The following is a 57,671-nucleotide window of genomic DNA, read 5'->3' on the forward strand; positions in this document are numbered from 1 at the left end:
CAGCGCCTGGGCAACGATCTCCCCTGTTACAGCAATTTTCACAGGAAGTTCTGTAATTGTTGAGATACCGCAGACTTCACATATACGGGTATCGCGATTTAAATCCCATTCCACGCCAAGAGTCATTTTTAATGTTTCTGCCGCTTTCCGTCCAATACGAATATGGTATTTTTCCAAAATCACATTCATAATAGCTTCATCCATAAGCATTCCCGATTCTGTAGAAAAATGGCTATTTACTACACCATGCCTGGATACAACAGAAATTTTTGTCGATCCGCCGCCAATATCTACAATGAGCACACCTTGCATGCGATCTAATTTTAAACCAAGCCCCATAACTGCTGCAATCGGCTGATCAATAAGTACTGTTTTTCTCGCTCCTACAGCTACAGCCGCTTCAAGAAGAGCCCTGCGCTGTACCTTTGAAATCCCCACCGGCACGCACATCAGTAAACGCGGGTGGAAAAATATACCTTTCAGATAGGACTGGTTAATCAGAGCGTTCATCAGATATGCTGCACTGTTATAATCAATGATTGCGCTGGTTTTAAGCGGGCGTATAAGCTGGAGCCCCTTAGGAAGACGGCCTTCCATTTCTCCCGCGCGAACACCATAAGCGAATATCTTTTTAGTATTTTCATTCTTTGCCACTACAGCAGCTTCAGGAAACACAAGACCTTTATTTTTTACATAAATAACTGCATTGGATGTCCCTAAATCAATACCTATATCTTCCGCGCCAAAAGCACCTACCCAATCAAGCAAAAGGGAACGTTGAAGATATGTATTTTTACTTCTCTCCCGTTTAGTCTTCGGTGACACGGACAATGTCAGCTCCTAACCCCTGTAATTTCTCCACAAGACGATCATAGCCGCGATCGATATGGTGAAGTTCCCCAATCTCGGTCTGCCCATGCGCCGCCAAGCCGGCCAAAGTCAGCGCTGCTCCGGCGCGAAGATCTGTGGCTCTCACAAAAGCCCCCCGCAGAAACGGTACCCCTCTGATGCTGGCCGTACGGCCTTCTACCTGTATGGAAGCCCCCATACGCTGCAATTCACCTACATGCATAAATCTGTTTTCAAAAACAGTTTCCGTCACACGGCTTAAACCATCACCAATGGTCATCAGCGCCATAAATTGCGCCTGCAAATCCGTGGGAAACCCCGGATAAGGCAATGTCTTAATATCAGTGGAACGTATCTTACCATCACTAATGACCCGGACGCTGTCAATATCTTTGACCACTTTTACTCCCGCCTCATTTAACTTCGCAAGCAGTGGTTTTAAATGTTCTGTAAGTACATTGGAAATCAATACATCACCACCGACCATTGCCGCTGCGATCATAAAGGTTCCCGCCTCAATACGGTCAGGAATAACCGTATGGTCTACGCCATACAGCTCTTTCACACCTTCAATGCGGATTACATTCGTACCTGCGCCTTTAATATTTGCACCCATTCCATTAAGAAATGTAACAAGATCAACAATTTCCGGTTCTTCTGCTGCATTTTCAATAATGGTGCGTCCCTTTGCTGTTACGGCTGCCATCAATATATTTTCCGTGGCACCTACACTGGGAAAATCCAGATAAATGGTATTTCCCTTTAATCCGCCGGGTGCCCATCCTTCCACATATCCGTTTCCTACATGAATTTCAGCTCCCATAGCCTCAAAAGCTTTTAAATGCAGGTCAATCGGGCGGCTTCCTATCATACAGCCACCGGGAAGGGCAATCCTCGCATGCCCCATCTTCGCAAGAAGGGGACCCATGACAAGGAAAGACGCCCTCATACGGCTCATCAGTTCATAAGAAGCTTCTGTTTTATTTACTTCAACCGCATCAAATGTAATACGCCCCTCTCCATGAGTTACTTTCACACCCAAAGATTCAAGGACGCTGCAAATCGTGGAAACATCATCCAAATGAGGGGCATCTACAATAGTCGCCGGTGTAACAGGAAGTAATGTCGCCACGATAATAGGCAAAATCGCATTTTTAGCACTGGATACACGCACAGTGCCGCGCAGAGAATGTCCTCCATGAATAATCAATTTTTCCAAAAAAATCACTCCATCATTTATAAAAAGCCATGGTTTACTTCGATTTTATTATTTCGATTTTATTATAAGGTAAAAATCATTCGTATCATAGCAAAATTCAAAAATCTTTTCAAGGAACCTGATAAATCGGCTTTCATCATAAAAGAAAAATAAAGGGCAGCCACCATACCGCCCTTTATCACTCCCTATTCTTCTGTACTTTTATGGTTTTCTGACATCTTTTCTTCCAATTCAGTTGCCGCAATAGCACCCAGTATATCATGCCGTGTAATAATTCCTACAAGCCGGTTGGGCTTTTCGACAACCGGTACTGTTTTCAAATGTTCGTCAATCATAAGGTTCATGATTGTTTCCATATCTGTTTCCGGTGTCACACAGCGAACATCCTTTGTCATCAAATCCGCAGCCTGTGTCGCCAAAAGCTTTCTGAAAGATCTTTCATACCTGCCGAATCCGCAATAATAGATATTTGCACCTAAAATATCCAAATATGCCGGCACCTTAGGTTTCACTTTTTTATAAAGAAGATCACCTTCTGAAACAATTCCCAGCAACTCATTGTCGTCACCAACCACAGGAACAGCACTCACCGGGTGAGTAACAAATAATTTTACCAATTCATGAACAGTTACGTCAGGTGGAATGCTAAACACATACTTGGTCATAAAATCTTTCGCTTTGATTATTTTTTCCCCCATGATTATCCCTCCTGACATAATTTGAATTTGTATAGAAGAAAAACCTTCTTTTTATATCTTAAACAATTTTATCAAACTCCGCAAATAAACTTTAAATTTTTTTACAAATGGTATGGCTCATGATGATTAATTTTTACAGCACGATAAAGCTGTTCAAACAGTATCAATCTCGCCATCTGATGTGTAAAAGTCATCGGCCCCATTGATAACTTAAGATCAGCACGCGCTTGGATATTTTTCCCATTACCATAGGGACCACCAATTATGAAATAAAAATGGCTCGTACCCATGATGGTCTTTTGCGCGATCCATGCGGCCAATTCTTCAGAAGAAACTTTCTTCCCATTCATGTCCAGCAGCACCACACAACCTGAGTCTTGAATTGATCTCAGAAGCTTTTCTCCCTCTTTTTCCAGCACCTTTCCTTTTACAGCCGCAGAAGGATTTTCCGGCATCTTTTCTTCATCACTCTCTAAAACATCCATTTTTGCCACGGGCTTCAGACGTTTAGAGTATTCTTCAATACCCTCCCGCATCCATTTCTCTTTTATCTTTCCAATAGCCCGGATCGAGAATCTCATTACTGATCACTTTCAGATACCGATGACAAAAGAATTTCCGTTGTTTCGCTTCTGCCATTATGTTCATACACCAGGGAAATCCTGTCTCCAGGTCTATGAGCATCAATAATTTCCCTCATTTCTTTTACGGTATTGACCGTTTTGCCATCAATAGATAAAATATAATCCCCTATATGGACATCAGTCAAACTCAGAGGACTGTTCTTCGCCACTTTCATGACAAGAACTCCCGAGTCATGATCCCATTGATATCCATAGCGGGCTGCAATATCCTTATCCGCCGCATAAACTCCCAAATATGCTCTGACCACCTTGCCATTGGCAATAAGCTGTTCAATAATTCCCTTCGCCTGATTAATAGGAATAGAAAACCCCATTCCCTCAATGCCTTCCTTGGATATTTTCGCACTGTTAATTCCTACGACTTTCCCATCTGCCGTCACAAGAGCACCACCGGAATTTCCCGGATTGATGGCCGCATCAGTCTGAATTAATTTAAAACGCTGATCAATATCGTCAAGCGACCTGTTTAATGCACTGATAACACCAACCGTAACTGTCCCTTGAAATTCAAGACCGAGGGGATTCCCTATAGCAATCGCAGTTTCCCCTATCTGAAGTGCGTCAGAATCACCAAGGACCGCCACAGGCAAGCTATCGCTGCTATCAATTTTTACCACCGCCAAATCAGTAGACGCATCGGTTCCCACTACTTTGCCGGGGACAGTCTGTCCATTGGAAAGAGAAACATTAACTTCTTTGCTGCCTGACACGACATGATTATTCGTAACAATATATCCCTTCTTATCAAAAATAACACCGGAACCGACACTCTGCCCCACCGCCACACGGCGGTTAAAAATATCTTTATCATAAACCCGCGTCGTGATCCCAACGACAGCCGGACCAACTTCTTTGACCGCCTGTACAACAGCCGTATTTCTGATTGCCGGCAGCTCCTCCACTTTTTTCTGTTCTGTCTGTGGAAAGGAATAAGAAGATTCCGCTTTGTTTCCCTGCTTGTTTCCCGGAATAATATCACCGAAGAAACATCCCCCTATGAAACTGGTAATCAAAAGAACCACTGCCGCGGCCGCCAGTTTTTTCCGCCCTGAAGAGAACTTATCCGTCTGCAATTCTATATTTTTCCCCTGTTCTTTTAATTGTCTGTCCATTTCTTCTCTGTCCATATTCATGACCTCACAATATTCAAAAAATATTTTACAGTGTTTTTCATTATATCATAAATGGTTTTCCCCGTTCCAAAAGCACAAAAAAGAGAATCCCCCGAAAAGGACTCCCTTTTATCTTATTTTGCAAAATCGATAGCCCGTGTTTCTCGAATAATAACTACCTTCACCTGCCCCGGATACTGCAGCTCCTTCTCAATTTGCTGGGCAATATCATGAGAAAGAATCACAGCCTGGTCTTCATTAACCTTTTCAGGCTTTACAATGACTCTGATTTCACGGCCTGCCTGGATAGCATAACAACTGGATACCCCCGGATATGAACGGGCAATATCTTCCAATTTCGTCAGTCTCTTGATATAATTTTCAAGCGTCTCCCTCCTGGCACCCGGTCTAGCCGCAGAAACAGCATCAGCCGCCGCTACAAGAACCGCCTCTACGCATACGGCTTCCGTGTCGCCATGATGTGATGCAATAGCATTGATGACCTGCATCGGTTCATGGTATTTCTGCGCCAGTTCCACGCCAAGTTCCACATGGGTGCCTTCCTGTTCACGATCTACCGCTTTACCAATATCATGGAGCAAGCCAGCCCGTTTTGCCATATCCGCGTCTGCACCGACTTCCGCCGCAAGAATACCTGCAAAGTAGGAAGTATCGATACAGTGCTGGAGAACATTTTGTCCATAACTCGTTCTATATTTCAAACGCCCCAGTATCTTAATCAGATCAGGATGCATGCCGCTAATTCCACACTGGAGTACCGCTTCTTCACCGGCCTCACGAATCGCTTTATCCACTTCTTTCTTTGTCTTTGCCACAACTTCCTCAATTCTTGCAGGATGGATTCGTCCATCTTTCACAAGACTTTCCAGGGACAATCTGGCAATTTCACGGCGAATCGGATCGAAACAGGACAGAATAACCGCTTCAGGTGTATCATCAATAATCAAATCAACACCGGTCAATGTTTCAATTGCGCGTATATTCCGCCCTTCACGTCCGATAATACGGCCCTTCATTTCTTCATTCGGCAGGGAAACTACCGAAACCGTTGTTTCAGAAACTGTATCAGCAGCGTTTCTTTGAATAGCAGCTGCTATGATTTCACGCGCTTTGTTATCAGAAGTCAGCTTGATTTCTTCTTCTGCCGCCCTGATACGGACCGCCTTTTCATGTGCCAACTCATCATTAACGCGGGCAAGAATCATTTCCTTCGCCTGATCACGGGTAAGATGTGAAATTTCTTCCAGCTTCGTCTGCTGCATAACACATAAATTATCCACTTTTTCTTTCTGTGCCTTCAGCTGGGTTTCCTTCTTTGCCAACACACTTTCCCGCTGTTCCAGATTACTGCTTCTTGCGTCCAAATTACTTTCCTTCTGAACCAGACGCTGCTCATAACGCTGCAATTCATCGCGGCGCCCCTTATGCTCCTGTTCTACCTCTTCACGGAGTTTATGAAGTTCTTCTCTGGTTTGTACAATTGTCTCTTTTTTCAGCGTCTCCGCTTCACGCAAAGCATTTTCTCTTTCTTTTTCCGCCGATGCAACAAGCTGTGCAGCTTTTTCTTCAGCAGAACCGATCCTTGCTTCAGCAATACGTCTGCGGAGTAAGTATCCTATACCAGCACCAATTACAGCTGCAATAATCCCTGCTATGATAACGTACAATAAGATTTCATCTTTCTCCAAGTTTTTCACCTCTTTTCTTTATATATTTTAGTTTCAATTGGAAATAAACACTAAAAAAGTACAATCTTTCGATTGACTAATTCAATTTTAGAATCTTTGCAATTTATTGTCAAGATGGAAAACTCCCAAAAATCCGATAAATACGAATATTCCAAAACTATATTTTCAGTTTATCCTCAATAAATTGCAGACAAGCCGCTTGCTTATACCCAAAATTTCCGCTTTCCCTTTTTCATGAATGGCTCCTGCCTCCACCGGTCATCGACCAGATAAGAAGGGCACCAAAAGCAACCCACGACATAGAATGAGTGAGTATGCCCAAGTCTGTCAGAATATTAATTATCGTAAGCCCTGCCATAAAAAGTATATTAGACCGGAAGTCTGAAAACCGGTCACGCCGAAGTATAAACCAAGAAGCCGCTAAAATCAGCAGGTTCACAGCAATAACCGCTTCGAAATAAAATAAGAGTGGTACCATCTGTAAGATAAAACTTCCTGCAAACATGAGCAGCATAATATAAATCCATGTATAAGTCATTTTACTTCTCCCACATAAACATCGCCCTCCGCCTTCGGTATCCATAAGGGAATATCGGGAAATCGCCAGCGGAATTCGTAAGACGGCGACCAACGGATTCCAAATGCATGCATTGGTACCAATGCTGTACTCACATCGAATTTCTCCAAAAATGCTTTGACTCCCCATTCTCTTGCCACCGCCTGTCGGGCGTCCACCGGGAAAAACACGATATTCATGGATACCCGGGGAATCCGTTCCAATTCTTTAAAATACTCATCGCGTGCTGCCAGATTATCAGAATCTCCTTCCCCGGCCCAGTGCCACCAGTTCAAATCACCTGCGTGGAAAACAGAAGCTTTCGGATGGTTAATTAAAAATGATCCCCCCACATCAGTGGATCCGAACATCTTGATTCGAAAATATTTTGTCACCATAAAATCTCCCACTTCCATGCAGTGGAGCATCTCATGATTTCTAAGCGTCAGTGTGCAGTCACGATGGATGAAATATCCTTCTGCCCGGCTTTCGAACCGATTAATCTCAGGATTAAAGTGATCCGCATGAAAATGACTCACAAAAAAATACAGCGGTTTTGATGAGACCTCACAAAGGTCATCCAACTTTCCTTCAGGATCCATGTAGTAATCAAAAACAAGAATACAGTCTTCCAGCTCACAGATGAACCCGCTATGGTGAAGATAGGTAATTTTAAATGTCCCCAAGACAACCTCCACAAAACAGAACTTATGTTTTCTATCGAAATATTTTTATAACAGTATAGATTTTTACTTGGATGTATAATTTCTTCTGACATCATATAATAAATTATAGCATAAGCTAATCTTGAAAAATAAAAGAAAATAGTGTTCCCGCCTGTATTCTTTACGCATTTTTAAGGCTGGTTCTCTCAGGAAAATTCGTCTTTCTTACCAGGGAAACAAATGCTGTCTTTCTTTCAATGAAACTTTGACATATCCTTATTTTCCTGTAAAATAAAATCTGTCTACCCAGGGGAGAAATGTCACTATGGTCACACATGATATTAAGAACCACAAATTTAAAATCGAATCACTGAAAGGCCTCTCCTGCCTTGAATATGATTTAACAGGTCATATCTTTACTGTACTCCATACCATCGTTCCGGCCGCATTATCCGGAAAGGGTTTAGCCGCCCAGCTCGCCGAAGCCGCCTATAGCTGGGCTGTCAAAAATCGGTATACAGTTCGTTCTGACTGCACTTACATGACCGCTTGGATGAAGCGGCATGAAAGATAAATTCTTTTCGGTTTAAACCGGAAAAACACCTACGGCTCTCTTTCTTATTTTTATGATTAAGGTTTTCTATGTACCCCACTTCGATATTCCAGTCTGCTGAACTAAGCATCGACGATAAAAATAAGCTGAATATGGTCATCAATCATCTCTTATTTTTGATGCGCATAAAATCAGTTTCTCTGTATGAGCACTCTCAGCGTGTCTCCAATTTAGCAGCAGCTACTGCCATTTACATGCGCCTTACCGCCAATGAAATCACGCTTATCCGCAATGCCGGCCTGCTTCATGACATCGGTCTCATCTGTGTACCCAACCATGTGCTGACCAATTACCCCTATGTCTCCAAAAGAGACATCCAGGTCTATAAAAGACATCCTGACTTAGGAGCTAACATACTGGAGTCCTGTCCCGGCATGGAGGATCTCATTCCTCTTATTCGTTTCCACCATGAACGTTGGGATGGCACAGGATATCCGAAACATCTGAAAAAGATCAATATTCCTTTGGGGGCCAGAATTATTGCGCTGGCCTCTTACTATGACGATGTTATTTTTTCTTCGCCCAACTTTAAACATAAAGACCGGCCGGAAGTTTCCCGTGCCATCTTCAGCGGATCCGGAATCCTTTTCGATCCCGATGTAGTTTCCGCATTTTTAAATGTAGTCTTCCATAATCTGAAAATAGGATAATTAAGTTTCATGAAGCATCTTAAAAAAAATCAATATGTACCGGGGCCTTGTATTCCGATTTTACATTTCCACATAAAATCCGCCTGCAGTTTGACATCTATATATCAAGCTGCAGGCGGATTTTTCATTTTATCGTTTTTTGAACCATGGATGGTTTGTACGTTTGAACCGCCACCGCCTTTTACTCCAGGGGCTTACAGGGCGCCATACGACATTTCTATGATGTTCTTTATTCAATCCCGTAATATCAGGTGCTGGTTTAAATCCTTTATTTTTTTGTCTTTTCAGAAGATTTCCCAACAGTTTCCTGAGAAAATTCACTGCCTTCAATAGCCCCTCCCTTTGCATTACGATCTTTTGCCCGAATTTGAGCGGCCCGTTCTTCCGTTTTCGTACGAAAATCATCCACATACCCCAGAATATCGGCTTTGGCACGGTTGGCAGCAGCAAAAACATTTCTTCTGTAATCGTCTGCCCTCGCATTCACCTTCTCTTTCAATTCATTTGCTTTATCCTGCGCAATTTCAGTCTGGGTACGAACTTGTTCCTTCAATTTATCTGCCTGGACTTTTGCTTCCTGCATCTGGATTCTCGCTTGGGCTTTCAGTTTTTCCGATTTCAGTTTGGCCTGTTCAGCCCGAATTTCCGATTGGCGCCTCATTTCTTCTTTTTTCTTCTGCAATTCCTCCATCTGTTCTTTTGCCTGCTCTTTCATCTCAGAAGCTTTTTGCCGTGCCTCTTCCTGAAGTTTTCTTGACTTCACTCTGGCAACAGCACGCAAATTTTTTGCTGTCTTTTCGGCTGTTTCCTTTGCTATTTCTGCTGCGCCAATAGTAGTGTATTTTGCTTTTTCAATCTGTTCATCAGTCATCCCGGCTTTTTTCAAGGCTGTAACAAGCTGTTCACCCAGAAGGTTAAACGTATCTACCAGCTGGTCTGCCAGTTTATCCACAGCTTCATGCGCTTTTTCAGGATATACATCGTCAACTGTCTTTTTAATTTCTTTCGTAAAATCTCTCTTTTCATCGCCAAGGGGAATATCCTTTTCAGGATTTTCTTTAATTTCTCCAACCAGCGTATTACCCTCCGCTCGTCCTTCTTCAAAGACCGCCTTATAGGGTCTCGTATCATCAGGCATTCCGTCTTTAATCCAACGGACGGCCGCTTTTCCCAATCCATAAGTTACGGAAATCCCGATGGGAATCTGGATAAACGGAATCGGTAAAAGTGTAGCAACGGTTGTGCCGACAACGGTTGCCCCTAAAGAACCGATAAAGGAAAGAACCGCTTTCTGCGGAACATCTACTCCATAAACGCTTCCAATTTTAGAAATCATGTATACTTCATTGGCAATAAGAGACACCGTCCCCAAAAGTGGAGCCGCCACGATCACGCCTGCGCGGGCAGCCGCCCAGTGAATCAAACCTTCCGCCTCTTTATCACGATCATCAATAAAGGTAACTTCCACATCAGCTTCCGGTGTTTCAAGGTGAACTTCGGGCACATTCTCCATATCTTCCGCTGTGGCCTCAACAGATTCTTTCACCTCTTGCACAGCCTCCTTCGCAGCACCGACTGCTGTTTTTTTTATTTCTTCCACACTCTTGTCTCCGTTCATCATGCCCTCCTGTCTTTTCGGCTCAGCCGATTACATTTATGCCGCTTACGGCTTAATTATACTAAATCAACATTTCCTTATCTATGACCATTATATCCTTTATCAGAACAAAATCATACTTACCAGTCCGTCAATCCTCCATCGACAGGAATAACCGCACCTGTCATATAAGAAGACTTTTCGGAAATAAGGAAGGCAATCACCTGCCCTATTTCTTCTGCATCGGCAATTCGCATAAGAGGATACCAATTTTTCATTTCATTTATCGAACCGCCGTAAGTTTGAAGCTGCTTTTCCAAAAGAGGCGTCGCCACGTCTCCGGGACAAACCACATTGGCCCGCACGTTATCCACTGCCAATTCAAGCGCCAACGAACGGGTAAAAGCGGTAACCGCCCCTTTCGTCGCGCTGTACAAGCTGCACTGTACATTTCCCTGAATGGCAGCATCGGAAGCCACCGTTACAATGCTCCCTCCATGCATACGTAAGAACGGGACAGCTGCGCGGAGTAATTTTATTGTACCGAAAATGTTTACTTCAAAGAATTTCTGCATTTCTTCGTCTGTTACATTATCCAAAAGACCTTCCGTATAAATACCGGCACAGGACACGACGCCTCTGATTTCTCCAAAGGATGCAGCCTTTTCAATTGCGTTTTTCACTATCCTTGTATTTGTCACATCACAGGGAATAAAGATGCTGCCTTGAGCTTCTTCCTGCGCCCCGCGCCCCTTACTCATGTCTCGACCGAGCAGAATTGTTTTCCACCCTTCTGACGCAAGGATTTTTGCCGTAGCCAATCCGATTCCCGATGTACCGCCGGAAATAATAACTACTTTGTTTTTTTCCATCTTACCACCTTAACAAAGACGATACATAAACAAATTCGATTCCCTGCGCCTGAAGCTGTGGGACAATATCGCGAAATACCGCTGCCGTATGAGGGCGGCAATGCCCAATGATAATATAGCTGCCGCGGGCTTTCGCCCGATTGGCCCCTTCCTGTATCATCGCCCGGATTTCACCTTCATCGGCAGAATTATCCACAAATAAATCATTCCTTGCATAGGGAACGCCATATGAGGCTGCCGCACTGTCAGCCGCAGTCGTGGTATTGGTACGGCTATCAAAAAAGAACAGCCCTCTGTGTGAAAGTTCATTCATTACAACACGCATGACCCTGGCATCAGTGGTGGCTCTTGAGCCTTGATGATTATTGATTCCCACCGCCTGCGGTATTTGTTCAAGCGATTCTTTCAGCATATATCGTATCGCTTCATCACTCATGGATGTTAATATGGTCTTTTCTTCCATGCCCGAACCTGAAACCGGCTCCATGGGCTGATGAAGAATAACAGGCATTCCATAACGGGACCATTCCGCTGCCGCTTCTGATGTGTACATTTTATTCGGCATAACGGCAAGCGTCAAAGGGACTCCAATCTCTTCATATATCCGCTGCGATTCCAAATCAAGTCCTGCATCATCTATAACTACCGCTAAACGGCCGGTCACCGACGAGGAGTTTCCTCCCGCTTTTTTCTCCGCCGGTTCTCTCTGCTTCGCTGCAGATGCCTTTAGTCGCGTATCAGAAGGGTTCTTTTCCTCACGCTTTGTAAGGATGTTATTTCCATCGCCGTTGTTTCCTTTATTTTCCCCGCCTTTAAGTCTATTCATGAACTCTTTGATAATGGACTGTGGCTCTTTCTTCACCTCTTCCACTCTGCCGCCGCTTTTCCCTTTTCCATCTCTTTCAGAAGACTCCTCGCCAAAAAGATGATGGATCGCAGTATTCACCGAAACCATTGTTTCTTTTTCATCAGAAAAAGGATGTGCCACCGTGCAAGATGCCACCGATATGACAACTAAGAAAAACAGTAAAAGTAACAGGGAATGCCCTCTACTCTTCTTTCTTCGGCGGACAACTTTTCGTTTCCCTGTAAAAGATGTTCTTTTCAATGTTCTTTTTCTCTCTGCCATTTTATCTCCATCGTGAATTTATTTCCTTAATTATAATCAAACTATCTCTATTCATAAACCCCTTTCAGGAAAATGATATAATCAATTACAGAAAGGATGTGCTTCTATGAAACTTGTGATTCTTAATAAAATTTCAGAAGAAAAATTGACAGAATTTCGGAATGCCGTTCCCGGATCCGTTATAGAGTCATACCCATCTCCCTGTGACGCACTCTCTCATGTATCGGATGCCGATGCGATCGCCATGTGGGGATTTCAAAATGTGCAGCCTTTTCTGGAAGCATCACCCCATGTTCGCTGGATTCATTCTCTGTCAGATGGTGTAGAACACCTTCTTACAAAAGATATGTTAAAAAGGCCCATTATACTGACAAACTCTCACGGCATCCATGACCACGCTGTTGCCGATCATACATTAGCGCTTCTCTTGAGTCTGGTACGCTGCCTTCCCATCATGATCCGCCAACAAGATCAAAAAATTTGGAAACGGCCGAAAACGGATTCCCTTTACCAAAAGACTGTTGCCATCATTGGTTATGGCAGCATCGGAAAAGCAATCGCCCAACGGATAAAAGGTTTCAACACAAAAATACTTGCTGTAAAAAAACATATATCTGATGACCCTTTCACCGACCAAGTCTACACGGCAGATCAGATAAAAGACGTTCTCCCGAAGGCAGACATCACCATTGCTGCTTTGCCTTCCACCCCCGAAACAAATGAGTTCTTCGGAAAAAAAGAATTTTCTCTGATGAAAAAAACTTCTTTCTTCATCAATATCGCAAGAGCTTCCGTAGTAAATGAAAACGCGCTGGTGGAAGCGCTTTCGGAACATCGTATTGCCGGCGCTGCGCTAGACGTATTTGAAAAAGAACCGCTGCCGGAAAACCATCCTTTCTGGTCCATGGAAAATGTTATCATCAGTCCGCATTCTGCTTCTTTCACGCCGGACTCATGGAACCATGTGCTTGAATTACTGAAAAATAATTTTATCGCTTTCTCTAAAGGCGAAAAACTTACTAATGAAATAAATAAGACGAAAGGCTACTAAACTCTGTACTATAAAAATCCATGCTGTCAATTGCATGGATTTTTATAGTGTTATTTTTATTGTTTATTTCACAGTCAGATAAGATTTCAACGCTTCTGCAAGACGCCTGATGCCTTCGACAGTTTTTTCGTCATCATTGTAAGAGAAATTCAGCCGGAAATAATTCCTTTTGCCGGAGGCAGGGAAGAAACTGTCTCCCGGCACATAAGCTACTTTTCTTTTGATTGCCTCCGCGAAGAGGTCCCGCGCATCACAGCCGTCCGGTAATTCTACCCAAAGGAACAGACCTCCATGGGGATAGGTACACTTTACATCAGCAGGGAAATGTTTTTTTATTGCGTCACACATGACATCACGTCGATGAGCGTATAATCTGCAATTTTCCTCGACATGTCTTTCAAAGTCATAATTCTGCATGTAGAGTGCCACTTCACGCTGTGTAACGGAAGGTGTATGAAGGTCGGTGGATCCTTTAACCAGATCCATTTTAGCAAGGATATCATCATTGCAGACCATCCATGCCAAACGCATTCCCGGTGCCAGCGTTTTTGAAAAAGTACCGGAATACATAACTAAATGCTTTGGATCCATAGAAATTAAAGGCGCAATTTCTTCTCCTTCAAAGCGAAGATCACCATAAGGATTATCTTCAAATACAGGAATCTCATACTTTGTTGCCAATTCCATCAATTTCCGGCGGCGTTCCAATGACCAGCAAATACCCGTAGGATTCTGATAATTGGGAATTACATAAATAAATTTTACTCTTTCCGTCGTTTGGATAAGCTTTTCCAATTCTTCTGGAATCATTCCTTCCCCATCAGTAGGAACTTCCACGAATTTAGGCTGCTCCAATGCAAATGCCCCGATAGCACCAAGATAAGAAGGGCTCTCAATAAGAACAACGTCATCCTTATCAAGGAATACGCGGCCGGTAATATCTAATCCCTGTTGGGATCCTGTAACAATCATGATATTCTTTGCGGAAATTTCCGTCATACCCATGGGAACATACATACGGTTCATGCGGGCGGCAATAGCTTCACGAAGCCCCATAAATCCTAAAGACGGACCATACTGCATAGCACCGGCTCCGTCTTCCTGTCTGACTTTAACTGCCACCTCTTCCAGTTCCTTCAGGGGAAACGTTATAGGTGCAGGAAGCCCGCCCGCAAAAGAAATAATATCCGGCTGGGCTGTCAATGCCAGCAACGGACCAAGGTCCGAGCCTTTCATCTTGCCAAGTACTTCAGAAAAACGAATCGCCATAGTACATCTCTCCTTTACTTCACGCATCATTCATCGAAATGCTTTCCTCATAAAATATCTTCAAACGAAGTTCATGAAAATACATTATGAATACATGTATTGTAAGTCTCTTATATTATAGTGTCAATTCAAATATGCATGAGAACCAAAATAAAAGCATAAGAACACTTGTCCCCATGCTTCCGGCTATACTTCTAAAATCTGTTTGGCTCTCTTTATATCTTCTTCAATCTGCCTGCACAGTGCCTCTATATCAGGAAACTGCTTTTCTTCGCGAATCTTCTCAATCCATTCCAATGCAAAAGGAGCATCATAAATCTTTTCATCAAAGGAGAATATAAATGTTTCTATGGATCTTTCTTTGTTTCCAAAAGTCGGATTGGTTCCCACATTTGTTACAGAAGGATATTGTCTCCCTCTAATAAAAGCCCGTGTCGCATACACACCGTCCCCGGGAACCGCTCTTTCCCTCTCTGGCTTTAAATTTGCCGTAGGAAATCCGAGCACCTCAGTTCCCCGTCGGAATCCATGAATTATATCGCCACAAATACGGTATGGGCGGCCAAGAAAATATCCCGCTTTCTTTACATCCCCCTGCAAGATACACTTCCGGATCCGTGTACTGGAAATCACGCCGCCTTCCGCTTTTTCCAATTTAACAATTTGAATAAATACACCTTTATCGAGAAAATAGGAATTCAGCAGTTCCGCATTCCCTTCAGCATTTTTCCCGAAAGTAAAATTTTCTCCCGTTACGATCCCGCAAAGTGAAGTAATTCTTGAAAGTGATTGTAAAAATCTCCCTGCGCTTTGTCCGAGAAATTCTTCCGTCGGACTGATGACCACAGTTGTCTCAAATCCCATCTGCTTAAACAATTCCTCTTTCTCGCTTTCTGACAGAAGAAGCTGTATAGACGCAGAAGGTAATAATACAGTCAATGGGTGGGGGTAAAAAGTGACAGCCACAGGCATCGCTTTTTTCTCTCTTGCCAACTGCAGACACGCCTGCAATACCGCCTGATGCCCGCGGTGGACACCGTCAAAAAAACCAAAAGCCAGTACTACCGGCCGTTTTTCAGGCAGTTGATCCAATGTTTTAATAATATTCATAGTCTCTCACGAAAATACTTTCTTTGGATGTAATACACCATTTTCTATAAATGCTGTCCCTAAAAACCGTTCTTCTTGAAATACCGCAGTAACTTCCATATCCGGCAAAGCAGTACGCAGCCTTTTCCCCTGAAGAAAATCTTTTGCTGCATCTTCCGAAAGCGATACATTCTCCAGATTGGATAAGAGCAGACTTATATCCGTCATAAGGCAGTCTTTAGGATTTCTTTCTATTTCTTCCAACGTTTTCGCCTGTCCAATAGAAAACACCCCCATTTTCGTCCGAAGAAGAAATGACATGGCAAGAGGCACCCCCATCTTATTTCCTAAATCACGTCCCAGTGCCCTTACATAAGTACCTGCGGAACAGGTCACTGAAAGACGAATGTAAGGCGATTGGATCTCCCGTATCTGTAAATGATATACTTCCACCTTGCGGGAAGGCAATATCACCTGTTTACCATTCCTTGCCAACTGGTACGCCCGTTTTCCATCCACCATTATGGCAGAGTAAGAAGATGGTATTTGCTCTATAATGCCTGTAAATTTCGACGCCACCCTTTCCCATAATGAGATATCAGAGCAGACTTTGCCTGTTTTTATAATCCTTCCTGTCATATCCTCAGTATCCGTCGCCAGCCCCATGACGAATTCCGCTTCATATGTTTTTCTATGTATAGGCGCATATTCAATCAATCGAGCTGAGCGTCCCAGAAATACAGGAAGCACGCCTGCTGCCATAGGATCCAGTGTTCCGCCGTGACCAATCTTTTTCTGTCCATAAATGCGGCGCAGACAAGCAATGACATCAAACGAAGTCATTCCTGCAGGTTTCAATACATTAAGAACACCATCCATCAGAGGTATTTCTCCGCTTTTTCTACGAATACTCTCTCGCAGTCAGAAAGTGTTCCGTTCATCGTACACCCTGATGCTTTCCAATGTCCGCCGCCGCCAAATTCAGCTGCCAGATCTGCCACATTCGCATAATTTAAAGAGCGCAGCGAAACGCGGTATTCGTCCTGCTCTTTATATTTAAAAAGTGCCGCAATCTCCGCACCCTTAATGCAGCGGGGAATAGAGGCGTAATAATCAGAATTTTCTCCATCCAGCGCCATAGCCTCTTTATTCATATAAGCAACAACAATCTTTCCGTCCTTATATGAATGGACGGTATCGGCAACAAGTTTGTAACACTTCATCGCTTCTTCTGTTTTTTCATCAAGTTTATTGGAAATATAGGACGGATCTGCTCCCATTTTTACCAGACGGCTTGCCATAAGGAGCGTATGTTCAGAAGTACAGCTGAATTTGAAAAATCCGCTGTCCGTTCCGATCCCCATATAAAGTGCATTACAGGTATCCCTATCCAGCTTCAAACCCATAGCAAAAAACATTTCCGCAAGCATTTCTGCTGTCGCTGCATACTTGTATTTTAAATATAAATAGTCAGTATACTTTTCATTTGTCTGATGATGGTCAATACATAAACTTGGCACATCGGGAAAATTAAAATCTCCGCCACGGGAAATATTCGCCAGATCCGTAAAAACCATAGCATCATATGTCCCGTCTTCAGGTATTTCCATTAATACCTTTGCTGACGACTTCACAAGAGTAAAAGCCGACGGAACGGGATCAGGCAAAATCATATCCGCAGTTTTCCCCATGGATACAAGAACATTGTAAAGGGCACAAAGCGAACCCACATCATCTCCGTCAGGATGTTCATGTCCTGCCAAAAGGAAATGATCATGCTCATGCAGGAAAGCAACGGCTTCTTCCATTTCTATTTCTTTTGCCTGTCCAATCTTAATTCCCATTGCCATCCTCCTCGTGGATCTTTTTCAGAAGTCCTTCAATATGCATTCCATAATCAAGAGACTTATCTTCTTCAAAAGAAATTTCAGGAGTATAATACACTTTCAGACGGGTTCCCAATTCTTTTCGAATGAAACCTTTTGATTTATTCAAAACCATGAGAGATTCTTTTCTCTCTTCTTCTTGTCCAAAAAGGCTTACATAAACAGTAGCTTCCCGAAGGTCTCCCGTTAGTTTGACTCCCGTCACAGTAACAAAACCGAGCCTTGGATCTTTCAGTTCGCGGAGGAGCATATTCCCTACTTCCTGCTTGATAAACTCCTGCATTTTCCTTACTCTTAATTCCGACATATTTACCTCACATAAGTGAAAAAGAAAGCGGCGCAAGAAATCCACGCCGCTTTTATCTATTTATAATTCAGCAACCTCTTCTTCCAGCCTGAAGGCTTCCAGCTGATCGCCTTCCTTTACATCTCTGTAAGATTCAATGGCAATACCGCACTCAAATCCTTCCGTAACCTCTTTCACGTCATCCTTAAAGCGGCGGAGAGAATTAATCTTCCCTTCATGGACAACAATTCCATCACGGACAATACGAATCATGCTGTTGCTGGTTATCTTTCCATCCTGCACATAACAACCCGCGACAATGACTTTCGGTGTATGGATAACCTGCCGGACTTCCGCATGTCCCAAAAGGATCTCCTTGACTGTCGGAGCAAGCAGCCCTGCCATGGCAGATTTTACATCATCAATTGCATCATAGATAACACGATACAACCTGATATCCACACCGTCTTTTTCTGCCAGCGCCCTCGCATTCGCATCAGGGCGTACGTTGAATCCGATAATTAATGCATTGGAAGCCGATGCCAGCATGACATCAGATTCAGTAATCCCGCCGACTCCGGAGTGGACGACAGCTATCCGGACCTCATCACTCTTAATACCCATGAAAGACTGGACCAACGCTTCCACAGATCCTTGGACATCCGCTTTAACAATGATATCCAGCTGTTTCATTTCGCCTTCTTTAATTTTTTCAAAGATATTATCAAGAGTTACCTTCTGTACACTTCTCTGCTCTTCCTCTTTAGCCCGGGAAGCGTGAAGTTCCGCAATGTTTCTTGCACGGCTTGCATCCATAACATAGAAATGTTCGCCTGCTTCCGGAACGCTGTCCATGCCGAGGATTTCTACAGGAGCGGACGGTTCAGCGCTTTTCATTTTACGTCCGGTCTCATTAGTCATGGCACGTACACGTCCCCAACTTTTGCCTGCTAAAATGCCGTCACCCACATGGAGCGTACCATTTTGTACAAGAACGCTCATGACCGGCCCTCTGTTTTTATCCAATTGGGCTTCAACGACGATACCGTAAGCCTCACGATTCGGATTCGCTTTCAACTCCTGCATTTCAGCTACGAGCAGTATGTTTTCAAGCAATTCATCCAATCCTTCTTTTTTCTTTGCGGAAATAGGAACCATAATGATATCCCCACCCCATTCTTCACAAAGAAGTCCTTCATGGGAAAGCTCTTCCTTAATACGTTCAGGATTTGCGCCGGGTTTATCAATCTTATTAATGGCTACCATAATCGGCACCCCTGCATTCTTCGCATGATGGATTGCTTCCACGGTTTGCGGCATAACGCCGTCGTCAGCCGCTACGATCAGGACAGCGATATCCGTCAGCTGTGCGCCGCGGGAGCGCATTGCTGTAAATGCCTCATGTCCCGGAGTATCAAGAAATGTAATCTTATGATTTTTATAACGGATCTGGTAGGCACCGATACGCTGTGTGATACCGCCGGCTTCATGCATAGCCACATTCGTGGAGCGCAGCGCGTCAAGCAAAGTTGTTTTGCCATGATCAACGTGTCCCATAATAGTAACTACTGCCGGACGCGGTTTTAAAAATCTTTCATCATCTGCTTCCGGTACATATTCGGCCAACTCTGCCGGAGCTTCCGCCTCAATGATCTTTGCGCCGAATTCTTCCGCAATGATTTCTACCGTTTCATGATCCAGATTCTGGTTAATTGTTACCATAACACCAGAAAGCATAAGGTATTTAATAATTTCAGAAACTTCACGCCCTAATTTTTCCGCCAGTTCTTTAACAGTAATGCTTTCCGGCACTTCGATTTCTGTCGGATATACAGTTGCTTTCTTTTCTGCCACGTGTTTTTTCTTTTTGTTCTGGTTCAAAGACCGCGCCATAAGGGAGCCGCTTTCTTTTTCTCTTCTGCTCCTTTCATAGTCCTTCTTTGTTTTCTTCTTATCAGGACGATCCCGTCTTGCCTGTGGAATCAACGGCTGTTCATCCAGACCGCCTGCCGGTTTAACAGCAGCCCCACTTCTGCGATCTCCCACGGGGCGTCTAGCTCCTACAGGCCGCCGATCTCCTTGGAAACGGTCACTACGCTGCTGATGACCTCCCTGAGGACGGTCACCTCTTCGCTGATCCCCCCCCTGTGAGCGCTCACCTCTCTGTTGGTATCCTCCCTGTGGACGATTGTTTTTTCGAGGATGATCATTTCGTTCTATTCTTGCCGGCTGTCCCTCTTTATGGGGGATTTGTTCACCCATATGGCCGTCATGCGTAATTACAGACATTTTCCCTGTCGGAAGCTGACGTCCCTCTTTTTTCCCTTCATTTATGATATTTTTCCGCTGCAGAGATTCTTTCTCCGCTTTTTTATCTGCTTCTGCTTTCTTAGCCTCTTCCGGCATTCCCGTTTTTACAGGTTTTGATACAGCTGTGTTATATGAAGAATAAGATTTTTTTTGTACTTCCGCCGTCTTGCTTCCGGTCGGACGTCCTTGCTGATCAAATCGTACGGTACGCATAGGCGGCCTTTTATTCTTTTTGACAGAAGGAGATGCAAAAGCTTTGTCGAGAATCTCTTTTGCTTTCTCATCCACACTGTTCAGCCGATTTTTAACTTCAATATTATTTTTATTCAGCACCGCAATGATTTCATCATTCCCTTTATTATAAATTTTTGCAAGCTCATATATTCTGTATTTCTGCATAAGTAACCTCCCAATCTCTATTTATTTTAGGGTATCGATCCTTTGCAGAAGCGACGTCCCAAATCCACTGTCCGAAATCAGGATGGCTGCTCGTATGCCTTTACCAACAGCATGTCCTAATTTTTCCTTTTCACCGAATATCCGCCAAGTTATTCCTGAAAGTTTCGCTAAGCGGATATACTCTTCTTTCGTCCGTTCCGAACTATTCTCTGCCAGAATCAGGAGTATGCCTTTTCCGTCTTTCACAGCAGTTTTTATCTGTTCACTACCGGAAAGCAGCCGCCCTGCCTTCATACATAATCCCAGCAACCTGTATATCGGTTCATTCATTTCCTATTTTTTCCTTTATCGCGTCATATACATCACGAGATACAGGCCTTTTCAGAGAACGCTCCAATCCATGAGAATCAAAGGCTTTCTGAAAACATTCACTGCTGTTACAGATATATACCCCACGACCTGATTTTTTCCCTGTACGGTCTAATTCAATAATACCAGTAGGTAAAGCGACAATGCGAAGTAATTCTTTCTTAGGCTTCAGCTCCTTGCATCCGACACACATCCGCATAGGGATCTTTTTCAATTTCACACATTATCCCCCTCTCCTGTATCAGCTGTTTCAATATCAGAAAGGATATCATCATCTTCTTCTATTTCTTCGCCAAATCCTTCTTCAGCTGCCTGAGATTCACTCTTGATATCAATTTTCCAGTTGGTCAGCTTATTTGCAAGACGGGCATTTTGCCCTGCCTTGCCGATAGCAAGGGAAAGCTGGTAATCGGGGACAATGACATAAGAAGAACGTTCTTCATCCCAGACGGAAACGGAAACAACTTTTGCCGGTGAAAGTGCATTGGCAATATAGATTGCCGGATCTTCATCCCACCGAACAATATCAATTTTCTCGTCATGAAGTTCATTGACAATATTTTGTACACGCTGCCCTTTCGGTCCCACACAGGCACCTACCGGATCCACATTGGGATCCATGGCATATACGGCAATCTTGGCACGGGAACCAGCTTCGCGAACAACGGATTTAATTTCTACAGTACCACTGTAAATTTCCGGTACCTCCATTTCGAAAAGGCGCTTCAGCAACCCGGGGTGAGTTCTGGAAAGAATGATTTCCGGTCCTTTTGTAGTCTTCCTCACTTCCTGTACATAACATTTAATTTTATCGTTAGGCTGGAATGTTTCACCTTCAATCTGTTCCGCAAAAGGAAGAATGCCTTCTACACGGCCTAAGTCTACAAATACGGTACGGGATTCACTCCACTTTACCGTACCGGTGATAATATCACCTTCACGACCGGAGAATTCTTCATATATGGATCCTCTTTCCGCTTCGCGAAGCTTCTGGATCAACACTTGCTTAGCCGCCTGAGCAGCCACACGGCCAAAATCTTTCGGTGTTACATCAACGCGGAGCATATCACCGGCTTCATAATCTTTACTGATTTTCTTTGCATTCTCCACAGTAATTTCATTGATTGCGTTTTCCGATTCCGGATCAATCACTTCCACTACGGTTTTCTCTTCATAAATTTTATACTCCCCCGTGGTTCTATCCAGTGAAATAGAAGTTTTTGCGTTGCTTCCCATTTCCTTTTTGTAAGCTGTCAGCAGCACCATTTCCAATGCGTCAAATACAACATCCGCTTCCACTTTCTTCTTATCCACCAAAAAGTTTACAGCCTGCAGCAAATTATTATTCACGATTTCTGATTCCTCCTGATTTTAAAATGAAAAATGTATTCTTATTTGTGAAATTTTATCTTTTCCAAGGGTAATCGTTTTATCCTGAAAGATGAGCCTAATCTGCCCATCATCAGAAAGTCCGTCCAATACAGCAGTAAAAGCTTTAACTCCGCCGACCTCTTCCAAGGGGGCAAAGAGTTTTACATCCACTTCTTCACCGGCATAACGGAGAAAATCCTTATCTTTTTTTAATACCCTGTCCAGACCAGGAGACGAAACTTCAAGCATATAATTAGCGGAAATCAAATCTGCCTCATCAAGCAATTCTCCTGCCTTTTCACTGATTTGCTGACAGTCATTCAAATCAACACCGTCCTCTTTGTCAATAAACACACGGAGAATCCAGTTCCGTTCACGGACATACTCCACATCAATAAGCTCGATGCCAAGCTGTTTCAAAGCAGGCTCAAGCAGTCTTTCCGCTTCCAATTCAATTTCTTTTCTCCCCATCGATCCTCCTACTATAAGAAAAAGTGAGCCGCGGCTCACTCTACTGGAAACTATAAACTAATTACAATCTTTACGGCAGTTATTATAACATAAATAATGTATGAACTGCAAACAATATCACATAAAAATATAAGTATTTCCTCCTTAACGCCAACTCGTACCCAAAATTTCCTGTACACAAATTACTTAATCTTCTACTACAGGATTTTCATAAAGCATTTCCAAATCTTTTTCCAAATATGCTTCCAGGTGAGAAGAAAACTCGTTGATAGTCGTTGCGTCATACTGATGGACAATCACGGGAATCCCGCCTGCGCGAAGTTCTCCATAATACTCTTCACGATAAATATTATAAAAGAACAAAACTCCGATATTTCGTTCCCTGCACTCATACGCACCGATGATGAAAGACCCATTCAATCCCTCCACCGGATTCACCGGCTTAATAATCCGCTTATACTGTCCCATCCTTTCAGGCATCACCTTCTCATAATCCCACTTCATGAAACCTTTAGCGGCTGCCAGTACGGAAACTCGTTCCAAATGGATTAACTCCTTTTCAATCGCTTTCGGCGTCAGTTCCCTGACACGCTTTTTAAACTGCCCAAAATCCCCCGTAATAGATTCAAGTTGCGTCAGTGTCATAAGCCGCAAATCCATTTTCACCATGTAATCTTTAGTTTCTTCATCAAAAATAGCCTTTACCATCCAGCCGTTCTTTTCATTTTCCCATGCAAATGCCGTATATACGCGGATGTCAGTTTTCACCTTTCCTGTCTTACGGTCCTCCATCGTAGGAAAATCAATACGTTTTAATACATAATCACCCACTTCACAAGGCAAATCATTTTCAATATCCCAGGATAGAAAAAGCTTACGCCGCTCTTCCCGTTCCTTTTCCAGTTTTTCATCCATTTTCATTTATCTTTCTCCACAAGACGATCTCTTGCAGTTACCACAGATTTTACAAACTCCCGCGTTTCAGGAAATGGAATCCTTTCTATGTCGGAAAATCCTTCTTCCCACCTATTCTCTTTTATCCATTCATCTACATTCCCGCGGCCTGCATTATATGCTGCCAGCGCCAGGATTTCATTATTATGGTAAGTTTTCAAAAGGAAATTCAGATACCATGCCCCAAGAGGTATATTTTGGTCAGGCTCCTCCAACTTTTCTGCCGTCAATCCGCTTTGTTCGGAAATCCATGCTGCCGTTTCAGGCATAAGCTGCATCATTCCTACGGCACCGACTTTGGAAACTGCTTTCTCATCAAACTTGCTTTCTGTCAGCATGACAGCTTCAATCAGGCACGGAGAAATACCTTCCCTCACTGCACTCTCATTGATAATATGCTGAATCATAGGACTTGGGCGCCAAGAAACAGTCGCACAAAAAATATATGAAAAAATCAAACTTAATGCAGCCATAAGAAAGACAAACACTTTAACGCCCGTATTTTCTCTCGGTGGTTCAAATTCTATTCTTCTTACTTTGTATTTCAGCTTTTTAATCATTGCATCCTCCGGGGAACACAAAGCCGGGAATTTGCATTAAAGCTTCTCTTACCTGCCGCTTCGTGTCTTCCGGTGAGCGGCTGTTATCTATAACAACATCAGCATAGTTTAACTTATTTTCCGTAGGCATTTGCTTGTGAATCCGCTCCAGCACCTGTTTCCGAGTAAATCCATTCCGAGCCATCACCCGCTCTATTTGTACTTCCAAAGGCACTTGCACAACCCATACGGCCTCCACACGAAGCTGCCAGTCTATTTCCAAAAGCAGTGGCATATCAAGTACCACCACAAAATATCCATGATTCTGCGCGGCAATAACTTCTTCCTGCGTACGGCGCCAAATATAAGGATGGATAATCCCATTAAGCGCTTTTCTTTTCTCTTCATCTTTGAATATGATTTCCGCTGTTTTCAGTCTGTTCAGCGAACCATCTTCATTAAAAATTCCATTACCGAAAACCTGCCGAATTTCCCTCATGGCAATGTTGCCGGGAGCCACTGCTTCCATGGCCAGGCAATCTCCATCAATAACAGGAATGCCAAATTCTTTCATATAAGAGGAAACTGTGCTTTTTCCGCTGCCTACACCGCCGGTAAGTCCAATTCTATACATCGTTGTGTCCTTCCAGTACTTACTTTGCTTCTGCCCAATTTTTGCCTTCGTGGACATCGGCAATGAGCGGTACTTTTAATTCCACAACGGATTCCATAGTTTCTTTTAAAAGCGTTTTCAGATTTTCTTTTTCTTCACTAACCGCTTCCACCACCAATTCATCATGAACCTGGAGAAGAACGCGGCTCTTGTACCCCTCCTCTTTTATACGTCGGCTCACTTCAATCATAGCAAGCTTCATGATATCTGCCGCCGTCCCCTGGATAGGAGTGTTCATTGCGGTTCTCTCGGCAAAGGAACGGCGATTGAAATTAGAACTGCGGATGTCTGGCAATTCCCGATACCTTCCAAAAAGAGTTTTTGCCCGTCCGCTTTCTTGGGCATCTTCTACCATACTTTTCATAAACGCATGAATATAGGGATAGCGTTCAAAATATTTCTTTATATACGTTCCCGCCTCGCCGCGGCTGATGCCAAGCTGATTGGCAAGACCGAAGTCACTGATTCCGTAAATAATGCCGAAATTGACAGCCTTCGCATGAGACCGCTGTTCTGAGGTAACCTCTTCAAACGGAATTCCCAAGACCTCCGCTGCCGTCCGCCTGTGGATATCCTCTTTGTTGCGAAACGCCCGGATAAGACTTTCATCTCCTGACATATGCGCCAATACACGGAGTTCCACTTGAGAATAATCGGAAGAAATAAAGCAGTCATATCCCGGCCCCGGGACGAAAAGCGAACGAATTTGCCTCCCTTCTGCTGTACGGACAGGAATATTCTGCAAATTGGGATCCGAGCTGGACAAACGTCCTGTGGCGGTAACTGTCTGATTAAATGATGTATGAATCCGTCCCGTTTCAGGGCGGATAAGCAGCGGCAATGCCTCAAGGTATGTGGAAATCAATTTTGAAATCGTTCTGTATTCCAGAATATCTTTCACAAAGGGATAACTTTTCGCCAGCATTTCCAACACATCTGCCGCTGTGGAATAACCGTTCTTTGTCTTCTTGCCGGCCGGCATGCCCATCTTTTCAAACAGAATAACACCAAGCTGCTTAGGTGAGTTCACATTAAATTCTTCTCCCGCTGCCTCGTAAATCAGCGACAGCAATTTCCTTTCCTGTACCTTTAATTCATGGCAGACCGCTTCCCATCGTTTCTGATCAGTAGCAATACCCGCTTTTTCCATTTCTGCCAAAACAGCAGCAAGCGGGTTTTCTATCTTTTCGAAAAGCGATTGTACTCCATTCGATTTCATATGCTCCAATGATGTCGCATAAAGAGATAAAAGAAATCCGCAGATGCAGACACTTTTTTCTTCTTCCGTATCCAAATGATCTGGAAACACAGGCGACGTTCCGAATAATTCTGCCATGTACGACAGTGGATAGGTCGTCCGTGTCGGTTCAAGTACATAGGACACAAGGGTCATGTCATAAAAAGGAATTCCTTCTGTAGGAAAGTCTGATTCATAAATAGATTTGCTGTCCTGTACAATGACGTGCTTCGCCGCAGCAAGAGCCATACATACATCTTCAAACCGTTCCGGCAGGGCTCTATAAACATGATTTCCATATCCTACCACCGCCAGATCGGCATGATAAAAAGGCGCCTTCCCTTCCATGTGAAGGACAAGAGACACTTCTTTGCCGGTAAAATCCGGATGCAAAGGAAATTCTTCCAGCTTCACAGCTGCCGCCTGTATTTCCTTTTTCTTAGATACAGCCAGTTCACGAAAACGGGGCAGCGTACTGTATCGATCGGCGATGCGTTCCAAACCTAAACGATGGAAAAACTCCATCATCTCTTCAAAATGAACCGGCTGCTTCATTTCTTCCAAAGCAGCTTCAAAAGGAACATCTGTCTTAATCGTTGCCAGACGGTATGACAGATATGCCAACTCTTTATTGGCCGCCAGCCTTTTGCCGACTGCGCCTTTTATTTCTCCTACATGTCCATAAAGATTGTCTAAAGTCTGATATTGGGACAACAGCTTGGCCGCCGTCTTTTCTCCCACGCCGGGGACACCGGGAATATTATCTGATGTATCTCCCATAAGCGCCTTCATATCAATAACCTGCCGAGGCGTGATTCCATATTTCTCCACAACTGCTTCCGGCGTCATCGCCGCCATTTGTGAAACGCCCCGCTGGGTAATATAAACAGTCGTATCTTTGGTGGCAAGCTGAAGAGCATCTCTATCCCCTGTTACGATGAAAACGGGAAGCTCCTTTTCGTAACGAGCCGCCAGCGTCCCCAGTATATCGTCGCCCTCATATCCATCTACTTCATAAACGGCAGCGCCTAATGTACGAAGTGCTTCACGAATCAGCGCAAACTGGGGGACCAATTCCGGAGGTGCCGGTTTTCTCGTTGCTTTATACTCTTTATAAACTTCGGAACGAAAAGTCTGCTTGTTCTTATCAAAAGAAACAGCCATGTACTCAGGATCAAAATTTTTATAAATATCATAAAGCATATTTAAAAATCCCATGACGGCATTCGTTGGTATTCCATGATATGACAAAGGCGGAAGTCCAAAAAATGCTCGATATAGAAGGGAACTTCCATCAACAACTACAAGCTTCTTTTCCATGAACACCTCCACAAACGATGATTATTGATTTGAGTTTTATTATATCATATCGTACTTCTCAAAAAATCCTTTTTCTACCGCACTTGCTCCTAAGTCTCTCTCTGATTATACTTAAGCAGACATGAGGAGGACTCTATGGCATTTACTCTCATCTGCCACGTATGCGGGCATAAACTGAAATTATTTGACAGCAGTATAAAAAAACGGAAAGGTATGATCCGTTGTCCCCATTGCAGCGCACGCATCTCCTATGATTTAGACAGCCGAAAAATACAAAAGTCAGGATTTTGGGCGGCGGAAGAACCGGCATTTGATTATCGAACAAAAAATAAGATGCTCAGCCAACTCGAACGGGATAAGAATCGTAAAAATCCCTCCGTGCCACAGGAACAGGAGCCCTTCGGAATGAATCCTTTCCAATCCCGCGCAAGTTTTGCCAAGTTTGATCTAAAAACCGGACAGATAAAGAAAGAATCAGCAAAATCATCTCTATCTGTTCCCATGGCAAGACATTCCTTTCCGCAGAGAATAAGGACCGCTTTGTATCGTAAAAAAGCGGTTCATTCAACTTCCCGAAAACTGATGCATCAGAAATCATTTCTCTCCTTTTCCTGGACTTCCATACTGTTTCAAAAAATCAAAAACTTTTTCCATTGATCACTTCAATTAAAAAATCCTGTAAAGAGACTGATTCTTCTCCCTTACAGGATTTTCTATTATTACAATGCCCCGCTGGCTATGGTAATCCCCACCACTTTTTCCGCGCCTGCCCGCATAAGTTCATGGGCAGCAGACTCCATCGTAGCGCCAGTGGTATATATGTCATCTGCAAGAAGAATTTTCTTCCCTTTAACAGATGTTCCTTTATTCACATGAAATACACCGCGCATATTTTTATAACGCTCCTCTTTTGTAAGAAGTGACTGCGTTTCTGTATTTCTCATTCGCACCATACCATGCGGGATGTATGTCTTTCCCGAAGTTTCCACCCATTTACGGAAAATCATATCCACCTGGTTATATCCGCGTTCACGAAAACGAGCTTTCGATAAAGGAATAGGAATGACAGTTTCATATTCTTTCAAACGCTCCCACCAGGGAAAAACCGTAAGCAGCGGAGGAAAAGCATGCTTCAACTCCACCCTGCCGTTATATTTCAGGCGGATCACACACTTACGAAGACCGCCGGTATAATTACAGAGCGTATAACAGCCGCAAAGATACTTAGTCAAAGAAGAACTCAGCATACGGGGATTCCAAAATTGCCGTATACATTTTTCACACCACAAATTTTTCAACGAAGTATGATTCCCGCAGCCCGGACAGGTACTTGGATAAAACAGCTCTAAAATAGACTCGGCCAGTTTCATTTACAGCGCCTCATGATTTAAAAAAGGAAGAAATAAACTGTAACGATTCCCTGTATGCTGTATCGCCAACGCCCGACGCAAAGCATCAGGTGCGGTTACCAGAATCGTGTTCTTCCGCGCGCGCGTCACCCCCGTATAGAGCAGATTACGCTGGAGCATATTATGCTGTGACGGGCGGAGAATGAAAATCACCGTCTCATATTCACTTCCCTGGCTTTTATGGACGGTTACCGCGTAAGCAAGCCGGAGATCAAACCTCTCCTCGCCTTCATATACTACTTCTTTATCAAAATAACGGACAAATACTTTTTGAGGCGTTGCCGTCCAGACGGTTCCCACATCGCCGTTGTAAATTCCTTTTTCATAATCATTTCTCGTTTGCATCACTTTATCACCAGGGAAAAATTTCATCCCATCCGGAACCTTTTCCCCGTGAATCATTTCTTGCAAAGATTCATTCAAATGGTCCACGCCGCACACACCGCGGTACATGGGGGAAAGCACCTGCAGCAGCATTTTATTCTCTTCATTCCCGTAATTAAGTTCTCTGCATAAATCCATGACAATCCGATACGCATCTTCATCATCGGCTGCATAGACAATACGAAACTCGCCCGCTTCATCAGGGACACACATTTCCCCTTTCCGGATAAGCGCCGCATTCTCTACAATGCCGCTGCCTTCTTCCTGACGAAATATACGCTTCAACCGCACTATGGGCACATATCCCCAACTCATCAAATCTTTTAAAGGCTCCCCCGCCCCCACAGGAGGAAGTTGGTCTATATCCCCCACTAAAATGAGCCTTGCTCCATCTTTGAGCGCGCAGAGAAGATGGTAGAAAAGAGAAATATCCAGCATGGACGCTTCATCTACGATAATCAAATCTTCTTCCAACGGATTGGCTTCATTTCTTTCGAAGTATGTCCTGCCGGTTTCCCGCACGGATGCTTCCAGCGCTTTGTGAATAGTATCTGCATCACGCCCGCTTGATATCGCAAGACGTTTCGCTGCCCTTCCTGTAGGCGCCATTAGAGCAGGCTCCAGTCCATTTTGCTCTGCCGCCGTGATGATTGCACGAATGAGTGTCGTCTTTCCTGTACCCGGTCCACCGGTAATCACCATCATTCCGGCTTTCATCGATTTTTCCACGGCATCTCTTTGTTCCTTCGCCAGACGGAAACCATTTTCCTTTTCAAACCGTTCAATTGCCAAATTTGCCGATCCCAGAGGCCCGGCTTCCATCAGATGATGCACGCGGTATGCCGATTCCGTCTCCGCTTCGTAAAGATAAGGAAGATAGAGATAGGTCTTTCCTTCATAAACGACGGAAGGAACAGTACCGAAATCCACTGCCTCCCTCCCTACGGTTTCTACAATTTCCGGTGACACCCGCAGCAGTTCGCTGGCTGCCGTATATACTTGATCAGATGGTCCGCAGACATGACCACCGCTTACCGCTTGTGAAAGAATATAAAAAATGCCGTGGACGATACGGTCGCTGTCTTCCGGAATGATTCCCTCCGATAAGGCAATACGGTCCACATTTTTAAAACCGAGCCCCGGTATTTCACTGACCATGCGATACGGATCTTCCCGCACCACTTTCATGACATCATCACCATAAAGCTGCTGCATAGGAAGCGCAAAGCGTTCTGAAATCCCAAGGGATTGAAGAAACATAATCACTTCCTGCATGGCGCTGATTCCTGAATAAGAATCTTTGATCCTCTCCAATGTTTTCTGCCCGATCCCCGACACTTCAGAAAGAGCATCTATATTCCGCTCAAATATTTCAAGTGTCTTTTTACCAAAGTGCTGTACAATCCGTTTCGCCATGGAAGGACCGATACCGCTGATCAGGCCGGAAGCAAGAAATTGTTCTACCTCATCGGCCGCTTCCGGTTTCAGCCTCTCCAAAATGGCAGCCCTGAACTGCAAACCAAAACGGGGGTGCCTCAACCAGCCCCCTCGTACAACTACATTTTCCCCTACGTAGGGAATAACTATATTTCCCGTCACTGTCACGGAAGTGCCGCTTTCTTTTTCTTCGATTCGGAAAACACAATAAGATTCATCTTTACTTTTAAAGATAACCGCTTTTACAACGCCCCGCAGCTCTTCTGTCATTCCTTCTCTCCCTGCCTGAATTCTTTCCGTGCCATTTTTCCCGGCTCCGTCAGTAAATGATACCATCTAATGAAACGGAATCGGTTTGACATTTTCTGAAGCAAGGCCGACAGCTCTTCCACATTTTTCTCTTCCCCTTTGGCATCATAGACAGGAATATTTGCTTCTATTTTAGAGATGGCAGTCCGACGTGTCAGTTCTACACGCTCGTCAAAAAGATCGGCCATATTTCTGTCGATCTTTCGGATTTTTTCCCACAAGATCTCAAATTCCTTTTCGTCCATGATGCTCTCCATGAATTATAAATTCTTTTTGTGAAGTTCTTCAAGCATTTCCAGTACTTTCGTCTTGCAGTCCGCTAATGCCACTTCACTAACAACACCGCTTCTGCGAAGACGTACTTCCACCAGTCCGCTTTCTTTCCATTTCTTACCGATAGTTACACGGATTGGATATCCGATCAGATCCGCATCTTTAAACTTAATACCCGCCCTTTCATCTCTGTCATCCAATATGACTTCATCCCGACAGTCTTCCATTTTATCATACAAATGGCGGGCAGCATTCATCACGCCTTCATCTTTATTATTGGCGGGAACGATGACCACTTCATAGGGAGCAATAGCCACCGGCCAGATAATGCCGTCTTTATCATGATTCTGTTCGATAGAAGCGGCTACTGTACGGGTAATGCCGATACCATAACACCCCATGACCATAGGATGGGTTTTTCCGTCCCGGTCTAAATATGTACAGCCAAGCTTCTCACTGTACTTGGTTCCCAATTTAAATACCTGCCCTACCTCAATTCCTTTTTTCAATTCAATCATGCCGCCGCACTTCGGACAACAGTCTTCCGCGGTAATAAGGCGGATCGTTTCTACTCTCACATCCCCAAAATCACGTTTCGGATTCACATGGACATAGTGTTTATCCACCGCATTTGCACCACAGCAGGCATCTTCCATTTCCATGACCGTTGTGTCTACGATGATTTCAAAGTTATCCGCTTTTTTTAAACCGATCGGACTGATATAGCCCGCAATGAGCCCGCAGCGTTTCAAATCTTCGTCAGACGCCAGCCCTACATTGACAGCATTAAAAAGATTTTGAAGACGGACTTCATTCACTTCATGATCACCGCGTACCAGAGCAAGCACCACTGTATCATCCAGTTTATAAACAACAGCTTTAACAGAACAGACAACAGGCACATGAAGAAAATCACAGACCATCTGGATTGTATGCTGTCCGGGTGTTTCCACGATTTCTTTCGCTTTGTCATTATGAACTGAAGAAGAAAGTGCTTTCGGTTCTACTGCTTCTATATTGGCCGCAAAATCACAATCTTTGCAGTAAACGATATCTGCTTCCCCTGAATCGGCAATGACTTCAAATTCATGAGAGCCGCTTCCGCCGATAGCGCCGGAATCCGCCACAACAGGGCGAAAATGAAGTCCGCAGCGGGTAAAAATTCTTGTATACGCATCATACATCAAATGATACTGCCTATCTAAACCTTCTTCGTCCATATCAAAGGTATAAGCGTCTTTCATAATGAATTCACGGCTTCTCATCAACCCAAAGCGGGGACGCTTTTCATCGCGGTATTTATTCTGAATCTGGTACAAAGAAACCGGAAGCTGCTTATAAGAAGAAGTATCCATCTTTGCCAGCACCGTAACCAGTTCTTCGTGGGTAGGGCCAAGACAGTATTCATGTCCATGGCGGTCATTCAATTTAAACATTTCTTCGCCATATACATCCCAACGCTCCGACTGCTTCCAGATTTCAGCGGGCTGGGTAATCGGCATGAGAATTTCCTGGCTCCCGATCGCATTCATTTCTTCCCGGACAATGTCTTCCACTTTGCGGACAGAACGGAGCGCCAGAGGCAGGAATGCATAAAGCCCATTTGACACTTTACGCATCATTCCCGCCTTCAACATATACTGATGACTGACTACCACCGCATCGGAAGGAATCTCCCTCAATGTAGGACTATACAGTTTAGATGCTAACATACTCATTCTCCTTCATTTTCATACTTTTCAATTTCTTCCATAAGCGCGTCAATCAATTCCGTCTCGGGCACACTCCTGATGACTTTCCCCTTGCGAAAGAGCAGTCCCGCCCCCTTGCCTCCGGCAATTCCAAAATCTGCCTCTCTTGCTTCTCCAGGGCCATTGACCGCACACCCCATGACTGCCACACGGACAGGCTTTTTAAATTTCTCAAGCCGCTTTTCCACTTCCTGTGCCATTTCAATGAGGTTCACCTGTGTACGTCCGCAGGTGGGGCAGGAAACAAGAACCGGCCCATACTGCTGAAGTCCCACGGAACTCAGTATTTCCTTGGCTGCCTTCACTTCTTTCACGGGATCATCGGTCAGTGATACTCTTATTGTATCACCGATTCCGTCTAAAAGCAGTGCGCCGATTCCCACTGCAGACTTGATTGTCCCGCGATAAAGCGTCCCCGCTTCTGTAACGCCTAAGTGAAGAGGATAGTCCACTTTATCATGAAGCATACGGTTTGCCTTTACCATCATCGGCACGTCCGTGGATTTTACAGAAATAACGATATTATGGAAATTTTCATTCTCTAATATCCGTACATGTTCAAGTGCACCCGCCACCATGCCTTCTGCCGTAGGATGTCCGCCATACTCCTCTAAAATATATTCAGGAAGAGACCCTGCATTGATACCGATGCGGATAGGAATATTTTTTTCTTTGGCCATCGTCACTACTTTAATGACATTCTCTCTTTTCCCTATATTTCCCGGATTGATCCGGAGCGCATCAATACCTGACTCCATAGCAGTCAGAGCCAGACGATAATCGAAATGGATATCCGCCACCAGAGATACTTTTACTTTTGCCCGAAGGACGCCCAAAGCTTCCGCCGCTTTTTTATCGGGAACGGCAAGACGGACAATATCAGCCCCCGCTTCGTCAAGAGCATTGATTTGCGCCGCCGCATATTCTGTATCTGCCGGGCTGAAAGTACTCATCGACTGTATGGCAATTGGCGCACTTCCGCCGATAAGCACATCACCCACTTTTATCTGTCTTGTCACCCTTGTCACCTATTTCATCAAAGACATTACATCATTACACATGGCGAAGAGAAATATAAATCCGATAATAATTATCCCAACCGCCTGTATATAGTACAAGGCCCTCTCAGGAAGCTCTTTCCCGGAAATACCTTCTATCAGCGTAAGAATCAAAAGTCCCCCGTCAAGAAGCGGAATCGGCAGCAAATTTAAAAAGCCCAGATTCAAACTCAGAAGCGCGATAAATGCAAAGAGCGCCGTCATTCCTGAATCCGCCACGGTTCCTGCCATGCGGGCCACACCGATGGGCCCTGCCACACCGGCTTCTGCTCCGGCAAGTATATCCGCCAGCCCGGCAACCATCATCTTTAATATATAGACACACCTTTCTGCCCCAAGAGAAACTGCACGATCTAAAGAAACATCTTCTTTTTCCACAGAAGGAGTGATTCCCATAATTGCGCGCCCCTCTCCATTGTCCTTTGGAATAACAGTGACCGTTTTTTTCACGCCTTCAGAATCTATAACGACAGAAAGAACCCGTCCCGCTTTATCGGATACAATCCTGCCGATATCTTCCCATCTTTCTACCTTTTCTCCATTAATGGAAATAATTTTATCACCTGCCTTAATTCCCGCACGGGCAGCGGAACTTTCTTCCAGTACAGAACCTGCCACGGGTACATCCTTAAAGGTATGAATTCCATTGACAGAAAAAATTGCTGTAAAAATAAAAAAAGCAAGCAATATATTAAACAGCGCGCCCCCAGCAATGACAAGAAGTTTTGCCCATGTCGGTCTTTGTCGAAATGCACGGGGATCATCCAAGTCGTCGCGATTCATTCCTGCAATTTTATTATATCCGCCAAGAGGAATGGCTCGAAGAGAGTACAATGTTTCTCCTTTTCGGAAAGACACTATTTTCGGTCCAAACCCGACAGCAAATTCATCCACTTTCATTCCTGTCAGCTTCGCCATAAAGAAATGACCGCCTTCATGAACGATCACGATGATAGCAAAAACAATAATGGGAGCTATTATAACATTTAACATAAAATTCCTCTGTTTATAATTTTTTTTGCAAAGCGCCGCGCTTCTTTATCCGCTTCCAATACATCAGAAAGCGAATGGATATGACGGCTCGTCCATTGGGTAAGCGTTTCTTCCACGACGTCAAAAATGGAAAGGAAAGATAACTGCCCTTTAATAAAAGATGCAATCGCTTCTTCATTAGCCGCATTGAATGCAGTCGTTGCATTTCCTCCCTGTTTTCCCGCCTCAAAAGCAAGACGGAGAGAACGGAACACTTCCACATCAGGCTGCTCCGTAATAATTGATTCTACTTGCTTCCAATCCACAAATTCATGGGAAGGTGACGGTAAACGATGGGGATACGTAAGCGCAAACTGTATGGGGAGATGCATATCAGGATTCCCTATTTGTGCGATAACAGAACCGTCTTCATACTCTACCATGGAATGAATTAAGCTCTGCGGCTGGACAAGCACTTCAATATGGTCATAATCCACATCAAAAAGCCACCGCGCTTCAATGACTTCCAATCCTTTATTAAACATGGTTGCCGAATCGAGTGTTACTTTTCGTCCCATATTCCATGTAGGATGCTTCATGGCATCCTCCAACGTGACTTGTGCTAACTGTTCCCTTGTATATCCTCGGAACGGTCCGCCCGATGCGGTAAGCAGTATCTTATGAACTGCTTTTTTATCCTGCCCCAGCATTGATTGGAAGATAGCACTGTGTTCACTGTCTACAGGACGGATAAGGATTCCCTTTTCTTTGGCTGCCCTCATGACAAGCTCCCCGCCGGTCACAAGAGTTTCTTTATTTGCGAGGGCGATTTCTTTTCCTGCCGCTATGGCATCTAAAGTCGGCTTCAAGCCATCAATGCCGACCACGGAAACAAGGACAAGATCCACTTGATTCCCACAGGCAGCCGTCGATAACGCTCCTTCCCCGACAAGCACCTCCGCCGATCCCCTGTAAAGGTCTTTAAACCTTTTTCCTGCTTCTTCATCCGTCACGACAATCGTATGGGGATGAAATTCTTCTGCCTGTGCAAAAAGAGCGTCAATATTTCTTTTGGCGGAAATAACGGACACATGAAAAAGCCGAGGATATATCCGTACTATGTCAAGCGTCTGTGTACCTATGGAACCTGTACTTCCAAGTATCGCTATTTCTTTCATCTATACACCATACCTGATCAGACTTAAGAATAAAAGTACTGCCGGCGCCACAAAGAGCAGACTGTCAAAACGATCCATCATGCCGCCGTGACCGGGCAAAATATTTCCTGAATCTTTCACATCGCAGGCCCGTTTAAGGTAAGACTCAAACAAATCACCCATAGGCGCCATAACGGCTACAATCACACCCATCAAAAATCCAATCAGAATGGAAAAGTCCACAGCTGCCGATAGAATCAGACAAAGAATAATCGTTCCGGCCATACCGCCGAATAGTCCCTCCATCGTTTTATTCGGGCTGATATGAGGCGCCATCCTATGCTTTCCAAACCTTTTCCCTGCAAAGTACGCGAAAGAATCACTCGCCCATGTGCCAATAAGAGCAAACGAAATCAGGAATGCCCCCGGTGTCACGGTAATACTCCCCATGCCGAGAAGTTCATTCCCTCCACGAAGAAATGCCAATGAACCGAACCCGATCCCCAGATAAATGACGCCAAAAACGGTATAGATAAGCCCATGCACCTGTTCTTTTTTCAGTACCATCACAAGAAATAAAAGCAGGATAAAAGACGCAACAATGGCAGAAAAGAATATGCAGATTGAATAAAAGCCTGCTGCTCCTACGATAATTGCCAAGGCTGCTACCGCAGGTATACGATATACACGAATATTCACATTACTCAACATATTTTTAAATTCAAACAAACTTAAAACCGATACAGCAAAAACAGCTGATGTCAAAAACCATCCGCCAAGAGCCACAAGGCCTAAAACCGCAATAATTCCAGCCACAGCTGTAATGACACGGATCTTCATCGGGAAGCCTCCGTCAAACCGCCAAAACGACGATCTCTTCCTGTGAACCAGAAAACAGCCTTTTCCAACTCTTCACTTGAAAAATCAGGCCATAAAACAGGTGTGAAATACAATTCGCTATACGAAACCTGCCATAAAAGGAAATTCGATATCCGCGATTCACCGCCCGTACGTATAAGCAGATCCACATCTGATGATGCCGAAGGATAGAGGTGGTTCGTGATGGTTTCTTCTGTAACAGAATCTGCTTCCATCCTGCCTTCTGCAACTTTTTGGCTGATATCCCTCACTGCGTTAACCAGTTCCATTCGGCCGCCATAGTTAATGGCCACATTCAGGATAAGCCCGTCATTATTTGCAGTATCCTTTTCACACACCTTGATTTCCTCTTGAAGTGATGACGGCAATTCCATTGTATCGCCGATAATATGAACCTGCACATTATCGGCAATCAGTTCGCGAAGCTGCCCGATCAGGTAATTCTTAAAAAGATGCATAAGAAAATTCACTTCAAAAGCAGGGCGTTTCCAATTTTCTGTAGAAAAAGCATATATCGTCAGACACCGGATACCCATATGACCGGCGGCGCGAACTATATTTTTTACATTTGCCGCGCCGACCTGATGCCCATAGGTTCGTTCTCTCCCCCGCTGCTGCGCCCACCGCCCATTTCCATCAAGGATGATTGCCACATGACGGGGAAACCTCTTATCAGACACACCCATTCTCCTTACTCGTCAATCTCTTTAGTACCGCTTCCACTTCATCACTGTACTTCATCTGAGGCATAATGACCGCCTCTTTACCACACCGTACCAGGTATTTTCTCACTTTATGCAAATCATAACGGCGCCCGCGGGTTTCAGAAATATGCCATGAAGGATATTCCTCTGAAATCTGCTTTGCCAGGTTTTCATCAAACCGCATACCTGCATAAATAGTTCTTCCCATCATACAGACAGTATTTCCTTAACTTTTTTATCGGTAACCGCTTCCAGATCTTTGATTTTCTGATCAGTCAGTTTCTGAATCTTGTCCTCCATGTCTTTAATGACATCTTTGGAAATATCGCTGTTCTTTTCTTCCTTTTTCAGAAATACGTTTCCATCTCTGCGGATATTGCGGATAGCCACTTTCGCTTCTTCCGCTTTTTTATTAACCACTTTGACCAGGTCTTTTCTGCGTTGTTCCGTGAGCTGGGGAATCGCCATGCGGATCAGATTACCATCATTCATAGGTACCAGTCCCAAATCAGACATATTGATTGCTTTTTCGATATCTTTTAAAATTCCTTTATCCCAAGGCTGCACGACAAGCATTCTTGCTTCCGGTACGGTAACAGATGCCACCTGTGTAACCGGCGTCTTGGATCCATAGTAATCTACAAATACACGATCCAAAAGACTCGGGCTTGCCTGGCCCGTTCTGATTGATGTGAATTCATTTCTTAATGCTTGGATGGATTTATCCATCTTTTCAGAAAGATGCTTTAATTCGTCTTCGTACATTTTATTTCTCCTCTATCAATGTGCCCAGGTTTTCACCTTCGCAGGCTTTGACAATATTTCCCGGAACATCGATATTAAAAACCATGATCGGGATTTTATTATTCATGCAGAGTGTAATTGCGGTATTGTCCATGACCTCCAGCTTTTTCTGCAAAACATCATTATAAGACAGATGGGTAAACATCTTTGCTTCCGGATAGAATTTAGGATCCGCATCATAAACCCCATTTGTCTGTTTTTTTGCCATCAACATAACATCTGCTTCAATTTCCGCGGAACGGAGAGCAGCGGTCGTATCAGTAGTAAAATAGGGATTCCCTGTACCGGCGCCAAAAATAACGACTCTTCCTTTTTCCAGATGTCGGATTGCTCTGCGGCGGATATAAGGCTCTGCAATCTGCTGCATTTCGATAGCCGTCTGCACTCTTGTGGTAACGCCCATTTTTTCAAGGGCATCCTGGAGTGCCACAGAGTTGATGACAGTGGCAAGCATGCCCATGTAATCGGCTGATGCCCTATCCATACCGCCGGCACTTCCTTTAAGGCCTCTCCAGATATTTCCGCCGCCAACAACAACGGCGATTTCAATTCCGGAATCACTGGCTTCTTTAATTTCTCCCGCAAGCCGATACACAACTTCCGGATCAATACCAAACCCCTTATCATTAGCCAATGCTTCACCACTGAGCTTCAGCATGATTCTTTTGTACTTTTTCTTTTCCGTTTCCATCCCACACCTCCAGATTAACCATAATTCCTCTATATTATAAAGTATTCCCCTGCTTATGAAAATAAGAGAACACAAAAAAGTGTTCTCTTACCGTTAGCAACTACTGATTAATCTGTTTTGCAACTTCTTCTGCCAAGTTATCCTGTTTCTTTTCAATGCCTTCACCAAGCTGGAAACGACTGAAACGAATAACTTCTGCACTTTTAGACTGGAGCAGTTTGGCAACAGACAAATCTCCGTCCTTAATGAATGGCTGATCAACGAGGCACACTTCCTTATAATACTTATTGACACGGCCTGTAACCATTTTTTCAACAACATTTTCCGGCTTACCTTCATTGCGGGCCTGTTCACGGAGAACTTCCTTTTCATGTTCCAATTCTTCTTTGGAAACCTGTGAACGTTCCAGATAAGACGGATTAGCAGCAGCTACCTGCATGGCGATATCTTTCCCCAGTTCAGCATCGCCGCCCTTAATCTCCACAAGAACACCGATTTTCCCGCCGCCATGAATATAGCTGTATACCTGGCCTTCAGTACTTTCATATCGGGTGAACCGACGAATGGAAATATTTTCTCCAATATTAGCAATAGCTTCTGTGACTACATCTTTAACAGTCTTATCCCCCATAGCGGAATCAAGCAGAACTGCTACATCCGCCGGATTTACGGAAGCAATCTGTGCCGCAATAGATTTTGCCAAAGCCTGGAAATTCTCATTGTGCCCGACAAAGTCAGTTTCACAATTCACTTCCGTGATAACACCAATTTTACCGTTTTCTGATATATAAGAAACAACGGCACCTTCTGCTGCAATACGGGATGCTTTCTTCGCCGCCTGGGAGAGTCCCTTTTCACGAAGAATATCTATCGCCTTTGCCATGTCCCCATCTGCTTCCACGAGGGCTTTTTTACAGTCCATCATGCCGGCTCCGGTACTGTTGCGCAATTCCTTTACCATACTTGCACTAATCATTCTATGACCTCCATTACATAACCAAGGTATTTGTCTGTATTAAAGATTTTATTCTTCAGCAGCTTCTTCAGAAACCTCTTCAGCTTCTTCAGACGCAGCAGTTGTTTCAACTTCTTCCTGCTGTCCCTGGCGACCTTCCAGAATAGCGTCAGCCATCTTGCTCGCCAGCAGTCTTACAGCACGGATAGCATCGTCATTTGCAGGAATCGGGAAATCAACCACATCCGGATCACAATTGGTATCAACGGTAGCCACAACCGGAATGTGAAGCTTATGCGCTTCCGCTACTGCGATTTCTTCCTTTTTAGAGTCAATCACAAAAATAGCTCCCGGAATCTTCTTCATATCTTTAATCCCGCCAAGATTCTTCTGAAGTTTCTCCAGTTCGCGCTGCATCAGGATGACTTCTTTCTTCGGATACTGTTCGGTAGTTCCGTCTTCAAACATTTTTTCCAATTCCTTCAGGCGGGCTACGCGAGCCTGGATAGTACGGAAGTTGGTAAGCATGCCGCCGAGCCAACGTTCATTTACATAAAACATATTGCAACGCTGGGCTTCTTCTCTGACAGAATTTTGAGCCTGTTTCTTTGTTCCGACAAACAGGATCGGTGCTCCTGTTGCCGCCACTTCACGGATAAAAGCATAAGCTTCTTCTACTTTTTTCACTGTCTTCTGCAGGTCAATGATATAAATACCATTACGTTCGGTGAAGATATACCTTGCCATCTTCGGATTCCAGCGACGGGTCTGATGCCCGAAATGAACGCCTGCTTCAAGCAACTGTTTCATGGATACAACTGACATAATAATAACCTCCTGTTAATAACCTCTGCCTGCCTCTTCTCTTACAGCCACCAAATCCGGCACAGATGTAAAATCCGCAGACATGTGTACTCATGCTTTTTTATTCTATCAAAAAGGTTTCTATACCGCAAGATAATTTTTCTGCAAGATGTCCGATTTGCTATTGCTATTCAGCTCATTCTCCTTTTTTCTTTGGCTTGAACACCTTGTACATGATATCATAAAAGAAATATAAAGAAAGGATTTCTTCTCCATGATATCTTCTGAATCAAAGAAGGGGAAAAAACTTCACATAGAGTTTCTCCGCTTCTTTTGCATATGGCTTGTTATGTTCACCCACACCTCTACAGCAGGCTTTTCCCTCTATCTGCTGAGACCTGAATCATTTTTCTTTCCTTTTTACATTGCTGTTCCCTTTTGGGTAAAAACGGCAGTTCCCATTTTCTTTATGATTTCAGGAGCGCTCCTTCTCAAAAAGGAAGAACCGATCTCTGTCATCTTTAAGAAACGAATATGGCGATTTGCACAAATCATTTTTCTCTTCTCCCTTATTAATTATCTTTATTTTTACCACGGACTTAATTTATCATTCTTTGGACACCTCTCTAAATTTTTTACATTGATGTATTCGTCAAATATGGCCACAGCGTACTATTTTCTTTATATTTATATTGGATTTCTCCTTATGCTCCCACTCTGGAGAATACTCGTCCGCCATATGACAAATCAGCTTTTCTTATACTTAATTGCCCTTAATTTATTTTTTGTCGGTTTCATTCCTGTTTTCTCCTTTTTAATTTTTAAAGGAACCGCAGAAATCAACTGGTTCATAAATCCTATTCTTGCTGTCAGTGAGCCAAGCTTCTATTTCATTTTAGGCTATTGGATTGAAAACGTCCTTCCTATTCATTGGCTGACAAAAAGAAATTTACTCTATCTCGGCATGGCGGCCATTGCAGGCACAATGATTGCGTCCATCATGACTTGTTACCACGGTGTCGTGGCAGGAGGCCTCACAGAAGCCATTTCCGAACGTTTCTACGATTCTTTCCTCTTTCTGAATACCGCTTTTATTTTCTGTGCTTCCCGCTTATGGTTTATTACCCATAATATTTCAGAAAGGTGTCAAAAAATTCTCCTATTTCTTGGAAACATGTCTTTTGGCGTCATGCTTTTTGAAGAGATTACCCGCAATATAACACGTTTTTTCTTCAATCGTATCCTTCTTACATACATTCCCCGATTCCCATTTTTTGATGCCGTCATTTGGATTTGTTCCGCCTTCATCTTAGGATTGCTTTTGACTTATCTCGTTAAGAAAATCCCTTACTTCACCCATTTGATTTAAGAGCAATTAAAAATAACCTGCTGCAGAAAAGTGCAGTCAGGTTATTTTTAATTGAATCAGATTCTTTTTGAGATACATCCATTCCTCAGTTGGATAAATTCTCCGGTATTTTCCTCCCGCCCCGCTTCCTCTGCCAGTTTCATCGTCCGTTCATGACAGGTAAAAAGAAATATCTGTTGTTCTTTTCCCAACTCCATGAGGAAGCGAAGTGTTTCTTTCTGCCGTTCTTCATCAAAACGGACAAAAATATCATCCAGTACGATAGGAAGCGTTTCCATCTGTTCTCCAAAAGAAAGTGCCATCGCCAGACGGATTGCCAAGTATACTTGGTCCCCCGTACCGGAAGACCAGACCTTTGATTCCTTTTTACGGTAGAACTCATCTATAATACTCACATCTTTTCCGTCATCATTAACAATGAGAGAATACTTTCCCTTTGTCATCCGCCCAAGGAAACGATTTGCCATTTTTATAATCTTCGGCTGTTTTCCGGAATCATACCGTTTCTGTGTCTTTCCCATAAGTGACCGTATAAAGAGAGCTGTCAGCCAATCTTCCATAGTTTGACCAATTTCCGTTTCTAATTCTTTCTTCTTCTGGAGTGTTTTGGTAATCGTATCGTCCCCGGCAAGACGGAATATTTCATTTTCGGCAGCCCCCTGCTGTCTTTGCAAATCGCCCAGTTCCTGCTCTTCTTTTGCTATCTTTTCCGCGAGTTTTTGATGTTCTGCCATCCATTCATCATACCGTCCGCTCTCCAAGGTGGCCCACAAACGATTAAACTCTTCCTCACCGCCGGCATAAAGACGGATATCATGCCGCACGTTTTCCCAGTCTTTTAAAAGCCTGTCATGGTTTTCATGGGCATTTACCTTTTCTGCAAAATCTTCCGCATTTACTGCATTCACAAGGCGGAATAAAGCATTCATTTCCCGCTCGCACGACGCCCAGTCCGATTTGAGCTTATTCATTTCCCGCTCATATTCATCATGCTGGCGGTTCTTTTCTGAAATGGACCGCCACTCCAAATTGCGCTTCTTATTTTCTTCATAAATATAAGCGATGCTTTCCGGTGTAATGGGACATGACATTCCTGCAGCCCGAATGATGGACCCTGCACGTTTTGCAAAGCCCGCCAATTTTTCCTGTGCCCCGTCAATACGAACATCAATAATCTTTCCCCGGCCTTCTTCTGCATAAATCTTATTCCACTGTTCTTGTAATTCTGATACCTTTTCAGGAAGCACCTTAGGCAGTTTATTTGCTTCAAGCCACTTATACCATTCATCCAGGACGGCCGCCTGCGCTTCTTTTAGCAGTTTCCCCTCTTCTGCCCAGTCTTTATGCGCAGACTGCTGTTTTTTCACTGTTTCCCGCTTCCATGCAAAAGCCTGCTGTTTTGCCTGCATTCCATAAAAATCACTTCTTTTCGCCTGGAGCATATTATGGAATGCCGGCAGATCTTTTTTATCTTCCGGCACATGGTCAGGAAAACGGCTTGCTACTTCATGCCATTCTTTCTTTATCTCATCAATCTGCACTTCAAGTTCTCTGATTTGATTTTCTTTTCTGCGGAAAACATGATTGTTAATAGCAAAACACGACGCCGCCAGTACCGACGCACCCACAGCACCATAAAGCACCGTATACCCCATAAGAGACATATAAAACATAATAACAAAAACTACAGCTGCGATAAGAGCAGTTGCTCCCAGCCAAAACCAGAAAGTATAACGGGTATCTTTCTGCGCAGAAAGAGCATCCGTTTTTTCCGTTAAAGCGGCTTCTTCGTTAAGCAGTACTTCAATCTTTGATGCATCTGCCTCATATTTCCGCCAGGCTTCTTCACTGGAAAGAAGTGTTCCGCCTTGGATCATTTCTTCCAGCATTTCCACTTCAGGCTCACGCTGCTGCCAGAAATGAAGCTCGTTGTTCCTTACACCTGCACTTTGTGCCAGATCCCGCCCCTGCTTCCAATCCACATCAGCACAAGCATCTTTTAAGCTGAGCGCTCTGTCCCACAACGGCAGGGCATATCCCAGATTGACAAAAGATCGTGCCCAATCTGCCTTGGTTCTTTTTAATTCTTCTTCTTCAGCTGCAATCTGTTTCCACTGCCCCAAATCTACATAAAGACCTTCCAGTTCCTGTTCCATTCCCGTCCACGGAATAATTTCCTCTTTCGCCCTGGGCCGGTATTCGTCAATCTTTGGCTGAAGTACCTCCTGCTGTTCACGGATAAGTTTCATCCGGCTGACCAAATGCCCCCACTGTTCTTTTCCATTGGAAGGAAATAATTTAACCTGTTCACTGAGCTGCAGCTGACGTTTAATTTCCCTTGCCCGTTTATAATACTCCCACGCGCCGAGACGTTTTTCCAGCTGCTTATCCATTTCCTGATCTGCAGCCAGAGAAATTTTCATCTTGTCTATTTCTTTTTTCAACAGAGCCTGCTTCTTCTGGAGTATAGAAAAATCTTTTTCCTGTCCGGACAGGTGTTCCAACGCCTCCTGTACCTCAGCAAGAGTCATCAGCAGCTGATTAATCCTCCGTTTCCCCTGGGAAGAAGAGACAAGAAGTTTTTCCATTTCTTCGTCCGCCTGCTTCATGGCACCGGAAACGAGATCTCCTCCCTGAAGCATAAAAAAGCGGCTTCGGACAGAATCATCTGCCAAGAAAGACGTTCCTTGCAAATCCTCCAATCCGACAGCAAAAATCTTTTCATAAATCCCGCGATTCAATCCATGCCACCAGAGAGAAGATAATTCATCATTAAATTCTTCACCTTTATCATTAACGGCCCATTTGTTTTTTCCATCACGATAAATGCGATATGCAGATCCATCCGCACGGAGAAATCCCATATTTCCTTTTTTCCCCTGCCATTTGCCCCGCTCATAGCCGAACATCATATCACGGATAAACCGGAGAAGAGTCGTCTTCCCGCTTTCATTTTCACCCATGATTACATTCAGGCACCCGGCCGCAGGTTTCCAAGATTCATTCTGATAAATGCCATACTGTTCCAGTTCTAAATCAGTAATCTTCATCCTTCATCCTCCGCCAGCATTTCGGCGCCTTTTATCTCCGCTTTTTCAAAGGCACGGATAATCATGTCATCCGACACCATATTCATCAATCTGCTAAACTTGGCCATTTCCGGACGGTCTGCTATCTCCTTCTTCAGAACTGCCAGTCTTTTTTCGCTGGAAAGCCCGTTAATTTCATCAAAGGTCCGGAGGTAACTTCCCATGACATCGGGAATCTTCCTCCGTTCTTCCAAATTCAGAAAAGGTTTTGTTTCGTCTTGAATCTCAGCAAAATAACAAAAAATGTGATGAAATTTTTCTTTATCATTAAGCAGCTGAAGAATATACGCCTGCCCCTCAGGCGTAGAAACCGCTTTTTGCAATACCCCTTGCCCACGCAAAATAAGGCGGACGATGTTAGGCTTTCCCGTTTTTTCACGAAGTGTGGCCCGCTGTTTTACAACTTCCCTGACCAATTCCTCAGGATTTTGGAAAGAACTGATATCCACTTCCATATCCATCCAACGGATTGCATCAGTAACAATAAACTTCAAAGTTACCGTTCCATAAGCACCTACATCTACGAGATAACAACCTTTTTCGCCGGATTCTGAACGATCCAGGCCTTGCGTATTCCCCGGATAAACCATGTATGGCCGCATAGATGGTGTTTTTCTCGCGTGCACGTGCCCAAGAGCCCAGTAGTCCATCTTTGTAGTTCTTAAATCATCCACCGTACAGGGAGCATAAGGACTTCCTGCCACGCCCAGTTCCGTATGGAGCATGCCGATAGAAAAGATATCTTCGTCTTTCTTCCTGAATCGAAGTGCCAGATTTTCTCTCATATGACGGTTTTTATAACTGATACCATAAACCATAGCTGCCGTCTCGCCACCCACCAATAACGGTACTGATTCCACTTTGTCAGAAGAAAACACATAAACGGAAGGCGGCAGCGGCACATCTGCCCGCCATGCCTCGTCAGGATCATGATTTCCATGAATAATAAATACCTGCACCCCCGCCTGCGCCGCACGATACAGCTCTCTGGCAAAAGCCATCTGTGCTGCCAGACTGTGATGATCACTGTTATAAACGTCACCTGAAATCAGAATGGCATCAGCACGATACGTCAACGCCGCAGTGACTACATTTTCAAAAGCCTTAAAAGTCGCTTTATGTATAGCTTCTGTCCAAGGACCCGTATCTCCCGAATATAATCCGCCGAACGGTTCGCCTAAATGAAGATCCGCACAATGGATAAAAGAAAAATGTTTCCCCATAGATCCTCCTAATTACGATATATTTTATATTTTATCACAATTTTCATAACCCTCACCTTTTCAGTCTGTTTTAGAAATATTGATAGATTGTTGTCTGAAACCGGATTTTATCACCAAGTAAAAAATGCGGCCGCAGAGATGTCCCTCCGCTGCCACACTCCCTATAAATTACATTTCGTTATAAATTTCCGCCACCGCATCATATTCTTCATCTGTCGGAGGTACATATTCCGCCTCTCCATTTTTATCAGTGTCAACTCGTGCCAGGATAATTTCCGGCTCCTCTACATTCTCCCCGTCTTCCGGAATAGAAACCAAAACAGCAAATTCTTTCCCTGCAAAAGGAATAACCACGTCCTGGACATAATCTCTTTCTATACCACCGGGGTCTGACACAGAAATAATGATCGGTTCTTTCTGCTCTGCCATCATATTATCCTCTGTTCTTAAAAGACAAATGCTGCAGGTATCCTTCCAAGATAACCACTGCCGCCATTTTATCAATTACTTTTTTTCGTTTTTTTCGGCTGACATCCGCTTCAATCAGCTGCCTCTGCGCCATAACGGTAGTCAGTCTTTCATCCCAGAAATGATAAGGAATATCCGGAAATGCTGCAGCAAGAGCTTCTGCAAATTTTTCTGTCTGCTCAGCACGCATCCCCTTTGTCCCATTCATATTCAAAGGCATTCCGATAACAAACTCTTCCACATTGTATTCATCCGCCAGATGGCGCAGCCGGACAAAATCCTTTTCCCGCGTCGTATGGCGGATTGTCTCCACACCTTGTGCGGTCCACCCGAATAAATCACTGACTGCCACGCCAATTGTCTGTGAGCCTACATCCAAGCTCATAATACGCATATCAAAGCCCCTTATGGGTTACATAGAAACGAACCAGTTCTTCCACCAACTCATCCCGTTCTATGGATGAAACAAGCTTACGTGCATCATGCTTGCTCGTGATATATGTAGGTTCTCCGGATACAAGATAGCCTACCAACTGGACTGTCGGATTATGTCCGGCTTCTTTCAATGCAGTATACACCGCATTTAAAACCATAGCCGCTTGGGTATTCCCTCCTTCTTCCACCTCACGTTTTACTAAAATTGTTTCGCCTGAGACCGGCATCGCAATCGCCTCCTTTATTAAAGCTGTGACTCAATGATTCGAACACCTTCATCGATGGCATTCTGCAATTCAGAAATATTTTTACCTCCGGCTTGGGCAACAGCAGGTTTTCCTCCGCCGCCTCCACCACATATTTTTGCCGCGGCGGATACCACTTTTCCCATATGAATCCCTGTTTTCACGGCCTCTTCAGAGGCCATTCCCACAAGATTTACTTTTTCTCCGGCTGCGGCGCCGAGAATAAACGCACCTCTCGGAAATTTTCCTTTTACAATATCAGCCGCTTTTCGAAGTTCATCCATATTTGCCGCCGGTACGATGGCCCCGAAGAAAGAAATACCGTTCTTTTCTCTTACATTCTTCAGCAGATTCCCTAAGGCATCCTTTGTCTGCTGATTTTTAAACCTCTCAATTTCCCGTTCCGCCTCTTTCAGGGCTGCAAGATTCTTTTCAATCTTTCCCGGAATTTCTTCCACTTTCACCTTTAAAAGTGCAGCAGATTCCCTGAGCAGCTTACGATCTGCCAGCATAGATTCATAAGCGGCCTTACCGGTTATCGCTTCAATTCTACGGATGCCTGATCCGATACCGCTTTCGCTTATGATGCGGAAGCAGCCGATTTCCCCTGTATTAAATACATGAGAACCGCCGCATAGTTCCGTGCTGAAATCAGGCACACGGACAACACGTACAATATTACCGTATTTTTCACCGAAAAGAGCTATGGCTCCCATTTCTTTTGCTTTAGCAATCGGCATTTCATCAATATCCAATGTGGTAGATTTCCAAATCTGTTCGTTCACAATCCGTTCCACCTCGGCTATCTGCTTATCGGTAACTGCTTCCGGCCAGGTAAAATCGAAACGTAACTTTTCCGGAAGCACAAGCGAGCCGGCCTGATTAACCTGGCTGCCCAGAACCCTGCGGAGAGCCGCCTGCAGCAGGTGGGTGCCTGTATGGTTGCGGGCAATATCTTCCCTCCGCTCCCGATCTACCACGGTTTTTACCGTTTCGCCGGTTGAAATAACGCCTTCCGTTACCGTTCCGATGCAATATACAATACCGTCAGGTAATTTCTTCGTATCTTCTATGGAAATAATGCCGCTATTTCCTTCCAATACACCGCTATCTCCAATCTGTCCGCCGCCTTCCGCATGAAAAGGATTATTTTTCAAAATAACCGTAATATTTTCACCATCAGCAGCTGACTGTACGGCCTGTCCGTCCTTTCCCAAAAGGAGAATTTCCGTATCTCCGTCCGTATCTTCCGTAGTCATGGACTCAGACTTAAGTTTCGTCGTATCGGGAGTCGCAATACGGGCAGAAACCTTTGTACGAGCCGCTCTTGCGCGTTCCTTCTGCTCCGCCATAGCTGCGGCAAAGCCGTCTTTATCGATTTCAATTCCTTGTTCTTTAGCAATTTCTTCCGTCAGCTCCCAAGGAAATCCATATGTATCATACAGTTTGAAGACTCGATCGCCTGTAAGAATACGCCGTTGCTTTTTCAGCGTTTCTTCAAGCATTTCAGCAAGGAGATCCATCCCCGCATTGAGAGTTGCGTGAAAACGGTTTTCTTCCACACCAGCCACTTTCTTTATAAATGCCTGCTTTTCCATCAATTCCGGATATGCGGGTTTCATCATTTTTACGACCACATCAATCATGCGGCCCAGGAAAGCATCGTCTATGCCAATAAGCTTGCCATACCTTACAGCACGGCGAAGTACACGTCTTAGTACATAACCGCGGCCTTCGTTAGAAGGAAGAATTCCATCGGCAATCATATTTGTAATAGCACGGGTGTGATCGGAAATAACTTTCAGCGCTACATCGCTCTCTGTACTGCGTCCATACGGAACGCCCGCAAGACCGGCCGCTTCCTGAATAATCGGAAAGAATAAATCCGTTTCAAAATTATTTTTCTTCTTTTGAAGAACTGCCGATAAACGTTCCAACCCTGCACCGGTGTCAATATTCTTCTTATCCAGCGGCCGGTAAGATCCATCTTTTTGTTGATCAAACTGGCTGAATACCAAATTCCAGATTTCAAGGAAACGATCTCCGTCTCCACCCATCTGGTTTTCCGGATCCGTACCGAATTCTTCGCCCTGGTCATAGAAAATTTCTGAGTCCGGCCCGCAGGGGCCTTCTCCAATTTCCCAGAAATTATCCGACAGCGGATAAATATGGCTTTCCGGCAGCCCGATCATATCATGCCAATAATCGTAAGATTCCCTGTCATCCGGATAAATCGTTACATACAGACGGGAACTCTCCAGCTTGATTACTTCCGTCAAAAATTCCCATGCCCAGGCAATGGCTTCCTTTTTAAAGTAATCACCAAAAGAGAAATTCCCAAGCATTTCAAAAAAGGTATGATGCCTTGCTGTACGGCCGACATTTTCAATATCGCCTGTGCGGATACATTTCTGACTGGTCGTCACACGATGGCATGGCGGCTCAACCTTCCCCGTAAAATACGGTTTCAGTGGCGCCATCCCTGCGCCGATCAAAAGCAGGCTGGGATCATCTTTTGGAATCAACGGAAAACTTTTCAGCCGCAGATGTTCTTTCTTCGTTTCGAAAAAAGACAAATATGCCTCACGAATATCATTGCCTTTCATGATATGCCCCCTTAGGTATTTTGATTTCGTTGTGTTTGTTTATTATACCATGCAGACATAATTCATGCATGAAAACACCTCTGCTTATCCAGCCGGATAACCGCCAGCTGTTTCCCCAAATCTTTATATGCTTTTTCATCATAATCCGCATACAGGACAGATTCTTCCTCCCCCGCCTCCGCCTGTACTTTTCCTAAAGGATCTATAAAGCGGGAATGTCCTCCCATTTTCATTCCCCGATAGTTTCCCGACATATTGACGGCAGCTATGCAGAGTCCGTTTTCTATGGCTCTGGCACGGGTCAGCACATCCCATTGATAAATATGCATAGCAGGCCACGAGGCCGGCGCTGCTACCAGCATGACGCCCCTTTTCGCCATTTTCCTCCACATCCTGGGAAAATAAAACTCATAGCACACCGCCATACCGGTACGGACTCCGTCTATATCCTCATACAGAAGTTTCCGTCCCGGCCGCATAAGTTCTGCTTCCAGATAACCATAAAATAAATGGCGCTTACTGTACTCTCCCTTAATATCACCGTCTTTACCAAATACCAGCCCCGTATTTCGTATTACTCCCCCCTTTTTTACGGGAAGCGTCCCTGCTATGATATATGTCCCAGTATGAGCTGCCAGAGAAGAAAGTCTCTGTATCAAACCATCCCCCATATATGTTGCATTTTTACCGAGATTATGAAAATCGTACCCAATCGTCCATAATTCTGGAAGAACAATCATATCCGCCTGATGGGATACTTTCCCCATCAATTCAAAAGCATGTGTGATATTTCTTTCCTTATCGCCGGATACGACATCCATCTGAATCAATCCAAGCCTCATTGCTCTCCATCCAAAACCCGTATATAAAAGAAATGGAGGCATACGCCCCCACCCCGGCAGCAGACCGTATAAATCCGCCATATAACCACAAACCGTCAAAGCACCCGCTTCGCCCCCACATACCTGTCATGCCAATATCCATTTTTCATTGTTGCCACAGCAACTCCGCAGCTGCTGGTGGCACTGATAAAATATCCGTCTCCCAGATATAGACCCGAATGGGATACTCCCGACTCGTATGTGGAAAAAAAGACAAGATCACCTGGTTCCAACCGATTGACAGACACCCTTTCTCCTCTTCCGAATTGCTCATCTGCTGCGCGGGGAAGCAGAATTCCCTTTTTATTAAATACATAATGGATAAACCCTGAACAGTCGAATCCGCTGGGTGTCATGCCGCCAAAACGGTACGGCACACCTACATACTTTTTCGCTTCTTCCATAATTGCTTGTACACGAGGTGCCAGTTTTCCAGGTTTGTGCCACGATACGGAAACATCATCAATACCTATGCCGCCCGGTGACATTTTATTTTTTCGGGCAGAAGAGTGTTTCTTGCTTTTTAATGTTTTCCCGGTAAGCGCTTTATAGGTAACAGGACCCACCACTCCATCTACATCCAGATTATGTTTCTTTTGAAATTTTTTTACTGCCGACACCGTTGTTTCATTGAACCGCCCATCAGCACGCACCAGACAGCCGGCCTGTGTCAACCGTCGCTGTAAATCCTTTACCGCGTCTCCGGAATCGCCAAGAGAATAACTGGCAAAAACAAATTGCGCGGAGCACAACGAAATGACGCCTGCTATCAACAAGACTCTCCAATTTCTATCCATATGGCTTCCTCACATGAAAATATTTATAATTGCATATTTTTATACATTGCTCTGTCTTCATTATTTTATCATATTTATCACATTCATGTTCTTTATTTACACAAAAAATCAGGAATAGTACTTACCATTCCCGATATGTCTTTACGATTATTCAGCAGGATGTTCAATTCCGGATTTACCATATACCTTGCCACTGATAAAGTTCCGATCCACCATCATTTCAATAAAATACTTAGGGTTGCTCTTGAGGATTTCTGTCAAAATCATTTGATACATCTCTTCATCACTTTTATCACACGGTCCCTTCAATTCCAGTTCAAAAGAAATATAAATGCCTTCCTCCTTTTCCACCACAAAAAAATCATGATAAGATACCGGAAGGCCGGTGCGGTAAATGGCGGCTTCTAAGTCACGCATGTATTCCATCTCCTTCGGATTTGACACCGCTTTAGGATCCGCATGAACTACCGCCTGGATATTGAATTCGTTCCTAAGCTTCGTCATAACTGTTTCCGCCAGTTCATGTCCCTCCACGAGAGTCAAATTGCTGTCCAATTCCACATGGGCAGAAGCAAAATGATTTTCCGGCCCATAATCATGAACAATCAGATCATGCACACCGTAAACTCCCGGCGTCTCAAGAATCACCGTTTTTATTTTTTCATACATTTCCGCATCCGGTGTGGCGCCGATAATGGAATTCAGCGCCTCTTTCATGATTCCGTAACCCGTGTACAAAATAAAAAGAGACATAATAACCCCCATGATTCCATCTACATGGTATCCGCTGAAATATTCCACGCATGCAGCAACTAAAACACCTGTGGTTGAAAGAATATCCGAAAAAGAATCCGCACTGTATGCGTTAAATGCTTCTGACTTCAAATTTTCCCCTGCCCGTTTATACCACCAGGTCAAAAACAATTTTGCAATAATACCTACTATTAAGGCAGAAGCAGTCCATATAGAAAAATAGTTGTCCTCAGGATGAAGAATTTTCTGCACTGATTCTACCAAAAGTGTAATACCCACATAAAGGATAATAGCGGACATTACAGTAGAATTGACATACTCCAGCCGACCATGGCCGAAAGGATGTTCTTTATCCGATGGCTTTGACGCATAATAAAAAGTCATCATCAAAAGAATAACCGCCCCCACATCAGTAATATTATTGAATCCATCACCGATGACCGATAAAAATCCGCTCTGCCAGCCGGCAAAAATTTTTACCATTCCTAAAATAAGATTTATGATCAATCCTACAAGCGCAGCGAAAAATGCTTTCCTTTGCCGTGATGTACCACCCATTCCGAATATTTCCATAACTGTACCGTTTCCCTTTTCCCAGTGCCGTCTACTCCTCATCAAGCTACACTGCTAAACCAAATTTATGGTATTCCTAAAAGTTTCCATATATGCCAAAAGGCTCTCCGAGAGAGCCTTTTGCTTGCAGCTGCAAATCAATATTTGTCAAAATCAATTCCATTTAAAATTTCTTTGAGTTTGATCATTTCCTCTTTTGTCAATGTCAGACCTTTCGTCATTGATTTATGATCCACGCTCCACGAACGTAAATCAAACTTGGGATCCCGTCCGTTCCAGCTGGTATAAGTCAACTGTTTCTTCCATCCGTTTGCCGCGACGGAAAGATCCCCCAGTTCGTCTTCAATTGTCACTGTAATTTTCGTTGGCATCACTTTCACCTCACCTAAAAAACTTTTGATCCATGGTATCACAATCCATCAAAAAAAAGCAACTGTATCTTTAAGAAAACAAACGACTTTTAAAACTTTCTATTCTATTGGGAATCTCATATCTCTCTCTGCTTCCGTTCTACCCATTCCTGCAGTTTTATTTTATCTGCGTCCGTAATATACCGGAGCTGCACCGGTACTTCCACAATGCCGCCAGCCGTCCGTTCCCCGATAAAAAGATAATTCCAGTCATCGGATACCCCCATTATTTCCTTATAGTCAAAAGCCATATACAAAGGCTTAATCAATCCTGCCGCATTGAACTCAGAATAAAATATAGGAATAGTAACAAGAAGCCTCTTTTCACATATCAAAGCCACAGATTTATGAATCCAATGGATCCGCCACAAAGTCAGAAGGACTACAACAAAGCTGATGGTACATGACAAAATTCCGGGATGTTCCAAAAGCAGTATCAAAAAGGCTACACAAAAAAGAACGTAAAGCAGTGAAGAAATTGCCACGTAAAGAACAGAGCGGCTGCATTCCCAGATTATCTGTCCATGCTCTTCTTTACTGTATAAATCCATTTTTATCTCTCAATGCCTGACAAAGGGTTTCCACGGCCTTCTTCCACGTGGTTCTCCGAAAACAACATCATACTTCGCCCATGTACAAACCGTCTCCTCAGACCAATCTGCCGCTGCTTGTGCTGCTTTAGGTGCCGTAATTGGTTCCACAGCCATCGGTTTTGTTTTCCTTTCTCGCAAGGGTTTGGAAAGATATTGATGAAAACGATTTTCCGTATCTCCGGAACACTCCATTATAGAAACTGCTGCAGGCGCCTCAGCTTCCCGGTAAACAGATCTTTCCATTTCATCAGGAAGATCCATTTCATCAGATCTCGCATCTTTCATCCCCCAGGAGCGTAGAACCCTTTCCCTTAATTCTTTATCATTATCCTTCCCGGCTCCATAAGACGACGGTCTCGGTAATGGAGTTTCAGGAATAGAATAGCCATTTTCTTCACGAGGCGTTCCTTCAGTGGAACGATCTGAACTTCTCCGTTCCTTCATCCATCGAAAGATAAAATGAAGTATCCCTATCCCCCATATCAGAAGGACAATTTCATTACCCGAAAAAAAATCCATACTCCACCTTTACTTTGTTTGACCCGGATTTCCAGCTATATTTTCTCTCATTTCTGTATCTGCTGCAATATTTTTCATACTGTAATAATCCATTACGCCAAGACGTCCACTGCGAAGAGCATCTGCCATGGCTTTCGGCACTTCAGCCTGGGCTTCCACAACTTTTGCCTGCATTTCCTGTGTATATGCACGCATTTCCTGTTCCTGCGCCACCGCCATGGCACGACGTTCCTCTGCTCTTGCCTGGGCAATTTCCTTATCAGCCTCCGCTTGATCAGTCTGAAGCTGGGCCCCTATGTTCCTCCCCACATCCACATCAGCAATATCAATGGAAAGAATTTCAAAAGCGGTACCCGAATCAAGACCTTTACCAAGAACCGTTCTGGAAATATGGTCAGGATTTTCAAGAACATCCGTATGTTTTTCCGAAGAACCCACGGTAGTAACAATTCCTTCGCCAACACGGGCAATAATGGTCGCCTCTCCTGCGCCGCCGACCAAACGATCAATATTTGCACGAACAGTCACACGGGCACGTACTTTCAGTTCAATACCGTTTTTAGCAACTGCAGAAATCGTAGGGGTTTCAATAACCTTGGGATTAACGCTCATCTGCACTGCTTCCAGCACATTTCTTCCCGCCAAATCAATAGCTGCAGCCTGCTCAAAAGTCAAATCGATCTGCGCGCGGTGGGCAGCAATTAACGCATCTACCACATTATCTACATTCCCTCCTGCCAGATAATGGGCTTCCAGCTGATTCACATTCAAGCCGAGCCCCGCCTTTGTCCCTTTAATCAAAGGAATGACAATCATACGCGGTTCGACACGGCGGAAACGCATTCCCACTAAATTAAGCAACGAAATGCTTACATCGGCTGCAAGTGCAGAAATCCATAATCCCATCGGTACAAAATGAAGCAGTATGAGTACCGCAAAAAGCGCTACCGCAATAGTAAATACAGGAACGACCAGTAAAGTTTCCATAAATAAATCCTCCTAAAACATATTTCAATTATTTAACAACCAAATGATTTCCTTCCGCCCGCACCACGCGTACCGCAGCACCTTGCAGAATGAATCCCCCTTCTGAAACTGCATCTACCACAGTCCCTTCCACTTCCACCTTGCCGGAAGGCCTGAGCACTGTAGCAGCATTCCCTTCTTTCCCTTCATACTTCTTCAAATTCTGAACAGAAGAAACATATCCTTTGGAGGAAGACAAAGATAATGTAAGAGATAATTTTTTCCACATTCTATTTTCTGACAAATGATCCGCCAAAAAGTATATACCGATAATAGCAAGAATCATGGCTGCGGATAATACCCAAAGCGCCGTCATATCCCCGCCAAAGGTGAAGTATAGGCCTGCCGTCATGGATAAAATACCCGCCGCCACGCCAAAACCGGAAACGAGGACAAAAATATCCAACAGGATCAAAGCAATCCCGCCAAAATATAATAGAAATTCAAACCATGCCACATTACCGCCATACCAGCCGCTGCCTAAGAGCAACCCGCCGGCAATCACAGCAATCAATCCGCCGCCTGAAAACCCCGCAGTTTTTATTTCTGCCAGAATTGATACAAAAATCACTGCCGCCAAAAGTGCTTCCACAAAAGGGATACGCATCCACTCGAGCACATAATTGCTTTCGTAAGCACCGGCTATGACCGGCACTGGCATAAGTGCTGCCCATATCCCTCCGGCACGATATAAAACTTTATGCATCTATTCCTCCTTATTTTAGAATATCTACTTCCTTTAGAAATCGCTTTTATTTTATTATACTATATGCCTACCATACTTCCCGGCGCATTCTCTCCTCGATACTTTCGAAAATTTTCTGAACTTTTGCTATACACCTATACAAAAAGCCCCTTTCGGAGCTATATTTGCATACATATTATTCACCTTTGGAACTCACAAAACTTTCGCGCTTGCCGATAATTTCAAGGCCATTCATATATGGGCGAAGCACGTCCGGCACGACAATCGTTCCATCTTCCTGCTGATAATTTTCCATGATAGCAGCTACCGTTCTTCCAACAGCAAGCCCTGACCCGTTCAGTGTATGAACAAATTCCGGCTTATCCCCCTGATGCCGGCGGAAGCGGATATTTGCCCGGCGTGCCTGAAAATCAAGACAGTTGGAGCACGAGGAAATTTCTCTATACTTCTGCTGCCCTGGCATCCACACTTCGATATCATAAGTTTTTGCTGAGGAGAAGCCTATATCCCCAGTGCAGAGACATACTACATGATATGGCAGTTTCAGCAGCTGAAGAATTTTTTCTGCTTCTGCAGTCAAACTTTCCAATTCATCCCAGCTATCTTCCGGTTTACAATATTTCACCATTTCTACTTTGTGAAATTGATGCTGTCGAATCAGTCCACGGGTATCTTTCCCCGCAGAGCCTGCTTCTTTACGGAAACACGGGGTCAGTGCCGTGAGATGGACAGGGAGCACGGCTCCATCTAAAATTTCTCCGGAGAAATAGTTGGTCAGCGGCACTTCTGCTGTTGGAGTCATGTACATATTTTCCCCTTCCACTTTGTACATATCATCCTCAAATTTAGGGAGC

59 protein-coding genes (2 of these 59 cut by a window edge) are annotated in these 57,671 nt (G+C 44.1%); 5 read left to right on the forward strand and 54 right to left on the reverse strand.

Features of this window, described 5'->3' with window-relative positions:
* The 8 genes from GCWU000321_RS01935 to GCWU000321_RS01970 form a co-directional block, all read right to left on the reverse strand.
* Positions 1-825, reverse strand: the 5' portion of a protein-coding gene (locus GCWU000321_RS01935) for a rod shape-determining protein (protein ID WP_007069389.1). 264 nt of this gene lie to the left of the window's left edge; the window shows 825 of its 1,089 coding nt (coding positions 1-825); its start codon is at positions 823-825; the stop codon falls past the left edge of the window.
* Entirely contained in the window at positions 809-2,068 is a 1,260-nt protein-coding gene (gene murA, locus GCWU000321_RS01940; RefSeq protein WP_022027197.1) for a UDP-N-acetylglucosamine 1-carboxyvinyltransferase, read from the reverse strand. Before murA ends, GCWU000321_RS01935 begins: the two co-directional genes overlap by 17 nt.
* Before the next feature lie 185 nt (positions 2,069-2,253).
* Positions 2,254-2,766, reverse strand: a complete 513-nt coding sequence (locus GCWU000321_RS01945; protein WP_040381096.1) for a CBS domain-containing protein — start codon at positions 2,764-2,766, stop codon at positions 2,254-2,256.
* 101 nt (positions 2,767-2,867) lie between these two features.
* Complete coding sequence (gene rlmH / locus GCWU000321_RS01950; RefSeq protein WP_007069393.1) at positions 2,868-3,347, reverse strand: 23S rRNA (pseudouridine(1915)-N(3))-methyltransferase RlmH; 480 nt, start codon at positions 3,345-3,347, stop codon at positions 2,868-2,870.
* Positions 3,347-4,543 (reverse strand): S1C family serine protease, encoded by a 1,197-nt coding sequence (locus GCWU000321_RS01955; RefSeq protein WP_007069394.1) that lies wholly within the window; start codon positions 4,541-4,543, stop codon positions 3,347-3,349. The genes rlmH and GCWU000321_RS01955 overlap by 1 nt, the downstream gene beginning before the upstream one ends.
* A gap of 113 nt (positions 4,544-4,656) precedes the next feature.
* Positions 4,657-6,240 carry a ribonuclease Y gene (gene rny, locus GCWU000321_RS01960; protein ID WP_007069395.1) on the reverse strand — a complete coding sequence of 528 codons (1,584 nt, stop codon included), beginning with the start codon at positions 6,238-6,240 and terminating at the stop codon, positions 4,657-4,659.
* A gap of 223 nt (positions 6,241-6,463) precedes the next feature.
* Positions 6,464-6,769 (reverse strand): hypothetical protein, encoded by a 306-nt coding sequence (locus GCWU000321_RS01965; protein ID WP_007069397.1) that lies wholly within the window; start codon positions 6,767-6,769, stop codon positions 6,464-6,466.
* Positions 6,766-7,473 (reverse strand): MBL fold metallo-hydrolase, encoded by a 708-nt coding sequence (locus tag GCWU000321_RS01970; protein ID WP_040381097.1) that lies wholly within the window; start codon positions 7,471-7,473, stop codon positions 6,766-6,768. The genes GCWU000321_RS01965 and GCWU000321_RS01970 overlap by 4 nt, the downstream gene beginning before the upstream one ends.
* Positions 7,474-7,777: 304 nt before the next feature.
* On the opposite strand from GCWU000321_RS01970, the gene GCWU000321_RS01975 reads away from it, so the two are divergent.
* Both GCWU000321_RS01975 and GCWU000321_RS01980 read left to right on the forward strand, forming a co-directional pair.
* A complete protein-coding gene (locus GCWU000321_RS01975) occupies positions 7,778-8,026 on the forward strand; it encodes a GNAT family N-acetyltransferase (protein ID WP_007069400.1) in 249 nt (82 codons plus the stop codon).
* A 68-nt stretch (positions 8,027-8,094) separates the two neighbouring features.
* Positions 8,095-8,715 carry an HD-GYP domain-containing protein gene (locus tag GCWU000321_RS01980; RefSeq protein WP_007069401.1) on the forward strand — a complete coding sequence of 207 codons (621 nt, stop codon included), beginning with the start codon at positions 8,095-8,097 and terminating at the stop codon, positions 8,713-8,715.
* Between the two features lie 268 nt (positions 8,716-8,983).
* Here the strand turns inward: GCWU000321_RS01980 and GCWU000321_RS09680 are convergent, their stop codons facing one another.
* The 3 genes from GCWU000321_RS09680 to GCWU000321_RS09135 form a co-directional block, all read right to left on the reverse strand.
* The gene (locus GCWU000321_RS09680; protein ID WP_007069402.1) at positions 8,984-10,336 is read right to left on the reverse strand and encodes a hypothetical protein; all 1,353 of its coding nucleotides are present in this window, start codon (positions 10,334-10,336) and stop codon (positions 8,984-8,986) included.
* Between the two features lie 116 nt (positions 10,337-10,452).
* Positions 10,453-11,184, reverse strand: a complete 732-nt coding sequence (locus GCWU000321_RS01990) for an SDR family NAD(P)-dependent oxidoreductase (protein WP_007069403.1) — start codon at positions 11,182-11,184, stop codon at positions 10,453-10,455.
* Between the two features lies 1 nt (position 11,185).
* Complete coding sequence (locus tag GCWU000321_RS09135; RefSeq protein ID WP_007069404.1) at positions 11,186-12,313, reverse strand: divergent polysaccharide deacetylase family protein; 1,128 nt, start codon at positions 12,311-12,313, stop codon at positions 11,186-11,188.
* A 106-nt stretch (positions 12,314-12,419) separates the two neighbouring features.
* Here GCWU000321_RS09135 and GCWU000321_RS02000 point away from each other — a divergent pair, with 106 nt between their 5' ends.
* Positions 12,420-13,364, forward strand: a complete 945-nt coding sequence (locus tag GCWU000321_RS02000; RefSeq protein ID WP_007069405.1) for a D-2-hydroxyacid dehydrogenase — start codon at positions 12,420-12,422, stop codon at positions 13,362-13,364.
* 63 nt (positions 13,365-13,427) lie between these two features.
* Here the strand turns inward: GCWU000321_RS02000 and GCWU000321_RS02005 are convergent, their stop codons facing one another.
* The 14 genes from GCWU000321_RS02005 to polA form a co-directional block, all read right to left on the reverse strand.
* Positions 13,428-14,633 carry an aminotransferase-like domain-containing protein gene (locus GCWU000321_RS02005; RefSeq protein WP_040381100.1) on the reverse strand — a complete coding sequence of 402 codons (1,206 nt, stop codon included), beginning with the start codon at positions 14,631-14,633 and terminating at the stop codon, positions 13,428-13,430.
* Between the two features lie 186 nt (positions 14,634-14,819).
* Positions 14,820-15,743 (reverse strand): bifunctional riboflavin kinase/FAD synthetase, encoded by a 924-nt coding sequence (locus GCWU000321_RS02010; protein ID WP_007069407.1) that lies wholly within the window; start codon positions 15,741-15,743, stop codon positions 14,820-14,822.
* Between the two features lie 6 nt (positions 15,744-15,749).
* Positions 15,750-16,601, reverse strand: coding sequence for a tRNA pseudouridine(55) synthase TruB (gene truB / locus GCWU000321_RS02015; RefSeq protein ID WP_007069408.1), 852 nt, complete (start codon positions 16,599-16,601; stop codon positions 15,750-15,752).
* Positions 16,601-17,566: a DHH family phosphoesterase gene (locus tag GCWU000321_RS02020; protein WP_022027210.1), complete on the reverse strand. Its 966-nt coding sequence runs from the start codon at positions 17,564-17,566 to the stop codon at positions 16,601-16,603. Before GCWU000321_RS02020 ends, truB begins: the two co-directional genes overlap by 1 nt.
* A complete protein-coding gene (rbfA, locus tag GCWU000321_RS02025) occupies positions 17,556-17,915 on the reverse strand; it encodes a 30S ribosome-binding factor RbfA (RefSeq protein WP_007069410.1) in 360 nt (119 codons plus the stop codon). The genes GCWU000321_RS02020 and rbfA overlap by 11 nt, the downstream gene beginning before the upstream one ends.
* A 60-nt stretch (positions 17,916-17,975) precedes the next feature.
* Positions 17,976-20,603: a translation initiation factor IF-2 gene (infB, locus tag GCWU000321_RS02030; protein ID WP_007069411.1), complete on the reverse strand. Its 2,628-nt coding sequence runs from the start codon at positions 20,601-20,603 to the stop codon at positions 17,976-17,978.
* Positions 20,604-20,624: 21 nt separating this feature from the next.
* Entirely contained in the window at positions 20,625-20,933 is a 309-nt protein-coding gene (locus tag GCWU000321_RS02035; RefSeq protein WP_007069412.1) for a L7Ae/L30e/S12e/Gadd45 family ribosomal protein, read from the reverse strand.
* Positions 20,926-21,192 (reverse strand): RNase P modulator RnpM, encoded by a 267-nt coding sequence (rnpM, locus tag GCWU000321_RS02040; protein ID WP_007069413.1) that lies wholly within the window; start codon positions 21,190-21,192, stop codon positions 20,926-20,928. The genes GCWU000321_RS02035 and rnpM overlap by 8 nt, the downstream gene beginning before the upstream one ends.
* On the reverse strand, positions 21,189-22,322 hold the full coding sequence (gene nusA / locus GCWU000321_RS02045; protein WP_007069414.1) for a transcription termination factor NusA: 1,134 nt from the start codon (positions 22,320-22,322) through the stop codon (positions 21,189-21,191). The genes rnpM and nusA overlap by 4 nt, the downstream gene beginning before the upstream one ends.
* Before the next feature lie 21 nt (positions 22,323-22,343).
* Positions 22,344-22,814 (reverse strand): ribosome maturation factor RimP, encoded by a 471-nt coding sequence (locus tag GCWU000321_RS02050; RefSeq protein WP_007069415.1) that lies wholly within the window; start codon positions 22,812-22,814, stop codon positions 22,344-22,346.
* Positions 22,815-23,000: 186 nt separating this feature from the next.
* The gene (locus GCWU000321_RS02055; RefSeq protein ID WP_007069416.1) at positions 23,001-23,735 is read right to left on the reverse strand and encodes a hypothetical protein; all 735 of its coding nucleotides are present in this window, start codon (positions 23,733-23,735) and stop codon (positions 23,001-23,003) included.
* On the reverse strand, positions 23,732-24,328 hold the full coding sequence (locus GCWU000321_RS02060; protein ID WP_007069417.1) for a lytic transglycosylase domain-containing protein: 597 nt from the start codon (positions 24,326-24,328) through the stop codon (positions 23,732-23,734). Before GCWU000321_RS02060 ends, GCWU000321_RS02055 begins: the two co-directional genes overlap by 4 nt.
* A complete protein-coding gene (gene coaE / locus GCWU000321_RS02065) occupies positions 24,321-24,941 on the reverse strand; it encodes a dephospho-CoA kinase (protein ID WP_022027215.1) in 621 nt (206 codons plus the stop codon). The genes GCWU000321_RS02060 and coaE overlap by 8 nt, the downstream gene beginning before the upstream one ends.
* Positions 24,942-24,960: 19 nt before the next feature.
* Entirely contained in the window at positions 24,961-27,537 is a 2,577-nt protein-coding gene (polA, locus tag GCWU000321_RS02070; protein ID WP_007069419.1) for a DNA polymerase I, read from the reverse strand.
* Between the two features lie 135 nt (positions 27,538-27,672).
* Here polA and GCWU000321_RS02075 point away from each other — a divergent pair, with 135 nt between their 5' ends.
* Positions 27,673-28,194 carry a hypothetical protein gene (locus GCWU000321_RS02075; protein WP_007069420.1) on the forward strand — a complete coding sequence of 174 codons (522 nt, stop codon included), beginning with the start codon at positions 27,673-27,675 and terminating at the stop codon, positions 28,192-28,194.
* Positions 28,195-28,256: 62 nt separating this feature from the next.
* Here the strand turns inward: GCWU000321_RS02075 and GCWU000321_RS02080 are convergent, their stop codons facing one another.
* The 14 genes from GCWU000321_RS02080 to rpsB all read right to left on the reverse strand — a co-directional run bounded on the left by GCWU000321_RS02080 (position 28,257) and on the right by rpsB (position 41,145).
* The gene (locus tag GCWU000321_RS02080) at positions 28,257-28,907 is read right to left on the reverse strand and encodes a ComF family protein (RefSeq protein ID WP_022027218.1); all 651 of its coding nucleotides are present in this window, start codon (positions 28,905-28,907) and stop codon (positions 28,257-28,259) included.
* Complete coding sequence (gene recD2 / locus GCWU000321_RS02085; protein WP_007069422.1) at positions 28,908-31,037, reverse strand: SF1B family DNA helicase RecD2; 2,130 nt, start codon at positions 31,035-31,037, stop codon at positions 28,908-28,910.
* Positions 31,034-31,321: a chorismate mutase gene (locus GCWU000321_RS02090; RefSeq protein ID WP_040381104.1), complete on the reverse strand. Its 288-nt coding sequence runs from the start codon at positions 31,319-31,321 to the stop codon at positions 31,034-31,036. Before GCWU000321_RS02090 ends, recD2 begins: the two co-directional genes overlap by 4 nt.
* Positions 31,322-31,336: 15 nt before the next feature.
* Positions 31,337-33,061: a proline--tRNA ligase gene (locus tag GCWU000321_RS02095; RefSeq protein WP_040381107.1), complete on the reverse strand. Its 1,725-nt coding sequence runs from the start codon at positions 33,059-33,061 to the stop codon at positions 31,337-31,339.
* 2 nt (positions 33,062-33,063) lie between these two features.
* Entirely contained in the window at positions 33,064-34,128 is a 1,065-nt protein-coding gene (ispG, locus tag GCWU000321_RS02100; protein ID WP_007069425.1) for a flavodoxin-dependent (E)-4-hydroxy-3-methylbut-2-enyl-diphosphate synthase, read from the reverse strand.
* Entirely contained in the window at positions 34,129-35,151 is a 1,023-nt protein-coding gene (gene rseP / locus GCWU000321_RS02105; RefSeq protein WP_007069426.1) for an RIP metalloprotease RseP, read from the reverse strand.
* Positions 35,145-36,308: a 1-deoxy-D-xylulose-5-phosphate reductoisomerase gene (locus tag GCWU000321_RS02110; RefSeq protein WP_007069427.1), complete on the reverse strand. Its 1,164-nt coding sequence runs from the start codon at positions 36,306-36,308 to the stop codon at positions 35,145-35,147. The genes rseP and GCWU000321_RS02110 overlap by 7 nt, the downstream gene beginning before the upstream one ends.
* Entirely contained in the window at positions 36,309-37,127 is an 819-nt protein-coding gene (locus tag GCWU000321_RS02115) for a phosphatidate cytidylyltransferase (protein ID WP_007069428.1), read from the reverse strand.
* Positions 37,124-37,852, reverse strand: coding sequence for an isoprenyl transferase (locus tag GCWU000321_RS02120; protein ID WP_007069429.1), 729 nt, complete (start codon positions 37,850-37,852; stop codon positions 37,124-37,126). Before GCWU000321_RS02120 ends, GCWU000321_RS02115 begins: the two co-directional genes overlap by 4 nt.
* The gene (locus GCWU000321_RS02125; protein ID WP_007069430.1) at positions 37,839-38,081 is read right to left on the reverse strand and encodes a hypothetical protein; all 243 of its coding nucleotides are present in this window, start codon (positions 38,079-38,081) and stop codon (positions 37,839-37,841) included. Before GCWU000321_RS02125 ends, GCWU000321_RS02120 begins: the two co-directional genes overlap by 14 nt.
* Positions 38,078-38,635: a ribosome recycling factor gene (gene frr / locus GCWU000321_RS02130; RefSeq protein WP_007069431.1), complete on the reverse strand. Its 558-nt coding sequence runs from the start codon at positions 38,633-38,635 to the stop codon at positions 38,078-38,080. Before frr ends, GCWU000321_RS02125 begins: the two co-directional genes overlap by 4 nt.
* 1 nt (position 38,636) lies before the next feature.
* The gene (pyrH, locus tag GCWU000321_RS02135) at positions 38,637-39,365 is read right to left on the reverse strand and encodes a UMP kinase (RefSeq protein WP_007069432.1); all 729 of its coding nucleotides are present in this window, start codon (positions 39,363-39,365) and stop codon (positions 38,637-38,639) included.
* Positions 39,366-39,465: 100 nt separating this feature from the next.
* Complete coding sequence (gene tsf, locus GCWU000321_RS02140) at positions 39,466-40,341, reverse strand: translation elongation factor Ts (protein WP_007069433.1); 876 nt, start codon at positions 40,339-40,341, stop codon at positions 39,466-39,468.
* Positions 40,342-40,389: 48 nt separating this feature from the next.
* Positions 40,390-41,145: a 30S ribosomal protein S2 gene (gene rpsB, locus GCWU000321_RS02145; protein WP_022027230.1), complete on the reverse strand. Its 756-nt coding sequence runs from the start codon at positions 41,143-41,145 to the stop codon at positions 40,390-40,392.
* A gap of 253 nt (positions 41,146-41,398) precedes the next feature.
* Between rpsB and GCWU000321_RS02150 the strand changes: the two genes are divergently transcribed.
* Positions 41,399-42,493, forward strand: coding sequence for an acyltransferase (locus tag GCWU000321_RS02150; protein WP_007069435.1), 1,095 nt, complete (start codon positions 41,399-41,401; stop codon positions 42,491-42,493).
* 56 nt (positions 42,494-42,549) lie between these two features.
* Here the strand turns inward: GCWU000321_RS02150 and GCWU000321_RS02155 are convergent, their stop codons facing one another.
* The 15 genes from GCWU000321_RS02155 to serS form a co-directional block, all read right to left on the reverse strand.
* Positions 42,550-45,543 carry an AAA family ATPase gene (locus tag GCWU000321_RS02155; protein ID WP_007069436.1) on the reverse strand — a complete coding sequence of 998 codons (2,994 nt, stop codon included), beginning with the start codon at positions 45,541-45,543 and terminating at the stop codon, positions 42,550-42,552.
* On the reverse strand, positions 45,540-46,805 hold the full coding sequence (locus tag GCWU000321_RS02160) for a metallophosphoesterase family protein (RefSeq protein WP_007069437.1): 1,266 nt from the start codon (positions 46,803-46,805) through the stop codon (positions 45,540-45,542). The genes GCWU000321_RS02155 and GCWU000321_RS02160 overlap by 4 nt, the downstream gene beginning before the upstream one ends.
* Positions 46,806-46,973: 168 nt before the next feature.
* Complete coding sequence (locus tag GCWU000321_RS02165; protein WP_007069438.1) at positions 46,974-47,237, reverse strand: DUF1292 domain-containing protein; 264 nt, start codon at positions 47,235-47,237, stop codon at positions 46,974-46,976.
* A gap of 1 nt (position 47,238) precedes the next feature.
* Positions 47,239-47,667 carry a Holliday junction resolvase RuvX gene (gene ruvX, locus GCWU000321_RS02170; RefSeq protein WP_007069439.1) on the reverse strand — a complete coding sequence of 143 codons (429 nt, stop codon included), beginning with the start codon at positions 47,665-47,667 and terminating at the stop codon, positions 47,239-47,241.
* Position 47,668: 1 nt separating this feature from the next.
* A complete protein-coding gene (locus GCWU000321_RS02175) occupies positions 47,669-47,935 on the reverse strand; it encodes an IreB family regulatory phosphoprotein (RefSeq protein WP_007069440.1) in 267 nt (88 codons plus the stop codon).
* A gap of 17 nt (positions 47,936-47,952) precedes the next feature.
* The gene (gene alaS, locus GCWU000321_RS02180) at positions 47,953-50,559 is read right to left on the reverse strand and encodes an alanine--tRNA ligase (protein WP_007069441.1); all 2,607 of its coding nucleotides are present in this window, start codon (positions 50,557-50,559) and stop codon (positions 47,953-47,955) included.
* A 62-nt stretch (positions 50,560-50,621) separates the two neighbouring features.
* On the reverse strand, positions 50,622-51,482 hold the full coding sequence (locus GCWU000321_RS02185) for a nitrilase-related carbon-nitrogen hydrolase (protein ID WP_007069442.1): 861 nt from the start codon (positions 51,480-51,482) through the stop codon (positions 50,622-50,624).
* 14 nt (positions 51,483-51,496) lie between these two features.
* Entirely contained in the window at positions 51,497-52,237 is a 741-nt protein-coding gene (locus GCWU000321_RS02190; RefSeq protein ID WP_007069443.1) for a C40 family peptidase, read from the reverse strand.
* A 147-nt stretch (positions 52,238-52,384) separates the two neighbouring features.
* Positions 52,385-53,605: a cation diffusion facilitator family transporter gene (locus GCWU000321_RS02195; RefSeq protein ID WP_007069444.1), complete on the reverse strand. Its 1,221-nt coding sequence runs from the start codon at positions 53,603-53,605 to the stop codon at positions 52,385-52,387.
* A gap of 95 nt (positions 53,606-53,700) precedes the next feature.
* Positions 53,701-53,934, reverse strand: a complete 234-nt coding sequence (locus tag GCWU000321_RS02200) for a YdbC family protein (protein WP_022027238.1) — start codon at positions 53,932-53,934, stop codon at positions 53,701-53,703.
* Between the two features lie 116 nt (positions 53,935-54,050).
* Complete coding sequence (locus GCWU000321_RS02205; RefSeq protein WP_007069446.1) at positions 54,051-54,524, reverse strand: hypothetical protein; 474 nt, start codon at positions 54,522-54,524, stop codon at positions 54,051-54,053.
* 9 nt (positions 54,525-54,533) lie between these two features.
* Complete coding sequence (locus GCWU000321_RS02210; protein ID WP_007069447.1) at positions 54,534-55,085, reverse strand: hypothetical protein; 552 nt, start codon at positions 55,083-55,085, stop codon at positions 54,534-54,536.
* A gap of 9 nt (positions 55,086-55,094) precedes the next feature.
* Positions 55,095-56,072, reverse strand: a complete 978-nt coding sequence (gene floA / locus GCWU000321_RS02215; protein ID WP_007069448.1) for a flotillin-like protein FloA — start codon at positions 56,070-56,072, stop codon at positions 55,095-55,097.
* A 28-nt stretch (positions 56,073-56,100) separates the two neighbouring features.
* Positions 56,101-56,817, reverse strand: coding sequence for an NfeD family protein (locus GCWU000321_RS02220; protein ID WP_007069449.1), 717 nt, complete (start codon positions 56,815-56,817; stop codon positions 56,101-56,103).
* A 175-nt stretch (positions 56,818-56,992) separates the two neighbouring features.
* On the reverse strand, positions 56,993-57,671 hold the 3' portion of the coding sequence (gene serS / locus GCWU000321_RS02225; RefSeq protein ID WP_040381115.1) for a serine--tRNA ligase. 626 nt of this gene lie beyond the right edge of the window; only the last 679 of its 1,305 coding nucleotides appear in the window; its start codon lies off the right edge, out of view; its stop codon occupies positions 56,993-56,995.

The sequence above is a fragment of the Dialister invisus DSM 15470 genome (genome assembly GCF_000160055.1).
Taxonomy (GTDB): domain Bacteria; phylum Bacillota; class Negativicutes; order Veillonellales; family Dialisteraceae; genus Dialister; species Dialister invisus.

Excerpts from the sequence above, each read along its gene's own strand:
- GCWU000321_RS01945 (WP_040381096.1), bottom strand. The coding sequence starts at position 2,766 with ATGGGGGAAAAAATAATCAAAGCGAAAGATTTTATGACCAAGTATGTG.
- rlmH (WP_007069393.1), bottom strand. The coding sequence starts at position 3,347 with ATGAGATTCTCGATCCGGGCTATTGGAAAGATAAAAGAGAAATGGATG.
- GCWU000321_RS01955 (WP_007069394.1), bottom strand. The coding sequence starts at position 4,543 with ATGAATATGGACAGAGAAGAAATGGACAGACAATTAAAAGAACAGGGG.
- GCWU000321_RS01965 (WP_007069397.1), bottom strand. The coding sequence starts at position 6,769 with ATGACTTATACATGGATTTATATTATGCTGCTCATGTTTGCAGGAAGT.
- GCWU000321_RS01975 (WP_007069400.1), top strand. The coding sequence starts at position 7,778 with ATGGTCACACATGATATTAAGAACCACAAATTTAAAATCGAATCACTG.
- GCWU000321_RS01980 (WP_007069401.1), top strand. The coding sequence starts at position 8,095 with ATGTACCCCACTTCGATATTCCAGTCTGCTGAACTAAGCATCGACGAT.
- GCWU000321_RS09680 (WP_007069402.1), bottom strand. The coding sequence starts at position 10,336 with ATGATGAACGGAGACAAGAGTGTGGAAGAAATAAAAAAAACAGCAGTC.
- GCWU000321_RS01990 (WP_007069403.1), bottom strand. The coding sequence starts at position 11,184 with ATGGAAAAAAACAAAGTAGTTATTATTTCCGGCGGTACATCGGGAATC.
- GCWU000321_RS09135 (WP_007069404.1), bottom strand. The coding sequence starts at position 12,313 with ATGGCAGAGAGAAAAAGAACATTGAAAAGAACATCTTTTACAGGGAAA.
- GCWU000321_RS02000 (WP_007069405.1), top strand. The coding sequence starts at position 12,420 with ATGAAACTTGTGATTCTTAATAAAATTTCAGAAGAAAAATTGACAGAA.
- GCWU000321_RS02005 (WP_040381100.1), bottom strand. The coding sequence starts at position 14,633 with ATGGCGATTCGTTTTTCTGAAGTACTTGGCAAGATGAAAGGCTCGGAC.
- GCWU000321_RS02010 (WP_007069407.1), bottom strand. The coding sequence starts at position 15,743 with ATGAATATTATTAAAACATTGGATCAACTGCCTGAAAAACGGCCGGTA.
- truB (WP_007069408.1), bottom strand. The coding sequence starts at position 16,601 with ATGGATGGTGTTCTTAATGTATTGAAACCTGCAGGAATGACTTCGTTT.
- GCWU000321_RS02020 (WP_022027210.1), bottom strand. The coding sequence starts at position 17,566 with ATGGGAATTAAGATTGGACAGGCAAAAGAAATAGAAATGGAAGAAGCC.
- rbfA (WP_007069410.1), bottom strand. The coding sequence starts at position 17,915 with ATGTCGGAATTAAGAGTAAGGAAAATGCAGGAGTTTATCAAGCAGGAA.
- infB (WP_007069411.1), bottom strand. The coding sequence starts at position 20,603 with ATGCAGAAATACAGAATATATGAGCTTGCAAAAATTTATAATAAAGGG.
- GCWU000321_RS02035 (WP_007069412.1), bottom strand. The coding sequence starts at position 20,933 with ATGAATGAACCGATATACAGGTTGCTGGGATTATGTATGAAGGCAGGG.
- GCWU000321_RS02050 (WP_007069415.1), bottom strand. The coding sequence starts at position 22,814 with ATGGGGAGAAAAGAAATTGAATTGGAAGCGGAAAGACTGCTTGAGCCT.
- GCWU000321_RS02055 (WP_007069416.1), bottom strand. The coding sequence starts at position 23,735 with ATGAAAATGGATGAAAAACTGGAAAAGGAACGGGAAGAGCGGCGTAAG.
- GCWU000321_RS02060 (WP_007069417.1), bottom strand. The coding sequence starts at position 24,328 with ATGATTAAAAAGCTGAAATACAAAGTAAGAAGAATAGAATTTGAACCA.
- coaE (WP_022027215.1), bottom strand. The coding sequence starts at position 24,941 with ATGTATAGAATTGGACTTACCGGCGGTGTAGGCAGCGGAAAAAGCACA.
- polA (WP_007069419.1), bottom strand. The coding sequence starts at position 27,537 with ATGGAAAAGAAGCTTGTAGTTGTTGATGGAAGTTCCCTTCTATATCGA.
- GCWU000321_RS02075 (WP_007069420.1), top strand. The coding sequence starts at position 27,673 with ATGGCATTTACTCTCATCTGCCACGTATGCGGGCATAAACTGAAATTA.
- GCWU000321_RS02080 (WP_022027218.1), bottom strand. The coding sequence starts at position 28,907 with ATGAAACTGGCCGAGTCTATTTTAGAGCTGTTTTATCCAAGTACCTGT.
- recD2 (WP_007069422.1), bottom strand. The coding sequence starts at position 31,037 with ATGACAGAAGAGCTGCGGGGCGTTGTAAAAGCGGTTATCTTTAAAAGT.
- GCWU000321_RS02090 (WP_040381104.1), bottom strand. The coding sequence starts at position 31,321 with ATGGACGAAAAGGAATTTGAGATCTTGTGGGAAAAAATCCGAAAGATC.
- GCWU000321_RS02095 (WP_040381107.1), bottom strand. The coding sequence starts at position 33,061 with ATGTTAGCATCTAAACTGTATAGTCCTACATTGAGGGAGATTCCTTCC.
- rseP (WP_007069426.1), bottom strand. The coding sequence starts at position 35,151 with ATGTTAAATGTTATAATAGCTCCCATTATTGTTTTTGCTATCATCGTG.
- GCWU000321_RS02110 (WP_007069427.1), bottom strand. The coding sequence starts at position 36,308 with ATGAAAGAAATAGCGATACTTGGAAGTACAGGTTCCATAGGTACACAG.
- GCWU000321_RS02115 (WP_007069428.1), bottom strand. The coding sequence starts at position 37,127 with ATGAAGATCCGTGTCATTACAGCTGTGGCTGGAATTATTGCGGTTTTA.
- GCWU000321_RS02120 (WP_007069429.1), bottom strand. The coding sequence starts at position 37,852 with ATGGGTGTGTCTGATAAGAGGTTTCCCCGTCATGTGGCAATCATCCTT.
- GCWU000321_RS02125 (WP_007069430.1), bottom strand. The coding sequence starts at position 38,081 with ATGATGGGAAGAACTATTTATGCAGGTATGCGGTTTGATGAAAACCTG.
- frr (WP_007069431.1), bottom strand. The coding sequence starts at position 38,635 with ATGTACGAAGACGAATTAAAGCATCTTTCTGAAAAGATGGATAAATCC.
- pyrH (WP_007069432.1), bottom strand. The coding sequence starts at position 39,365 with ATGGAAACGGAAAAGAAAAAGTACAAAAGAATCATGCTGAAGCTCAGT.
- tsf (WP_007069433.1), bottom strand. The coding sequence starts at position 40,341 with ATGATTAGTGCAAGTATGGTAAAGGAATTGCGCAACAGTACCGGAGCC.
- rpsB (WP_022027230.1), bottom strand. The coding sequence starts at position 41,145 with ATGTCAGTTGTATCCATGAAACAGTTGCTTGAAGCAGGCGTTCATTTC.
- GCWU000321_RS02150 (WP_007069435.1), top strand. The coding sequence starts at position 41,399 with ATGATATCTTCTGAATCAAAGAAGGGGAAAAAACTTCACATAGAGTTT.
- GCWU000321_RS02155 (WP_007069436.1), bottom strand. The coding sequence starts at position 45,543 with ATGAAGATTACTGATTTAGAACTGGAACAGTATGGCATTTATCAGAAT.
- GCWU000321_RS02160 (WP_007069437.1), bottom strand. The coding sequence starts at position 46,805 with ATGGGGAAACATTTTTCTTTTATCCATTGTGCGGATCTTCATTTAGGC.
- GCWU000321_RS02165 (WP_007069438.1), bottom strand. The coding sequence starts at position 47,237 with ATGATGGCAGAGCAGAAAGAACCGATCATTATTTCTGTGTCAGACCCC.
- ruvX (WP_007069439.1), bottom strand. The coding sequence starts at position 47,667 with ATGCGTATTATGAGCTTGGATGTAGGCTCACAGACAATTGGCGTGGCA.
- GCWU000321_RS02175 (WP_007069440.1), bottom strand. The coding sequence starts at position 47,935 with ATGCCGGTCTCAGGCGAAACAATTTTAGTAAAACGTGAGGTGGAAGAA.
- alaS (WP_007069441.1), bottom strand. The coding sequence starts at position 50,559 with ATGAAAGGCAATGATATTCGTGAGGCATATTTGTCTTTTTTCGAAACG.
- GCWU000321_RS02185 (WP_007069442.1), bottom strand. The coding sequence starts at position 51,482 with ATGGCGGATTTATACGGTCTGCTGCCGGGGTGGGGGCGTATGCCTCCA.
- GCWU000321_RS02190 (WP_007069443.1), bottom strand. The coding sequence starts at position 52,237 with ATGGATAGAAATTGGAGAGTCTTGTTGATAGCAGGCGTCATTTCGTTG.
- GCWU000321_RS02195 (WP_007069444.1), bottom strand. The coding sequence starts at position 53,605 with ATGAGGAGTAGACGGCACTGGGAAAAGGGAAACGGTACAGTTATGGAA.
- GCWU000321_RS02200 (WP_022027238.1), bottom strand. The coding sequence starts at position 53,934 with ATGCCAACGAAAATTACAGTGACAATTGAAGACGAACTGGGGGATCTT.
- GCWU000321_RS02205 (WP_007069446.1), bottom strand. The coding sequence starts at position 54,524 with ATGGATTTATACAGTAAAGAAGAGCATGGACAGATAATCTGGGAATGC.
- GCWU000321_RS02210 (WP_007069447.1), bottom strand. The coding sequence starts at position 55,085 with ATGGATTTTTTTTCGGGTAATGAAATTGTCCTTCTGATATGGGGGATA.
- floA (WP_007069448.1), bottom strand. The coding sequence starts at position 56,072 with ATGGAAACTTTACTGGTCGTTCCTGTATTTACTATTGCGGTAGCGCTT.
- GCWU000321_RS02220 (WP_007069449.1), bottom strand. The coding sequence starts at position 56,817 with ATGCATAAAGTTTTATATCGTGCCGGAGGGATATGGGCAGCACTTATG.